The sequence below is a fragment of the Flavobacterium soyangense genome, from assembly GCF_015277675.1.
In the GTDB taxonomy this organism is placed as follows: domain Bacteria; phylum Bacteroidota; class Bacteroidia; order Flavobacteriales; family Flavobacteriaceae; genus Flavobacterium; species Flavobacterium soyangense.
The window spans coordinates 57,672-115,342 of the sequence record NZ_JADHEC010000002.1; the positions used below are offsets into that span (position 1 = coordinate 57,672).

Here is a 57,671-nt window from a genome sequence, read left to right on the forward strand (position 1 = left end):
CAGTTGGAGGTCTTGTTACTTGGGGCATTCCTTGTTTTGATGTTCTTTGTTTTGGAGCTGCTTGGTCTGGATTTACAGGCTGAGGAACTGTTTGTTGAGGAACTACTGCCTGTTGAACAGAAACAGGAGTAACTTTTGGCGATGCCAAATATTCTGCTAGATTTTTCTTGATTTGAACTACTTTATAGTTTTCATCTGAAATTACAATCGCCGGTTCCGTAATTTTATATTTTTTATCGTCTTTCATTATTGAGGCAATATTTTTCGCATACGCTTCTGATGTTATGCCCTGAACTGTTATGAAATTCTCTTTTTCGGTATAAATATCATATGTATAGGATAGCTTATTGATGTTTTCGCCTGCTATGAATTTCTTGATGTTTTCTTCTAATGCTTTTGTGCTTTTATCTTCAAGTTTACCAACATTATAAAGTATTTTCCAATTTTTAGTATCCCTTGTTGTGAAATTCAGTTTCTCCAATAACGGAATTTGGGTAGTCAAAATATCCTGAGCGTTCTTGCCTTCTTCACTATTTGGATAATTATCAGCAACAAATTGCATTGCTTTTTTATAGGCTTCTAATCCTTGGAGTTTCCCAATGGTATTTGCCTTAAGCAATTCAAATTTTGGCACAATCTCATCTCCAAAAAATTGAATAATTAATCCGTCTATTTTTTCTAAAACAAAGACAAATTGCTCTTCCTGATATAATTTATACCATTTATTATATTCATTTTCAGATGTTTCTGTTTCAGATATTGAATTAGAATTTGTATTGTTAATGATTTGTGCATAGCGAGAATCCGGATATTGGCTGGAAATTCGGTTTTTCATCTCTTCTGCCTTTGCACTATTTGTAATTTGATAAATTTTATACAAATTATACATCGTCGGAAGTACTAATTTTTCTTCTGGATTATGCTGTAACAATAGGTCAAGCTTGTTGCTCGCCAATTGATATTCCTTGAATTTTTCTTTGTAAATAACTCCAAGTTGATAATACGCAAAGTTTCTTTCTTTAGCAATACTGTCTATTTCTGCTTGTGTTTTTGGAAGCTGGTCTAAATAAAAAGCGGTAGTGTATTGAGGTGTTTCTGCTTCGGCGGCTTTCCCTTCCGAAGTTGGGCTTTTTGCATCTGTCACGTCTTCTTCAACAGCGTTTGTTGTATTGGAAGGCAATCTCCAATTGCCACTTAATGCTCTGTTTCCCCATCTTTTTTGGAATTCTACTTTTCCAAAAGCTACTGTTGATGGATTGTAAAAATAAAAAGTGTTAGCTGTATTATTCGCTGAAGTATTTGTAATTGAAGGTGGCGCAAGTCCTGGTTTTTTTATTGATTTCCCTGCTTGCTGAACTCCAGTTGCAGGATCATCAGCAGTGGTTAAACTGTTTCTTTGAATGTTTTCAAGTTTGGCTTTCTGTTTTTCTTCCAAGATTTTTTTGTTCTCATCTGACTTTTTTAATTTGCCGATGTAATCTTCAAAGTATAAATTCCTGTCTTTATCTGACATAGCAACTACATTTAATATGCTATCATTCCTTTTGGCAACAGATTCATATTCAATTACTTCATCTAAATCTTTTCTTACTTTTTTAATATGAATGTATTCTCTGGTTTTAACATCCATTTTAACTAAAGTGCTGTCATAATATTTAGCAGCTATTGAATATTCCGTATTTTTAAAATGCATATTCCCCAAATCCCTATAATTTGAAGCCACTAAATAGGCGTCTTTAGAATTTGTTTTAAGAGAAGCATTGTAAAATTTTTTGGCTAATTTCTGATTGTTTTGTTTATCATAAAAAACACCCATTTCATAATAGATAATATCTAAAAATGGTCGGTTTTCTCTGTCTGCAACCAGTCTGTTATAGGTTTTTACAAAGGCGTTTGCATCTCCGTTTTCAAAATCAAATAATTGGGCTTTCTTAGCATACGCTTGAATAATATATTCTCTTTCCGCTTTTCTATTCATATTTATTACGGATTGATAGCTAATAATAGCGCTGTCTCTTTTGCTTAATTCTTGATATAGTTGTCCAAGGATAAAGTGATATCTTGCTTTTTCGTAGTTTACTTTGGTGAAATTTACAGCGATTTTTAATTTGGCAATAGCGCTGTCTTTTTCTTCAACATTTAAAAATGTTTCGGCTAAAAGTGCGTTGGCGTCAGCAATATTCTGTTTTTTAAGCTTTTTTTCATCCAGAAGTTTGGATATGTTTTTTATGACCTGTATGTCATTTCCTAAACGCATATTGGCTTTTTCTCTCCAAATTTTAGCCTGATATATATTGCTGCTGTTGGTATATTTGTATAAAATATAATTGAAAGCGTCTAATGCAGGAATAAATCGTTGGTCATAATAACGGGCTTTGCCAAGGAGTAAATACGCCTCGTCAATTTGATAATTTTTTTCTTGACCTCCAATATTCATGGAGTGTTTTTGAATTGCTTTGGTGGCTTTAGCTTCGGCTAGTTCAAAATTGGCGTTTTTCGATTTTCCATCGGGAGTATTGTCTTCTTTAATTTGCATTCTTTCGACAGGCAATCGTTTCCAAAAATTGTCTTTACCTTCTGCTTTTATACCTTCAATTCCTTTGTTTAAGCCTATTTGACCGTTATATAAAATATTGTCTCTTGTGCTTAAAGCATGAGAATTTCTGGCCAAAAATGTGTCTTTCTTGGTAGAACAAGCTACTAAGATAATTAAAAATGCTATAGAGAAGGTGTGTTTAAGTGTCTTGGTTTTCAATGGGAAACAGTTTATCATTTAACTTTTAAAAGAGCATTTTAGTATAATGACTGGTAAAAATACGTTTCTTTTTGAAATATCGAAATTTAAACGGCAAAAAACGTTTCAAGCTCTTGCAATGTTTCTGGAGATTTTTGAATGTCTTTTACAATTTCGCCTCTATTTAGCACAACAATTCTATCGCAAACCTCAACTGTATGCTGCAAATCGTGGCTTGAAACCAAAACAGTAACGTTTGGGTTTTCGGCAAGTTCTTTGATTATTTTTTTTAATCTGCTAACGGTTGTTGGATCCAAATTTGCAAACGGTTCGTCGAGAATTACCACTTCCGGATTGCCAATGAGTGTGGCAATTATTCCCACTTTTTTTTGGTTTCCTTTGGATAAATCCCGCAAATATTTTTTGTTTTTCAGGATTTCACCATTAAAAAACTCATCGTGTTTGACTAATAAAGCATCCACATCGGCTTTGTTTTGATTGCGCAAATCTCCAATGAAATAAAAATATTCTTCAGGTGTCAAATAGCCAATCAGGAAGCTTTCATCCAAAAAAGAAGACGTAAATGGTTTCCAATTTTCGCTAACATTTACCAGAACATCGTTGTTAATTATATTTCCTGTCGAAGGTTGGATTAAATCCAAAAGCAAACTAAAAAAAGTAGTTTTTCCGGCGCCGTTGTTGCCTACAAGACCAAAACTTTGTCCTCTTGGAATTTCTAAAGCATTTATTTTTAATACAGCAGTTCCGTTATATGATTTTGAAAGATTTTGTACTTGTATCATTTTGGTTTACGAATTACGATTTTTGTTTGTAAGCATTAATAGTTTTATATTTTTCGGTTCTGTAGATTTTTTCAATTAATGAGAAAACTTTATCTCTTAAACTAAAACCCAAAACTCCTGCAATGGCAACAAATACAAGTCCTAAATTAGGATTCATTAATGAAGATCCTGCCCAATAAAGTAATAATGGCAAGACTAATTTTGGTAAAGAAAGTAACATTGTGTTTGTATTAAATGCTTTTTTGTCGCCAAAAGCACCTTTGCTCATTGCCAAATCGATTGGGGTTTTAGTGTAAGCGCCACCAAGCAAAACCAAGTGCGAATTGACGCCAATATTATAAATCGCTCCAACGACAATCGTCAGGTAAACCTGCCAACCATAAAATAAATAAAAGGAAGCCAAAATGGTCGAAATAAATGTCGCAATCACTACAAGCCACCATTTTGAACTCAAATAGCCTTTATAGGAAATATTTTGTGTCATCATCAGCGGATAATAAGAACTGTCCCAGCTAGGCACAAATTGTCCAAAAGTGAATAAAAATCCTCCCGAAACAAAAATTCCGGCAAAAATGCGCATCACTTCCGGTTGATGTGAATTTTCTCTGAAAAAGATTAATCCGTAAAATAAAAACAGAAGACTCATTACAACCGTAGTTCTAGAACGTTTGTTTCTTTTGATGAGTTTAATGTCGTTCTTTAAAAAAGTTCCCAAAGTTCCAAATTGGTTCAGCCAAGTCAGATTCTCGGTTTTGGCAATCTCGTGTTTGCTTGATAATCCTGCATCGAGATATAAATTGTTTTTGAGATAAACATAAGTGTAATAATATAATCCCATCAAAGCCAAAACCGGAAATAAAAACATCCATTTTGTATTGAATAATCCATCGAAAAACACGGAAGTATAAGTAGTAATATCAAAATAGTGATAGTATTGAAAACCTCCCAACACTAAAACAATTGCTGTAAAAACAGCAAATACATTGTCTTTGTTTGTCAAAATAATATTCAGAAAATTATTGCTGTAAACCAATGCAAACATCGCCAAATGCCAAAGAATCAAGCTCACAACATCATAACCTTCAATCAGCAAAACAATAGTAAAAGGCAGAAAGAAAAAAACGTGTAGAAAATTAAAAAAGGACAAAAGTGTTTTTCCAATGGAGAAGTTAACAATTGTTGGTCTTTTGAATGGCAAAGCTAATAACGGCCGAATATTCATTACCGGGATTTTTTGCAATAATAATCGAATGCCCAGATCTATTAAAAAATAATAAATCAAGAATTTATTTACCTCGTGCAATGGATCAAGATTCATTTTTTTCAATCCATAAAAAGCCCCAATTCCAACCATTAGCAAAATAAAAGCATACAAAATGGCTATAAAACCCAAAAGGATTTTCAAAGCCAAATTAGTTCCGAACGAAGCCGATCGTATAAAAGCTTTCCATTCGAGATACAGGAATTTTTGAATCATAATTTTGACTTTTATTTTTTATTTGTTGATAAAAGTAGGGAAATGTTACAAAAAACTAAACTTCTAAACCCATAAACTTCTTTACTTTTTTTGGGTTTGCTATCTTTGTAAAAAATTAATCGTATGCCATCATTCAAAAAACTTGTCATAAAAGAAATAAAGCGCGAAACGGCGGCAGCAGTTTCCATACTTTTTAATGTTCCCGAGGAATTAAAACCAAATTATACTTTTATTGCCGGACAATATGTCAATTTGAGATTAACGCTGGACGGACAAGAAATTCGTCGTGCTTATTCTATTTGTTCTTCTCCTGAAAGTGGAGAATTGAGAATTGCGGTGAAAGCAGTGAAAAACGGTGCATTTTCACAATTTGCCAATACAAAATTAAAAGTAGGTGATCTTATCGAAGTAGGAAAACCAGAAGGAAAATTTACCTTCGAACCACACACAGACAAACAAAAAAACTATGCTGCATTTGTGGCAGGAAGCGGAATTACACCCGTAATTTCTATTCTGAAATCGGCTTTGAAGGGCGAACCACAAAGTTCGTTTGTATTGGTTTACGGAAATAAATCTCACGAGGAAACCATCTTTCATCAGGAATTACACGATTTGCAATCTAAATATACAGGTCGATTATTTGTTCATTATGTTTTCAGTCAGGCGAAAGCCGAAGGGGAACTTTTTGGCAGAATCGATAAATCTGTGGTGAATTTTGTGTTGAATAATAAACACAAGGAAATAGAATTTGACAAGTTCTATCTGTGTGGTCCGGAAGAAATGATCAATACAGTTTCGGCGGTTTTGGCAGCGCATAATATTTCGGAAAAGAATATCAAGTTCGAATTATTCTCAACATCAATTACCGAAGATAAAATTGCAAAATCTCTCGAAGGACACACAAAGATCACCATTCTTGTTGATGATGATGAAACAACTTTCGAAATGTCACAAAAACAAACTATCCTAGAGGCCGCTTTAAAACAAGGCGTTGACGCTCCCTACTCTTGCCAAGGCGGAATTTGCAGCAGTTGTCTCGCTCGTATTACCTCCGGAACTGCCGTGATGAAGAAAAACTCCATTCTAACCGATAGCGAAATCGCCGAAGGTTTGGTTTTAACATGCCAAGCGCATCCTACTTCTGCAGAAATTTTTGTGAATTATGACGATGTTTAAAAAATCTAAATGATGAATTATCACTTTAGACAAGCTGAATTTTCTGATGCCTCTCGAATATGGATCATTTTGCAAAAAGCCATACTACGAAGAAAAGAAGACGGTAGCAATCAATGGCAAGACGGGTATCCAAATTCAGAAGTGGTTCTAAAAGACATTGAAAAAGGAGAAGCATATGTTTTGGTTGAAGGTAAAACTATCATCGGTTATTGTGCAATATTAGTCAATGACGAGCCTGAATATGAAAAAATTGAAGGAAATTGGTTAACGAATGATGATTTTGTTGTCTTTCATCGAGTAGCTATTTCAGAAAAATATTTGGGAAAAGGTTTAGCTAAAATAATGATTGAATATATAGAAGATTTTGCTCTTAAAAACAACATATTCAGTGTAAAAGCAGACACAAATTATGACAATATTGCGATGTTGAAAATTTTTGAAAAATCAGGTTATTCACTTTGTGGTGAAGTATATTTCAGAGGAAGCCCAAGAAAAGCATACGAGAAAGTGCTCACTAAAGCATTGTAAATAGAATAAAAAGACTGTTCAATGAACAGTCTTTTTTTATCATAAAGAAATAGTTTATGACATAAACAAGGCGTTCTTGTGAAAGTTGTATAAAGCCAAATCATAAGGAACCAGTTTAGGTGCTACTTTTTCTGAAGAGGCATCAAACATAATATTGTTGTGTTTTCTGAACAAGTAAATTTCTTTTAAACAATTAGACAAACTCTGATGAATTGATGTCGTAAAAGTTGGCAATTGCTTGTCGCCTACTAATAAATCCACTTCGTAATTAGAACTGCTTTTTGATAAGTTGTTTCCGTTGATTCTAATTGTGAATGTTGTCGGAATTCCGTTTTGTTTACCCTGATATTGTACTACCATATTATTTAGTGTTAAAAAGTGATTGAAATAAGTTTATTGTCTCAACTTTTTTATTCGTTGAAATCTGTGCTAAAATTAAAAAAAAATGGAACCTGAACTAATAACAGCCCTAAAATTATTCCATTTTAACCAAAATTAATAAATCAGGTTCAAACGCAATTTGAATTTGTAAAATTTTCATAAATTTTTTGAGAGACAAAGTCAAGCGTTTAGCTAATTTCGAATTAGATTTCTTTGCTCATTCGTTCCAGCGACATTTTATAGATTAGTGCAAAAGTACCGTCTTTCATAAATTCGTTAAGTTCTGGCTTAAATTCATCAGCCATTTCAGTTATCGCAATCATCTTTTGGTTGTTTTCCTGATCTTCGGGGTCGGTTTTTTGGACTCTAATTACTTCTATGAATTTATCCATCCATTTTTCGTGGAGCATAATAAATTCTTTTTGTTCAGGGGTTAACTTTTTGATTTCCGTTTGATCAAAGTGGCCACCAAAACTTGTCTGGCTGATTAATGTTGTGCCTGCTGTCAAGCCGAGGAATTTAAAAAAATTTCTTCTGGAGGATTTTAAATCTAACATAGGTCTGGTATTTATTAAAGTATGCCAAATATAAAGATGTATGATTTATATGAAAAATTACATCTTGATAAAAATAAATGAGGTTGAAAGCATCCGTTTTCTTGAAACGAATCTAAATTGTAGCATTGATTTTATCAATTACACTTTCAACTGAAATCGTTCGCATTGCACTTTCATAACCTGCCACTTTTTTATTTCCGTACACCGAAGTGGGTAGTTTTGGAAACAAATTTCGATTAGCCATCAAGGCGTTTTCAAAAGGCTGATTAAACGGCAAAAATCCAGTAAACGGATGTGTTGCGCCCCAAAGTGTAATTACTTTTACACCAAGCATTGCCGCCAAATGCCCATTCGCACTATCCATTGAAAGCATCACATCGAGATTGCTGATGAGTTGCAATTCCTGCTGTAGATTTATTTTTCCAGCAACAACAACTACATTTTCTCTGCCTTTTGAAAGCGAATCCAGGATTTCGATTTCCTTTTTTCCTCCGCCAAAAAGTAAGATTTTATAGTTCTTGTTCTCCGCTAATTTATCGATTACTTCCTGCATTAAATCTAGGGGATATACTTTGGAATCGTATTGTGCAAAAGGTGCAATTCCCATTAGTTTCTGACAGTCTTTTCCACTTAAACGGACAATTTCTGTCTCTAATTTTTGTTTTGGCGGAAATATTGGATTTGATAAATCTACCGTAAAACCAAGTTCTTCAAACACTTTTGTGTGTCTTTCGAACATTGTAGGCAATGGCTTGAAAATTTTGTTTTCAGAACGAGTTAAGGCTGCTTTTTCAGCTCTAGCTTTATCAACAAAAGCGGTTTTTTTCCCACTCAAGGCAAAAAGTGTCCTGACCACTTTAGAACGCAAAACGTTATGCAAATCAGCAAAAGCATCAATGTTTAATGCTACTAAATCCTGAAACAATCGCAACAAACCAATAAATCCTTTGTGGCGTTGTTTTTCGTCAAAAGCAAAGAAAGAAACATTGGGAATCGTATCGAATAGTGGTTTAAAAAAAGGTCGGGAAATTACGGTGATTTTTATATCCTGGTTTTGGGAGATAAATGCCCTTAAAACAGGAACCGTCATAGCGACATCTCCCATTGCGGAAAGTCTCATGACGGCTATATGTTTAATTTTTTTTGACAATTGAATCTTGTCGGAAATTATTTTTGGTTTTGATACAAAACCGGATTCAAATCATCGTCATTGTACATTTTCATTTGTTTGTACACTTTCATAAATTTATCCCCGTTCTCGATGTCTTTTAATAAATCGTCAATTGCTGTTGATAAATCGGATCTTTGTTCTAACAACACATTTAATTTTTCCTGACATTTATCTCTGTGATCTTGTGAGGCTCCGGCACGATTAGCTTCTTCGTTCATATGATAAATTTTTAAAGCTAAAATAGACAATCTGTCAAATGCCCAAGCCGGACTTTCGGAGTTTATTTTAGCGTTTTCTTTTACAGTAACATGAGCATTTTTTTGAAGAAAATAACCATCAATGTATTCTACCATATCAGTACGTTCCTGATTTGAAGCATCAATTCTTCTTTTTAATGTTAAGGCTGCAACCGGGTCAATATTGGGATCCCGAATAATATCTTCAAAATGCCATTGTACGGTGTCAATCCAGTTTTTTAGATATAATAAATGTTCGAATTTTTCCTTTGGAAAAGGATTATTAATAGGTTGATCTACATTATCAAATTGATGATAATCGCGAATACTTTGTTCGAAAACGGAATAAGCTAATTTTGAAAACATATCTTTCATATTTTATAATTACAAAGATACTTTTTATACTTTTATAGTCCATTAAAAACTTAAGAAGTTTAATACCAAAACTTAAAACAATGCAAACACATTATTTATCAGAAGACAACAGTATTCTTAATCATTTTCTTGGCCAAATCAGAAACGTGAATGTGCAGCACGACAGTATGCGTTTTCGAAGAAATATTGAACGCATTGGCGAAGTGATGGCTTATGAATTAAGCAAAGATCTACACTATAAAAATGTGGAGATTCAAACGCCTCTTGGCATCAAAAAAACCACTGAAATAGCTGATCAATTGGTTCTGTGTTCCATTCTTCGCGCAGGTTTGCCGCTTCATTTAGGGTTCTTGAATTATTTTGACAGTGCCGAAAATGGTTTCGTTTCTGCCTACAGGCATCATCCTTATCATGATGATTATTTTGATATTTTAGTCGAATATCAAGCTGTTCCAAATATTGAAAACAAGACCTTACTTTTGATTGATCCAATGCTGGCTACAGGACAATCGATAGTTGCGGTTTTTAATAAATTAATGGAAAAAGGGATTCCGAAAGAAATTCACATTGCCGTAATCATTGCTGCTCCTGAAGGAATTGCGTATCTTGAAAAACATTTGCCGGATTCCTGTCATCTTTGGGTTGCGACTTTGGACGAAAAACTAAACGAAAAGAAATATATCGTTCCTGGACTTGGCGATGCCGGTGATTTGGCTTATGGAAATAAATTATAATTGCGAGAAAAATACAAATAAACTGCAAATAATAAGTACGGCTAAAACCATTTCCTGCTTCAATTGAAGTTGTTTCACTTCGATGTGACTAGTTGCCATCATTGCCAAAGGAGCAATTGTAAAAACTAATAAATCATTGCTTTTGCTAGAAGAAACTGCAAAAATCAGAATTCCAATAAAAAAAGAGCCAATGATTTTTTTATAAGAAGCGTTCAATACTAATGGTCTGTTGGGTAATGATATAAACATAGAAATTACAAAAAACAAAGCAATAGTCAAATAGATTGAAAAGGCTGCATTTTGATAATTATTGGTAAAATAATCCATTTTAAAATCAGTAACTGCATTTGCATTGATGTATCCCAAAACATCTTTTTGGAAAATAACCGAAAAAAGCATGAAAATAATTCCTACAGCAAAAAATGCTATAAAAGGCAAAACCCAGTTTCTATAATCTCTTGAAACGTGAAAAATTATGGAGATAAAAACCAATACAATATAAAGAATACTCCAAAAATGAAATAAGGCTGCCACAAAAATCCATAAAGAGGCATCAAATATTTTTTCTTTAGACGCTTTTAAGGATTGCAACGAAATTAATCTGCGAAGAGCTAATAAGACAAAGAAATTTGATAAAATTAAATTGATGTTGTTTAATAGCGAAGGGGAAAAAAGCAGCAATAAAAAATAGAAAAAAATCGTGTAGCTGCTGTCTTTACTCAAACCGTTTTTCTTGGCAATAAAATTTGTGATAAAAACAGAACCCAGCAAAACAATAAATAACATTGCTTTTTTTAAAATGGAAAAAGCAGATTTTGTCCAAGTTAAATCTTGAAACTGGTAGATTAAAAAGAAAACCAGCATTAAAATTACAACCAAAATTAAATTTAATGGTGTAGATTTTTTAAAAACACTTGTTATCATAAGGATATTTTATACTTTTGTGACTGTAAATATAATACTTGTACAAAGATGAAACGAGCCATATAAAGTTTTTTCATTAAAAATAGATACAATTGCGATTTACATCGAATACAATTAACAAATAAAATTAATGAGATGAAAGCATTTTTTGAAGGAATTCAATGGTTATTTGAAAATATTTTTTTCACGTTACACAATTTTCTTAGAGCCCTTGAGCTTAAAAGTTGGTTTGCTGCCAATACCATAAACTGGATATTTATGATTATCTGTGCTAGTGCAATGGTCTATTGGGTCAAACAATTGAAATTACACCAAGATAGTGGTCAAGAAAATCAAGATACAACGGCTCATTCTTTCTTAAAGTAAGTCGAAGCCAATATCTTTTCTAAAATACATCTTATCAAAATTTAGCTTGTCTATGTTTTGGTAAGATTTTTTTATGGCCTCTTGAAAATCATTTCCATAAGATGTTACTGCCAAAACCCGTCCTCCATTAGTAACCACATTCCCGTTTTCTAATTTTGTTCCTGCGTGAAAAACAATCGAATCTTCGATGGTTGATAATCCTGAAATTACTTTTCCTTTCTCGAAATCTTCAGGATAACCGCCAGAGACAAGCATAATTGTGGTGGCACTTCTCTCGTCAATTTCAAGTGCGAATTCGTCTAGTTTTTCATTGGCTACAGCCAAAAACAATTCCACTAAATCCGACTTCATTCTAGGAACAACCACTTCGGTTTCAGGATCGCCCATTCTCACGTTGTATTCGATAACAATTGGCTCATTATTTACATTAATCAAACCAATAAAAACAAATCCTTTATATTCGATTCCGTCTTTCTGGAAACCTTCAATCGTGGGTTTTACGATACGTGTTTCGATTTTTTCCATCAAAACGGCATCGACATACGGAACTGGAGAAACTGCCCCCATTCCTCCTGTATTCAAACCGGTGTCTCCTTCGCCAATGCGTTTGTAATCTTTAGCTGTTGGCAAAATTTTATAGCTTTTCCCATCCGTCAAAACAAAGCAACTCAATTCAATTCCGTCCAAAAATTCTTCGATTACCACTTTTGAACTTGCTGCACCAAATTTTTGGTTGACCAACATATTTCTTAATTCTTCTTTGGCTTCGGCCAAATCGTGAATGATCAAAACGCCTTTTCCTGCTGCCAATCCATCTGCTTTCAAAACATAAGGCGGTTGCAAAGTTTCCAAGAAATCACATCCTTTTTCCACTGTTTCTGCGGTAAAACTGTCATAAGCTGCAGTTGGGATGTTGTGTTTTATCAAAAATTCTTTGGCAAATTCTTTACTTCCTTCTAAAGTTGCGCCTAACTTTGATGGTCCAATAACCGGAATATCTTTTAAATCACTGTCGCTTTTGAAAAAATCAAAAATCCCTTTTACCAATGGATCTTCCGGGCCAACAACCACCATTTCTACTTTTTCCTGAATCACGAAAGTTTTTATGGAATCAAAATCTGTTGGACTCATATCCACATTATTGGCTATCGAAGCGGTTCCGGCATTTCCCGGAGCTACAAAAAGTTTGTCGCAAAGCGGACTTTGAATCATTTTCCAAGCAAAAGCGTGCTCTCTTCCTCCTGAACCTAAAAGTAAAATTGTCATCGTGTAGTTGTTATGTTTGGCAAAAATAATTGCTTTTAGACTTAAAAAATAATTAATTTTCAAAAAGTTGTAGGTTATTAGGTCATTAGTTCTTCGTAAATATTATTTTTGGTAAAATATATTGGCCAAATGTTTTCATTTTTCGATTTATCGCTCCAATTAAATGGTTTTCCAATACAGGAAGCTAAAGCCGATATGAGAAAAATTGTTGCGCTTCCTCAAGAAGAATTTGAAGTTTTCCTTGAAAACAAAAAGCTTGAAATTGTTGATTATCATTTGAAAAATAATTCTTCCTATCAAAAATTTGTTGGCAAAAGCAGTTTTCAAAATTGGAACGAATTGCCCATAATGACTAAGAAAGACTTTCAAGAGCCTTTAATAGACAGACTTTCAAAAGGATATTCTCCAAAAACCGTTTATGTTAACAAAACTTCAGGCTCGAGTGGTGACCCGTTTATTTTTGCCAAAGACAAATATTGTCATGCGCTAACTTGGGCTTCTAATATATATCGTTTTGGTTGGTTTGGAATTGATTTTAATTCATCATTTCAAGCTCGATTTTATGGAATTCCGTTGGATTTTATCGGCAACAAAAAAGAACGTTTCAAGGATTTTTTGAGCAACCGCTTTCGGTTTTCGATTTTCGATTTATCGGATACTGTTTTAGAAGGTTTTTTAAACGAATTCAAGACTCGAAAGTTTGATTATATCAATGGCTATACAAGTTCAATCGTTTTGTTTGCCAAATTTCTACAGCAGAGAAGTATTATTTTAAAGGATATTTGTCCGACTTTGAAAGTTTGTGTTGTGACTTCTGAAATGCTTTTTGTAGAAGACAAAATATTGTTGGAAAAACAATTTGGATTCCCTGTTGTCAATGAATACGGAGCTTCGGAATTGGATTTGATTGCCTTTCAAAATCCTGAAGGAGAATGGCAAGTCAATTCCGAAACGCTTTTTGTAGAAATTTTGGACGAGGATAACAATGTTTTGCCTTACGGAAAAGAAGGTCGCATCGTGGTTACTTCATTATATAACAAAGCGCATCCGTTTATTCGATACGACATTGGCGACATTGGGATTTTGGATGAAAAAAGCACATCTAAAAAACCTGTCCTTCAACAATTAATGGGTCGGACTAATGATATTGCCATTTTACCAAGCGGAAAAAAATCACCCGGATTGACTTTTTATTACGTGACCAAAAGCATCATCGAAGACGATGGCAATGTAAAAGAATTTATCGTCAAACAAACTAAAATCGATACTTTTGACATTGAATATGTAAGCAAAACAGAATTAAATTTGGAACAAATCCGCAAAATTGAAGCCGCGATTGCCTTATATTTAGAAAAAGGATTGTTTTTTACATTCATCAGAAAAGAAAAACTGGAACGAAGCAAAAGCGGCAAATTGAAACAGTTTGTTTCGTTAATCAAAGAAATAGCCTAATGAAAATAACCATAGTCGCAGGCGCTAGACCTAATTTTATAAAAATCGCACCCATCATCAAAGCGATTGAAAAAAAGCAAAACGAAGGAGCGAATGTTTTCTATCGTTTGGTGCATACGGGTCAGCATTATGACAAAAACCTCAGCGATACTTTTTTCGACGAATTGAATATTCCGAAACCCGACAGCAATCTGGAGGTAAAAAGTGGTTCACAAGCGGAGCAAACAGGAGCGATTATGGTAGCTTTTGAAAAAGAATTGTTGCAAAATCCTTGTGATTTGGTTTTGGTGGTTGGCGATGTCAATTCGACTATGGCTTGTGCGATTGTAGCTAAAAAACAAAACATAAAAGTCGCTCACGTGGAAGCTGGAATTCGGTCTGGTGATATGACAATGCCCGAAGAAATCAATAGAATCGTAACCGACAGCATTACCGATTATTTCTTTACCACCTCAACTTCTGCTTCTGAAAACTTGATAAAATACGGTGTTGATGAAACCAATATTCATTTTGTTGGCAACGTGATGATTGATACTTTATATCAAAATTTAGGCAGAATTTTTGAACCTCTTTTTTGGAATGAATTTCAATTGGAAACAGGGAATTATATCGTTTTAACATTACATCGCCCGTCAAACGTGGATGAAGAACAATCCTTAATTCAGTTACTCCAAGGTATTGATAAAATGGCTGATGGCAAAAAAGTGATTTTCCCCATTCATCCAAGGACAAAAGCAATTTTAGGTGAAACGAATTTAGAACTGAAAAATATCCATTTTGTGGAACCGCAAGGCTATTTGAATTTTATGTACCTCATCAAAAACAGTTTTGCCGTTATTACGGATTCCGGTGGAATTTCGGAGGAAACAACAGTTCTTGGAATACCTTGTTTCACAATGCGAAACAACACCGAAAGACCGGAAACGCAAAGCATTGGAACCAATAAATTAGTGGGAATTTCGATAGGGAATTTAGTAAAATTATTTAGGGAATTTCTTCAAAAAGGAAAGAAAAAATCTGGAATTCCTGAACTTTGGGACGGAAAAGCCTCGGAACGAATTATTGATATTCTGCTTCAAAAATAATGGAAGAAATCCTCATCATATCGAATTATTATCCGCCGGAAAAGGGCGCTGCTGCCAATAGAATTGAACAATTGGCCTTGAAATTACATCAAAACAAGTACAAAGTTTCCGTGCTTTGTCCGCTAGGGAATTACCCAAAAGGAGAATTGTTTCCAGAATACAAAGGCAAGTTTTCAGTAAAGGAAAACCTTCAGGATATAACCGTAAAACGGCTTTGGATTTATCCGAGTGTCAGTAAAAACATTATTAAAAGAACCCTTTCGGTTTTGTCATTTTCTACCGGGTTGTTTTTTTATTTATTGACCAAAAAAACACCCAATAAAGTCGTGGTTCAATCACCTCCGCTGTTATTGTCGTTTGTTTCGGTTTTTGTGCTTTCGATAAAGCGAAAAAAAATAATCTTAAATGTTTCTGATTTGTGGCCATTGGCCGCTATTGAATTAAAAGCACTAAAAAAAGATAGTTTTTCGCATCATATTTCTCTGTTTTTTGAACGATTTATCTATTCAAAAGCAACACTGATTTTTGGCCAATCTAACGAAATCATTACACACATTCATTCTATTTTTCCAAAAAAAGAATGCCATTTATATCGCAATTTTCCCAATCATAAAGCTACGGAAATGGGTTTAGTAAACAGAGTAAACGAACCCATAAAAATATTTTACGCAGGATTGTTAGGTATTGCTCAAGGTGTTTTTGAATTGTGTCAGCAAATTGAATTACAAGATGTAAACATTGAATTACATGTTTTTGGCGACGGTGCAGAGAAATCGCAAATCGAAGACTTAATTAAGCAAAATCCTGAAAAAAAAATATTTTTCCACGGAATGTTAGAGCGAAACTCATTGCACGAAAAACTGCAATCTTTCGACATTGCACTTGTGCCATTAAAAACGAGGATTTATGGCTCAGTCCCTTCAAAAATATTTGAATATGGTGCACTAGGGTTCCCTATTCTATATTTTGGTGGTGGTGAAGGCGAAGCCATAGTAAACGAAAATAATTTGGGTTGGGTTGCTAATGTTGAGGATTTCGAGAGTTTGAATGTTACACTAAAAGAAATTTCAAAAGAAGGTAAAGACAAAATTCAAACAATGAAGAAACAGGTTTTTGTTTATGCTGATAATAATTTTAATCTTGATTTTCAAATAAAAGAATTAATTGAAAAAGGTGTTTTTTAATATGCTTTATCGTCTCCTCTTAAAGTATTAAAAATGGTGTTGAAGATAATTTTAACATCTAATAAAATAGACCAATTTTCCATATAGAAAATATCATATTTTACTCTATTAATGATGTCTTCGTCTGATTCTACTTCGCCACGGAAACCTTTTGTTTGAGCAAGACCAGTGATTCCGGGTTTCACAAAGTGGCGCACCATAAATTTATCTACTTTTAAAGCATATAAGTTGGCAACGCTTACCATATGGGGTCTTGGACCAACAACTGACATTTCACCCATTAAAACATTGAAAAATTGTGGTAGTTCGTCGATACTGGTTTTCCGAATAAATTTACCTACTCTGGTTATCCGAACATCATTTTTTGAGGCTAAATCTAAATCTGCCTTGTCGTTAACCTCCATCGATCTGAATTTATAACAATTGAATTCTTTATAATTTAGTCCGTTCCTTTTTTGAACAAAAAATAAAGGTCCTTTTGACTCCCATTTTATTATTATGGCTAAAATTGGCGTAAGCCAAGACAATAATCCCACTATTATTAATGTTGAAAAAAGAAGGTCAAAAACACGTTTAATAATTTTGTTTAGTGTTTCATCCTGCAAAATATTTCTTAAAGAAATAATCGGTATATAGTCATAATATTCAAACTTAACGCTTCTTGAAAGAATTTGCTTTTCGTTAGGAATGAATTTTAATGTTTTCAAATTATTGTCTGCAAAATAGATGATATCACTTATTTGGCTATCGGATAAATCACTCATCGAGCAATATATTTCATCCGTTTTACTTTCTAAAGCAAAGGAAAGACATTCATCAATCCTTCGCTTTTTATGATCTTCCAGATTAAATACTTTTATTAATTTATATCCGTAATCTGGATTTTCAGTAAAAAATGTTTTTAATGGATTTATATTTTTATTGTTTCCCAATAAAACTACAGTTCTAGAATTCCCTCCAAATAAAACTCTGAATTTTCTCAGAAAATAATAAATTGAAAGCTTGATTAATAAAATTAATACTATTGATAAAACAACGAATAAAACAACTCTTTTTTGATTCGCGGTTTCTGAATAAAAATACTCCAAGACAAGGCAAAATATGGCAAATAAAATTCCTTGTTTTAAGGTGCAATTTAAGATTTTAATTACCTTAGTGTATCGGTATACTTCATAAAAACCAAGGTTTGCAGCTATAATAAACCACGTAAAACTTATAAAAACAGCATAATAAATTTCATTTGCATGAAATGGCATGATATAAAGAGCCAATACATTGATGATTAGCAAATCTATCAAGTAGGAGAAAGGGCGTATATACCCTGAATATCTTCCTGTTTTTGTCTTCATTAATTCATATACTTGGAAAAATCTTTGTGCTCTTCTTTTAAAAGCTCCTCGGTTGACAATGATTTGAAATAGTCGTAAGTTATTTTCATGCCTTCTTCTCTTGAAACTTTGGCATTCCAACCCAGTAATTCTTTAGCTTTTGTGATGTCCGGTTGACGCTGCAAAGGATCATTTATTGGAAGCGGATAATACACTACTTTTTGAGTCGTTCCGGTCAACTTTATGATTTCATCAGCAAAATCCTTGATGGTAATTTCGTCAGGATTTCCAATGTTTACCGGATAAACATAATCTGAATGCAGCAATCTAAAAATGCCTTCCACTTGATCGTCCACATAACAAAAGGAACGCGTTTGCATTCCGTCTCCAAAAATTGTCAAGTCTTCGCCACGAAGCGCTTGGCCAATAAATGCCGGAATAACCCTTCCGTCATTGAGTCTCATTCTGGGTCCATAAGTATTAAAAATTCTTACAATTCTTGTTTCTACACCGTGAAAAGTGTGGTAGGCCATCGTGATAGATTCCTGAAAACGCTTGGCCTCATCATAAACTCCTCTTGGTCCAATGGTGTTTACGTTGCCATAATATTCTTCCGTTTGAGGATGAACCAATGGGTCTCCATACACTTCAGATGTTGATGCAATTAGAATTCTGGCTTTTTTCACTCTTGCCAATCCCAAGAGATTATGAGTTCCCAAAGAACCTACTTTTAAGGTTTGAATTGGGATTTTTAAATAATCAATTGGACTTGCCGGCGATGCAAAATGAAGTATGTAATCCAGTTTTCCTGGAACGTGGACAAATTTGGTAATATCGTGATGATAAAATTCGAAGTTTTCCAGTTTGAATAAATGCTCTATGTTTTTTAAATCCCCTGTAATGAGATTATCCATTCCTATAACAAAATACCCCTCTTTTATGAAACGGTCACAAAGATGTGATCCTAAAAATCCTGCTGCTCCGGTAATTAATATTCTTTTCATCTTTTATTGGCTATTGAAAACCCTTTATTTCACATTAAAAATTTGCTCCAAAATCTTGATTGTAATCAAATAAGTAGGTTTTACTCCCGTTGTTCCCAAACCTCCAGAAGCAAGTGTGCTACCTGTTTCCAAAGGATTATCCGATGCATAATAAGCATATCGAACTTTCACGTTTTGCGGAATACTTTTTCTGATTTTTGAGGCTGATTGAATGGCTTTTTGATAATAAGAACCTTCCATTTCTAACCCGATTACTCCCCAAGTTGATTCGTGAAAGAACTTCAACAAATCTTTGTTTTGCAAAGAGGTGCCAAGAACAGTAACCATTGGTCCTTCAAAAACTGCAATACCATCACCTTCAAACATATCGGCCGTCAATTCATTTTGGAAAAAATAATTGTCAGCAGTTCCTTCATTTATGTGAGCCGCCGGAATCATAATATCCCCTTTTTCACCTTCAAGAATACCTGCTTTTCCCATTATGGAAACAGATTCAACATTTAATAAAGTATTGTCTTTTTTATATGGTTTCAATAATTCGTCAATGGTTTCATATGCTTGTTCGCCAAAAGCATAATCCATTACAATTATTACGGGTTTTTTATCTCCTGTTTTTGCTTTTGGAAACGATGATTTTGCCCAATCAATTTTAGCTGTGTCAAAGATTTGCACATCAATATTGGTTCCTGAATTATCCGGAATCGAAATCATTCCCTGCAATTTTGCAAATTCTTCCACTTGATTCCTAACCTCATTCGCTCCAGATTTACTCAATTCTTCATAAATAAAGAAATCAGATTTGTCCTTAAATTTAGTTTTTAAAACTGTGGTTGCAAAAATGGAATTCATCACACTATGCATATTGGCACTGATAACATGAATTGGTCGGTCTAAAAGTTTATTCTTTTTTAAGACTTCTTTGATGTTCGTTGCCCAAATTTCTCCGTGAATATGATGTCCTAATCGTTCTCTTAAAATTGGACTAAAAGTTATGGTTCTTTTGTTGTCATCAATAACTTCTTCGATAGCTAATTTTCCAAGCCAATAAATAACGTGTAAAAAACGATCTGGCGAAACATCTGAACCAAAAGCATCATAAATGTCCAATACTTCAATAAATGTTCTTCCAAGAATATTTGCGGCGTGTGAAACCGCTTTCTCTTTCTCTATTTGATTAAGCTTTTTCTTCTGAGAAACTGCCAATTCCAGTTTTTGCCAATCTCGAGAGACTTCTCCTGCATCGTCCAATAAAACTCTGTTTCTTATCTTGTGAGATTCAATGAAAATGAAGGTCAAATGCGTCAAAATATCGTAAATATCCGAACGTCCCCGGGTAATTTCAACATTCATTTGTTCTTCGTCAATTCGATAACAATTTCGTCGTCTTTTTGGGGGAACAATTGCCCGAAAATGTGATTTTGAATAGCCTTCGTCCGAAGTTAAATTAATAAATCGACATTCCTCAATTCCTATTGGAAGCCTTTCAATAACATATAAAAGACCACTTAATTCTACTTTTTCTTCTGCAATATTTCCGTAAATTTCAGGACGTAATGTTAATAATGCTTCTCGCAAAGTATCACCTGAAACGCCCATAGGTTTATAAAAACCACGGTTAAACAAATGGCGCATCGTTATGTACATTTTTTCAATTGCCGCCGAAGATTCTTGTGCTCTGGATCTGGATATATTTTTTATTTCTTTCATCTGTAGAAAATATTTGTTTTTTTAAGGAAGATGGAATCACCTACTTTTATTAGTGTTTACGAAATCCATTTGAAATGGCGATTTCATTAATTTTTATTTTGTAACCTCCAAATGTATGGTTTTTATTTCTTTCGAAAAATTATTTTAATTTTGGTTGATAGGTACAGCTTTTCATTTTTAAAAGAATGATGTTTTTTTTATATTGGTTTCTTTTTAAGTAAATCCACTATTTTCCTATCATTGCTTAGCCTGGGAATTTTATTTTGTCCGCCCAGTTTTCCAATGGATTTCATATAATCCTGAAAACCGTTTTTAGCCACTTTTGTTACAACTACTTTGCGCAAAACATTACCCACAATTAAATCATCGTAGTAAATATTTTGTTTGCGCATTGCATTGTCTAATGCTTCTGCAAAAGTTTCCAGATTTTCAGGTTCGTTTTCAAATTCAATAAACCATTCGTGATATGGCAAACCTTCTTTTGGTGTAATTTGTGGCGCAACTGTAAACTCGTTGATGCTAATGGTTGTTCCAATGATTGCTTCCTGCAACGCACTTTCGACCTCTTTTCCAATGACGTGTTCGCCAAAAGCCGAAATATAATGTTTGATTCTGCCCGAAACAATAACGCGATACGGTTTCAAACTCGTAAACTGAACGGTATCGCCAATGTTGTAGCCCCAAAGTCCGGCATTAGTCGAAATTATTAACACATAATTCACGCCCAATTCTACTTTGCCAATGGTGTGCCTTTTTGGGTTTTCGATGTCAAATTCGTCGGTTTTGATGAATTCATAAAAAATTCCGGAGTTCAACAAAAGCAACATTCCTTTTTCCTTTTGGGAATCTTGGTAGGCAAAAAATCCTTCCGAAGCCGGAAATAATTCAATGCTGTCTACTTTTCGTTCAATCAAATTTTCGAATTTGGCTCTATATGGCTCATAGTTTACGCCACCATAAATGAACAAATTGAAGTTTTTGAAAATTTCGCCCACAGGCTTTGCGCCTTTTTGTTGCAATTTTTCAAAATACATTTGCACCCAAGACGGAATCCCTGAAATCACCGTCATATTTTGGTTAAATGTCTCTTCGACAATGGCGTTTACTTTGGTTTCCCAATCATCAATACAATTTGTTTCCCAAGAAGGCAGTCGGTTTTTTTGTAAATATTTTGGAACAAAATGTGCCACGATTCCGGACAATCTTCCTAGTTTTATGCCGTTTTTTTCTTCCAATATTGGACTTCCTTGAAGGAAAATCATTTTTCCATTAACAAAATCAGCTTTACCGGTTTCGTGAATATAATGCAGAATTGCGTTTCGTGCCGCTTCAATGTGAAAAGGCATTGATTCCTTGGTAAGCGGAATGTATTTTGCTCCAGAAGTCGTTCCCGAAGTTTTGGCAAAATAGAGCGGTTTTCCTTTCCAAAGTATATTCTCCTCGCCTTTTACTACTTTATCGACATACGTTTTCAAACCTTCGTAATCGCGAACTGGAACATATTTTGAAAAATCTTCGAAAGTTTTTATTTGGTCAAAATGATGGTCTATACCAAACTGGGTGTTTTTCGCTTGGCGGATTAAATCCTCGAAAACTTTACGTTGAGTTTCTATTGGATTTGTTGCCCAGAGTTGGGTTTTCCGATAGATTTTTTTGGCAAAAAGTTTAGCAAAAAAAGGTTTTAAAGACATTTATTTTTGGGTGTTTTTCTTCGCTTTAGGAAGGTTGTTTTTTTCCTCTTTGGCCACTTGATTTCTTAATTCCAATTCTTCTTTTGAAGCTGAAATATTCACCTGAGATGGAGCTGAATCACTTGAAGCAAGTATGGAATCTTTATTAAATTTTGCATATTCTAATTCGCCCGTCAATACTTTTTGGATTGATTTAATATAAGCTTCATTTCGCTGCAAAGCCAAGGTCAAGGAATCTGATTTTAAAGCTAGTTCGGTGGCATCTCTCTTGAGTTTTGAAGAAGAATATCCAGGAATAAACTCTCTTAAAGGCGTGAAAGCAATGATATAAGTAGTGAAGGAAATTAGTAAAATAGCACCAATAGTAACCGATATAAAAACATTCATCAGATTTAATTTGAAGGAAAAAAGTTCTTCAAATGTTTCCTCGTTCAAAATAACCAATCGGTTTTTTGTAAATAATTTATTGCGAAGTTTTCTTCTTTTAAGTCTATTTTCAGACATATTTTGCTTTTATGTTACAAATATAATAATTAATGTCTTGAAATCAATCGCCTATTTCCTTTATGAAATTTAAAAAATTGAATTGTTTTAGCAATTTTTAACGCTCATAAAACTAAATAATAACTGTAAAATGATTTCAGATAAAGTAATTCTATATATCTTTGTCGCTAGATTTATTACAAATTTGCCACGGCAATAAATTATTTAATTATGGGAAGATTAGGTATCACGGAAATCCTTGTTATATTGGCGGTTGTTTTATTACTTTTTGGAGGTAAAAAAATTCCGGAATTAATGAAAGGTTTAGGTAGCGGAATCAAAGAATTCAAAAACGCAGCTAAAGACGATCAACCAGCGGATAAAAAAGAGACAAAAGAAGAAACTAAAGAATAAATTTCTTTAAATTTCAGCGGTAAAAAATTCCAAACCTCAAGCGATATTCTTTTTGGGTTTGGAATTTTGGTTTATACCACCATCGTCAACTGGATTCTCTTTCTGTCCTCATCAACTTCCGTGACTTTTACCTGAACGTGTTGGTGTAATTTTACCACTTCATTTACGTCAGAAACAAAGCCTGCTTTAAGTTGCGAAATGTGAACCAAGCCACTTTCTTTCAAACCAATATCGACAAAACAACCAAAATTAGTAATGTTATTGACTATTCCAGATAAAATCATTCCGGTTCGAAGGTCTTTTATCGTTTTTACATTCGGGTCAAATTCGAAAACTTTAGCCGATTTTCTTGGGTCTAATCCTGGTTTTTCGAGTTCTTTGATGATGTCTTTTAACGTTAATAAACCTATTTCTGATGTGATATAATTCTCTGGTTTTATTAAAGACGTTTTTTCTTTATTGGCAATCAAATCGTTTACCGAAATTTTCAAATCTTTGGCCATTTTTTCGACAATTCCATACGCTTCGGGATGAACGGCAGAATTATCCAATGGGTTTTTGGCATTCGAAATTCGGATAAAAGCAGCTCCTTGCTGATAGGCTTTTTCGCCTAAACGAGGTACCTTTTTTAACTGCTTTCTATCTTCGAAAGGTCCGTTTTCGGAGCGATATTGCACAATATTTTCGGCCAACTTTTCTCCTATTCCACTCACATAACTCAACAAATGTTTACTCGCCGTGTTGATGTTGATTCCAACTGAATTCACGCAACGAATTACGGTATTATCCAATTCCTCTTTCAGTTTGGTTTGGTCTACATCGTGTTGATATTGTCCTACACCAATGGCTTTCGGGTCAATTTTAACCAATTCGGCCAAAGGATCTGACAATCGTCTTCCTATGGAAACCGAACCACGAACCGTCACGTCATAATTCGGGAATTCCTCTCTCGCAATTTTCGAAGCGGAATACACTGATGCTCCTGCTTCGGAAACGATGAAAACCTGAACCGGTTTATCGAAAGCGATTTTCTTGATAAAGAATTCCGTTTCCCGTGAAGCGGTTCCATTTCCGATGGAAATCGCATCAATTTGATACGCATTGACCATCGAACGAATTTTTTTCATCGCCATTGCGGTTTCGTTCTGTGGCGCATGCGGATAAATGTTTTCGTTGTACAACAAATCTCCTTTTTCGTCCAGACAAACCACTTTGCAGCCGGAACGAAATCCTGGATCAATCGCCAAAATCCGTTTTTCTCCCAAAGGCGGAGCGAGCAATAATTGGCCTAAATTATTGGCAAAAACTTGAATCGAATTGGCATCAGCCTTAACCTTGGCTTCTTGTAAAGCTTCGTTTGAAATCGCTGGATTCAGCAATCTTTTATAACTGTCCTCGATGGCCAATTGTATATGCGGCGTGCTTGGATTTTGACCTTTTAAAACCAATTCGTCAATAATATCATAAGCTTCGTCAATATCAACTTCTACTTTGAACTTGATAAAGCCTTCATTTTCGGCACGGAGCATCGCCAATAATCGGTGTGAGGGCACTTTTGTTAAAGACTCTGACCAATCGAAATATTGGTTGAATTTTTGGGCGTCTTGATCGTCTTTTTTGGTTTTTACCACCTTGGTCGTAATGATTGCTTTCCGTTGAAAAAGTCTTCGCAACTGCTTTCGAACATAAATATTTTCGTTAATCCATTCAGCGATAATGTCGCGTGCGCCTTGCAAAGCGGCATCTTCATTAATCACATTTTCATTCAAATATTTCGTGGCAATAAAATCGACATCGTCGTTTTTTTGCGCCATTATGATTTTAGCCAAGGGTTCCAATCCGTTTTCACGAGCGACATCAGCTTTAGTTTTTTTCTTCTTTTTGAACGGCAAATAGAAATCTTCCAATTCCTGCAAATCGAAGCTTTGCTGAATTTTTTTATCTAATTCGGGTGTTAATGCGTTTTGCTCTTCAATCGATTTTAAAATAGCTTCTTTTCGCTTTACGATGACTTCGTAATCCTTTTGGAGTTTGGCGATTTGCTCGATTTGAACTTCATCTAAATTACCGGTTTTATCCTTTCGATAACGAGAAATAAACGGAATCGTGCAATCTTCTTGTAATAATTGAACTGTGTTTTGAATGTTTATGGATTCCGTGTTAACGGATTTTGAGATGAATTGTATGTTGGTCATTATTTAATTTTGACGTTAATCCTGAACGATGAAATCCTTTGAGGCTTCTTCTTTATTAAATTCGGGTTGAATGTTGATGTGATTGATTTGGAATTTATCTAATAAAACGTGTTCCATTTGATGAACTATTTCATTAAATTCAGACATCTTTATGTCTTCCAGACAATCTAAATGTGCTTCGAGATGCAATTCATCATCATTGAGATTCCAAACGTGAATATGGTGTAATTTATGGACACCGGAGATTTTATGAACTTCGCTAATAATATCATTTATATCAATGTGAACAGGCGTAAAAAGCATCAGCATTTGGGTGGATTTTTTTAGTAAATCAAATCCAACAATTATCAAATAAAGCGCTATTAACATCGTCAATACGCTATCAACCCAATACCATTGAAAATATTTCATCAACAATCCGCCAACTAAAACTGCTACTGAAGCCAACATATCAGTAAATAAATGCAAATAAGCCGATTTCATATTCAGGTTTTTATCCGCGTCATTTTTCAACATTATTACGGACAAACCATTGACAACAATTCCTAAAATTGAAAGCCAAATTACTAATCCAGAAGCAATTTTGTGCGGATTAAAAAACCGTTCCGTTGCTCCATAAATTAAAAACAAAGCTACAATAATCAAAGTCATAGCATTAACAAAAGCAGCAATAAGTTCGGCTCTTTTGTATCCAAAAGTTTGATTTACAGAGGATTTTTTCTTAGATACTTTATTTGCTGCATAGCTAAAAACTAAAGAAAGAACATCGGAAAAATTATGCAAAGCATCAGACATCAATGCTAAACTTCCCGAAAGAATTCCGCCAATAACTTGCGCCACCGTGATTACAAGATTTAAAACAATCGAAAATAAAAGGTTTTTACCTTGTACTTGGTGATGATGGTGGTGATCGTGCGACATTTGTAGTTATTTAATGTCGTTGATAATCGAAATGATTTGGAGTTTTAGTTTCGGTAAATGATTTTGGTAGGTTTCCCAAACCGCATCATGATCCACTTTAAAATATTCGTGAATTAAAAAATTTCGCATTCCTTTGGCTTGAACCCAAGGAACATCTGGATATTTTTTCTTCAATTCTTCTTCGACATTAGCTATTGCTTCGCCAATTATTTCGATATTTCTAAATATAGCATCTTGTTTTATCCAATCTTCTAAATAACCTCCATAAGACAAATCTTTGGTAATTATTTCTATCTTTTCTATGCAATCTATCACATGTTGCAAGCGAAAAATATTTTTATCCTTAACCATAAATAATTTTTAAATCATTTAAAATACTTTCTTTCAATAATGGGTGAATTGAATTTTGAGAAACTAAATCTATCTTTTTATGCAATTTTTTTTGCAATTCGTCTTGAATATCAACAAGCCCAAAAAGAGAAATTGGAGAATTAAAATTATACAAAATATCAATATCGCTCGTTGCGGTTTCTTCATTTCGAGCCACAGATCCAAATAAACCAATACGCTTTGGATTGTAAGGTTTAAAGGTGTCAATAATAATATTTATTTCTTTCTGTGTTAGCATTTTACAAAGTTACACTATATATTAACAACTAATTTTATCCACCCTTGTCTGGTGTCTTCCTCCTTCGAATTCGGTATTCAAAAACGCATCCACCATTTCTACAGCTTGCTGTATTGAAGTGTAACGCGCCGGAATACTTATAATATTAGCATTGTTGTGTTGACGCGTCAAGATGGCGATTTCTTTCATCCAACAAAGACCTGCGCGGACTTTTGGATGTTTATTAACTGTCATTGCTATTCCGTTTCCAGAACCGCAAATCACGATTCCAAAATCTGCTTTTCCTTCAGAAACATCATTGGCAACAGGATGACCAAAATCCGGATAATCTACAGAAGCATCTGTGTCAGTTCCGTAATTAGTTACTTCGTGTCCTTTTGATTCTAAATATTGAACAATCGCTTTTTTATAATCTGGCCCTGCGTGATCGTTTCCAATGGAGATTTTCATAAAATTTTTATTAGTTGTGTTGCGCAAATTTAGGGAAACAATTACTTATTTTTAAAATTATCCTATTAAATATATAACTATCGTAATATTAGTATTCTATATTTTATATAAAACAATATTCATAAAAATTATAGTGAAAAAATGTTTCTAATGTAATTTAATTGTTAAATTATAGTAATGTTAATAGTGTTTTATAAATCCTTGATAATCAGTTAACCTTAAATTAACATAGAATGTTTATAACTTTAGATAGAAAATTAGAACTATTTATTGTTTGTGTCAAATAAAAACGTAATCCAAAACCGGAATGAGATAACCAAAATTAGTTTAGTGAATTTTTAGAAAAGTTATTGATATAAAAAACACTTTTGTTAACAAAAAACCAATAGTAACTTATTTACAAATTGTTTTGTTTTTGATTTGTTAACAGTTGTTAATTATTTTTTTAAATCACTTTAAAATAAATGATTTAGTTTACTATAACTATGTTAATAAGTCGTTATAAAAACATTTAACCATAAAATATTTTTTTTTGCATTAAAGTTATTGTAACTGTTAACACACTATAATAACCATTAAAAAATAAATTAAATTTTCTTTTTCTATTTGTTATTTTTAATAGATGTTGACAACTTTAGAAATTCAAACAATATTTAGATTTGTATTTAATTCGTCTAATATATTTTGAACCTTTTCGAAATCATTATGATGAATTTTGAGTTTTATTCCACCCAGCGCATTCGAATAAAATGGAGCAATCGAAGACATTGTTTCATTTTCGAAATAATATTGAATTTCTTCTTGATCCAGTCTATGTTTTAAAACTACAATTTCGTGCGTGTAATTAAATATTGCTATGGTTTTAAACTCTTCCATTTTTAATTTTTTATAAAGGTACGAAAGTTATTATTTCTTTAAAAACTACATTAGGAATACTGAACACTGAATACTATTTCGTAATTTTAGACTTTTAAGAAAAGATTTATGGGTAAAAAAATGAGAAAACCAGAAAATAAAGAGAAAGACTTCTCTAATAAAATTATAAAAATATTAGCTCAAAATGCCAATAAAGCATTTAATTATAAGCAAATAGCTGCTATTTTAGAAAAAGATGATACCAAAAGTAGGAATGAAATTATAAGAGATTTAAAAATCCTAGCTGCGCAAAAAAAAGTAGTTGAAACAGAACCTAGTAAATATCTTGTTAAAGCAATAAGTCAGGATTATTACGAAGGAACTATCGATATGACAGGTAGAAAAACAGCTTATTTTGTTTGTTCGGAATTAGAAGAGGATGTTTTTATTCCAACAAATAATTTAAACAGAGCTTTAGATAAAGACACAGTAAAAGTGTATGTTTATAATCGTAGAAAAGGGAGAAGACCTGAAGGCGAAGTTATTGAAGTTGTAGAAAGAGCAAAAACTGATTTCGTAGGCGTAATTGATATTCAGAAGAATTTTGCTTTTGTTTCAACTGCAAATCCAAAAATGTATACTGATATTTTTATTCCAAAAGATAAATTAGGTGAAGCAGAACAAGGCGACGTAGTTTTAGTTCATATTGAAGATTGGCCAAAAAAAGCCGATAGTCCTTTTGGAGCTGTAATTAAAGTTCTTGGGAAACCTGGAGAACACGATACCGAAATTCACGCAATTTTAGCTGAATATGGTTTACCTGCAGAATTTCCGGTAGAAGTGGAGGTTTATGCACAGAAAATTGATACCACTATACACGAAACTGAAATTGCAAATCGTCGGGATATGCGTGATACGTTGACTTTCACAATTGATCCAAAAGATGCAAAAGATTTTGATGATGCTTTATCTTTTAAAAAATTAGAAAACGGAAATTATGAAATTGGTATTCACATTGCCGATGTTTCTTATTATTTACAAGAAGGAACAATTCTGGATGATGAAGCGTATCAACGCGCCACGTCTGTATATTTAGTGGATAGAGTTGTGCCAATGTTACCAGAAGTTTTATCAAATTTTGCTTGTTCGTTAAGACCAAGAGAAGAAAAATATACCTTTTCTGCCATATTCGAAATCACCGAAAAATCTCAGGTTGTCAACCAATGGTTTGGTAGAACCGTGATTTTTTCTGACCAACGATTTTCGTATGAAGAAACCCAACATATTATAGAAACAAAAGGAGATATCATTCCAGAAGAAATTTCTATTACCGGTAAATCCTATCAAGTTCCTTCAGCAATTGTAAATGCGACCTTAAAACTAGATAAATTAGCTAAGATTTTCCGAAGAGACCGAATGAATAATGGCGCTATTTCTTTTGATAAAGTCGAAGTAAAATTTAATTTGGATAATGAAGGAGAACCTGAAGGTGTTTATTTTAAAATATCAAAAGATGCCAATCATTTGATTGAAGAATTTATGCTTTTGGCCAATAAAAAAGTGGCGGAATACATTGGAAAACAAAAGAAAACCTTTATTTATCGTATTCACGACGAACCTAATGAAGATAAATTAATTGCAATGCAAACCGTAATTGCAAAATTTGGTTATAAAATAGATTTCAGAAATAAAGGTGATATTTCAAAATCCTTGAATAATTTATTAAGCGATGTTGTTGGAAAAAAAGAGCAAAATTTAATTGATACTCTGGCGATTAGAACAATGAGCAAAGCCAAATATTCTACCGACAATATTGGACATTATGGATTAGCTTTTGATTATTACAGTCATTTTACCTCGCCAATTCGTCGTTATCCTGATGTAATGGTGCATCGATTGTTGCAACATTATCTTGATGGAGGAAAATCTGTTGATGAAGAAAAATATGAAGCAAAATGTTTACATTCTTCTACAATGGAAGGTTTAGCAACTAATGCCGAACGTGATTCCATCAAATATATGCAGGTGAAATATATGCAGAATCACAACGATCAGGAATTTTTAGGCGTAATTTCTGGAGTCACTGAATGGGGAATTTTCGTTGAAATTATCGAAAATAAATGTGAAGGAATGGTTAGAATCCGAGAAATAAAAGACGATTATTACACTTTCGATGAAAAACAATATGCCTTGGTTGGTGCTACTACAAAAGCTTTGTTGCAATTAGGTGACGAAATTTACGTTAAAGTAAAAAATGCCGATTTAGTTAAAAAACAATTGGACTTTAATTTTATAAGAAGAAACGAATAAAAACAAAAAATGAAAAAATTACTAGTTATTACTTTCGTGTTATTAACACAAATCACATTTGCTCAAGTAACAAGAGATCTTGGAGATTTCAACTCAGTTAAAGTATTTGACAAACTCAACGTTAAACTAATTCAATCAACTGAAAACAAAATAATTATCGCCGGAAAAAGAGAAAATGAAGTTATAGTATTGAATAAGAACGGCGAATTAAAGTTAAGGATGCCTTTCCCAAAATTATTGTCTGGGGATGATATTACTATTGAGTTGTATTTCAAAAAAATAGAAGAAATTGAAGCCAATGAAGGAACGTATGTTTCAGGTGATAAAACATTCGAACAAACCTCAATTGATTTAGATGCTAGAGAAGGAGCAGAAATAAATTTAGATGTAGATGTAGAAAAAGTTAATGTTAGAGCGGTAACAGGGGGTGTAATAGAACTTTCAGGTAATGCAACCAATCAAGACGCTATTATTGCCACGGGTGGAATTTATAATGGAAAGGATTTGCAAACATCACAAACATCGATATCCGTATCGGCCGGGGGTCAAGCCGAAGTTTACGCCACTTTATTGGTAGATGCAAAAGTAAAAGCTGGAGGCTCTATAGATATTTATGGAAAACCAAAACAAATCAATCAGAAAACAATTTTAGGGGGAACAATTAGGGAAAAATAATAATTTTTTGATTGTATTTCTATTTTTTAATAAACTTTATTTTTAATGTTAAACGATATTTTATCAGGTATTCCTTGGGGAATATTTTTAAGTTTTATGATTGGCCCTGTTTTTTTTATATTATTGGAAACCAGTATTATAAAAGGATTTAGAGCCGCTTTAGTTTTTGATTTAGGAGTGGTTTTAGGTGATATTGTATTCATTACAGTAGCTTATATTGGAAGTTATAGATTAATAACAAGCATTAAAGATAACTCCGCACTTTTTATGTTTGGAGGAATATTGATGCTGGCTTATGGTGTTATTTCGTATATCAGTTTACACAAAGAAAAAAAGGTTGACACCCATAAAATTGATAACGAAATTATCAGAAAAGATTATTTTGGCTTATTCATAAAAGGCTTTTTTTTAAACATTATTAACATTGGAGTTTTGGGATTTTGGTTGGCCATTATTATTTCAGTTGGACCAAAATTTGAAATGAAAACCTCCAGAATGCTTACTTTCTTCGCCTCCGTAATTTTATCTTATGTATTTGTTGATTGTATTAAAATACTATTAGCCAAGCAGTTAAAAAACAAAATGACTCCAAAAAACATTCTTAAAATCAAAAAAGGAATCAGTATTGTTTTAATGGTTTTTGGAGTGGCTTTAATTGTTCAGGGTTGGTTTCCAAAAGAAAAAGAAAAGTTGAAAGATGTTTTGGAAAGGATTGATAAATAAGTGTTATAAACTTGTAAATTTTTATGAATAAGTAGTAATTATTTGGTAAATCAAATTCAAATGACAAACAGCAATTTTCAGAAACATCCATCAAAAGCTTTAATTAATCTTTACGATGTAAGAAATTTTCAAGGCGCAAATCCAATTGATGCAAAAGTTTTGTTTATAGGTAAAGATCCGAATTGGGCAATAAATATTGAGGAATTATCAATATTCGACCTCGTTAAAGAATACCTAACCGACGGAGTTGGATTTTGGAAAAAATATAATATTCATCATCCTTTTTTACATCCAAAATACGACGGTGAAGGAAAAAAATATCACACGGCGATATCAAAACTAAATCTTGAAAGTAATTTAGCTGACAAAATATCTTTTTTAGAAATCATAGGATTTCCAACAACTGGAATGTCTTCTCTGAACAACAAACGATTTAATGAATATCTTCTGTCTCAAGAAAATAGAAAACATCTCATAGAATTGGATAAATTATTGAATCATCCTGAAAAGTTAGTTTTTTTGTTTTGGGGAATTTTAAATTACCTGAAATATTTAAACAAAAAGACTGGATTGTTTGAAAAATTTTCCAATATTAATAAGCAATCTATGAATAAGACAGATTTAAATAAATGTGGAAATATTTATTTTCATAAACATTTTTCAATGGGAATAAGTCACGAAACATTGCGGAAAATATCTATCGAGATAAGTATTGAACTAAATTAAAACTTCCACTAATCAAAACTTACTTTTTTTTAAAAATGACACAAAAAAAGAGACACATTTCTGTATCTGTTCTTGAGGCATCGTCCAGATTCGAACTATAACTTTACCTAATTTTTCCTAAAAATTAAACATAAAAAAACCTCCAAATTACTTTGAAGGTTTTAGAGGCATCGTCTGGATTCGAACTATAACTTTACTTAATTTTTCCTAAAAATTAAACATAAAAAAACCTCCAAATTGCTTTGAAGGTTTTAGAGGCATCGTCCGGATTCGAACTATAACTTTACCTAATTTTTCCTAAAAATTAAACATAAAAAAACCTCCAAATTGCTTTGAAGGTTTTAGAGGTATCGTCCGGATTCGAACTATAACTTTACCTAATTTTTCCTAAAAATTAAACATAAAAAAACCTCCAAATTACTTTGAAGGTTTTAGAGGCATCGTCCGGATTCGAACTATAACTTTACTTAATTTTTCCTAAAAATTATACACAAAAAAACCCTCAAGTTTCCTTGAAGGTTTTAGAGGCATCGTCCGGATTCGAACCGGAGTAGGAGCTTTTGCAGAGCCCAGCCTAGCCGCTCGGCCACGACGCCAATTATTTATTGGTGTGCAAATATAAGTAAAAGTTTAAAAGTTTAAAGTTTAAAGTTTAAAAATTTTTGTTTATTGATTTCTGCTATCTGCAACCTTAAATCTGCAACCTTAAATCTTAATTCCTATATTCTTCCATTTCTATTGTAACGGCTTCAACATCACCACCAATAGGAGGATTCAGTTTAGAAACCGCCAATGTAATTCTTGAAATTGCCGGTACTTCCTTAAAAATTCTTTTGATAATGCGGTGTGCAACGTGTTCCAACAAATGTGCTCGAATCTCCATTTCTTCCACCACAATTTGGTTTAAAAGCACATAATCAACCGTATCTTTCAAATCATCTGAAAGAGCTGATTTGCGCAAATCGGTTTTCACTTCCAAGTCAACCGAATAATCAGAGCCTATTTTTCCTTCTTCGATTAAACAACCGTGATAAGAGTAGGTTCGAATATTTTTTAGTTTTATAATTCCCATTTTTATAATTTTAATCTTGTGGTATTTGGATCTTGATGATTAGAAGTTACAGCTTGAATAGAAACAATTTTTTCTAATTCATCTACTGTAAAATGAATGGTATAAGGGAATTTCTTTTATGTTAAAATACGAACAATATTGTACTTTTCCTCAAAAAAAGGAATGTTTCTTAATGTTTTACTATAATTTTTAAATTCTAAATAAAAGACTTTTCCTAGTCCTTTACTTTTAGAGTCATAATATTCGGCTGCTTCATTAACTTCAAGTTTAGCTCTTGAAAGTACTTTAATTTTGAAATTATTTACTGCCATTTTTTATCCATCTCTTTTTCAAAGTCTTCCCAATCAATATAATCCTCAGGTTTAGCATTTTTCATACGTTCTAAAACCATTTCTTGTTGCCATAGCGGAACTTCATTCGATACGTTCTCATCAATAGAAACGTCAGGAATATGTTTGAAAAAACTAATAAAAGTTTCGTAAAAACTGTCTGGAATTGTAACGGTTAATTGTCTCATAACGTTTAATATTTATACAAAAATACTAATAAATTTAATTCAAAGTCTATTATCCTAAAGTCTATTATCTATCATCTAAATTTTTATCTTTGCCATTCAAAATAAAAATTATGTCAACCGAAGAGAAATCACTTCATTTTATAGAACAAATCATAGAAGACAGCTTAGCAAGTGGTTTTCCCCAAGAGAATTTACGTTTTCGTTTTCCGCCAGAACCTAATGGTTATTTACATATTGGTCACGCCAAATCGATTTGCCTGAATTTTGGTTTGGGTTTAAAGTACAATGCGCCAGTAAATTTGCGTTTTGACGATACAAATCCTGCCAAAGAAGAGCAAGAATATGTAGATGCTATAAAACACGATTTGCATTGGTTGGGTTTCGAATGGGCCGAAGAGCGTTTTGCTTCTGATTATTTTCAACAACTTTACGATTGGGCAGTTCTAATGATTCAGAACGGAAAAGCCTATGTTGACAGTCAATCTTCGTCAGCTATGGCTGATCAAAAAGGAACTCCAACACAACCAGGAATTGATGGACCGTACAGAAATCGTTCTGTTGAAGAGAATTTGACTTTGTTCCAAGGAATGAAAAACGGTGATTTTCCTGAAGGAAGCCACGTTTTGCGTGCCAAAATTGATATGGCATCCACCAATATGTTGATGCGCGATCCGTTGATGTATAGAGTTTTGCACCGTCATCATCACAGAACAGGAGATGATTGGAAAATCTATCCAATGTATGATTTCGCTCACGGCGAAAGCGATTATATCGAACAAATTTCGCATTCTATTTGCACCTTGGAATTTGTGATGCACAGGGAATTATACAATTGGTTTTTAGACCAGATTTATGATAACAAGAAAGTAAGACCGAATCAGTACGAATTCGCGCGTTTGAACTTGAATTACACCGTAATGAGCAAGCGAAAACTGTTGCAATTGGTTCAGGAAAATATAGTTAATGGTTGGGATGATCCAAGAATGCCAACAATTTCTGGCTTACGACGAAGAGGTTATACAGCGAATTCCATTCGGAAATTTTGTGACATCATTGGCGTTGCAAAAAGAGAAAACGTGATTGATGTTTCACTTTTGGAATTTTGTTTACGTGAAGATTTGAATAAGACTGCGCCAAGAGTTATGGCTGTTTTAGACCCCATAAAAGTAATCATTACCAATTATCCTGAAGGAAAAGAAGAATCTTTGGATGCTGAAAATAATCAAGAAGATGAAAAAGCTGGTTTCAGAAAAGTGCCTTTTTCCAAAGAATTATACATCGAAAGAGAAGATTTTTTAGAAGAAGCACCAGCCAAATTTTTCCGTTTGTCCATTGGTAGAGAAGTACGATTGAAAAACGCTTATATCATCAAAGGCGAAAGCGTTGTAAAAGATTCAGAAGGAAATATAACCGAAATTCACGTTACTTATTACGAGGATTCTCGAAGCGGAAGCGGGAGCGAAGCGAGTCAAAAAAAAGTGGCCGGAACCCTGCATTGGGTTTCCATCAAACACGCTATTGAAGCTGAAGTTCGTTTGTATGACCGACTTTTTATAGATGAATCACCGGATAGCCACAAAGAGAAAAACTTCCTCGATTTTATGAATCCAAATTCTTTACAAATTGTAAAAGGATTTGTGGAACCAAGTCTTTCGGATGTAAAATCAGATGAAAAATTCCAGTTTCAACGTTTGGGTTATTTCAATGTTGACAAGAATTCAACGGCTTCTAAATTAGTTTTCAATAAAACTGTTGGACTAAAAGATGCTTGGGAAGAAAAAGGAAAAAAAGAGGAAAATTTATTGATGAACACCCAAAAAGAAATCAATAAATATGTCAAAGAAAAAGATGAAAATGCAGCAGAAAACCTTCTGAAACCTATTATTGACAACATAAAAAGCATTGATAATTACAGTTTGATTACCCAGACCATTATCAAAAACATTAAAAACGACAACAATTCGTTATTGTTCTCGAATTTAATTTTGAATTATTCGGATAAAGTTTTGGCAAAAGACATCGAACAAGAACCTTTAGCAAAATTATATTCGATGTCGTTAAAAAGTCAATTAGCGTCAGTTCGTTTTTTTGCCATTCAAAATCTGGAAAAAGATTTAGATAATTTGAATGAGTTCAAAGAGCAACTTTCCGATTTGAAAGCCAATGAAAAAAACAAAAAAGTTTTGGAATTACTAAACGAATTATAAGTATAGTTTTTGACAATAAAAATCGCATTAACAATGCGATTTTTTAATTATTGGAAACTTCTATATATTTCCTGTTTATTATAGAATTTTCCAATCAAAATCGGCTTTCATAAATGCTTTTTAACGGGTCTTTTCCTGTTGGCCAACTTGTACCATATTTGTTGTATATTTATTAAAACAGTGCGGTTTATTTAACGTTTTCTAATGATTTAATAATACTTTAACGGCTTATTAACATTGAGATGTTAACAAAGTTTGTAACTTTAGGATATTATTAATTTTAATTCTAAAAACGATGTCAAACAACACAGGAAATTCAGTATTGGCACTTTTGATAGGTGCAGCGATTGGTGCAGGAGTTGGAGTTTTATTTGCTCCGGACAAAGGTTCAAGAACCAGGGAAAAAATTAAAGATGGTTATGATGATGCTAAAAAAAATTTAAAAGATAAATTTGAAGATGCATCAGAAAAATTGAGAAGTAGATTTTCGGGAGCAAAATATGACTTGGATGAAACCTATGAAGAATTAGTTTCTAATATGAGTCATAAAACTGAAGATGTAATTTCTTTTTTGGAAACAAAATTGGCTGACCTGAAAGAACAAAACGCCAAACTTCAAAAAAAACAGATGGCTAATCAACAAAAAGAAACCGTTTAAATGAAACATTTATGGCTTTCGAAGAACTAAAAGAACACACCGAGGACATTCAGAAACAAGCAAAGGAATATATCGAAAACAGTGTGGCATATTATAAGCTATGGGGTTTCAAAGTAGCGATGAAGTCGACCACGATGATATTGAAATTTTTATTAATTGCACTATCACTATCAATGGTTTTATTGTTTTGTTCTATCGCAGGTGCTTTTGCAATTGGGGAAGCCTTAAATAGTAATGCATTGGGGTTTCTAATCGTTGGCGGAATTTATTTAGTTATTACAGGACTTTTATTTTTAGTTAAGGATAAAGTTGTTGAAGGGCCAATTTTGGAGAAATTTTCAGAAATCTTTTTTAACGACTAAATTATGGAACCAAAAAAATATTCTTCCTACGCAGAAATAGAATTAGAACTGGAAATTCTTAGACTTGAAAAAGAATTGAACCTTCAAAAAATAGTTTTAGATTATGAAAAAACAAAAGAAAGTCTTTTGCCCAAAAACATAATAAAAGGAATTTTTGGGGATTACAAAACGATTTTATCCGACTATTCCGGAATGATTCTAAATATAGCCATCCCACTGATTATTAATTGGTTTACAAAGAAAAAAAGAGGCGATTAAGCCTCTTTTTTATTGCAATTATCTGAAATTTTATATCTCCGTTTCCGGCAATTTTGGTGCTTGAGGCGCCTGATGTCCAGAAGAATGTTCATCGGTTTTTGGTTTCAGCTTCTTGTTATTTTTCTTCATTAATTCCCCCATTTGGTTCGAAGCTGTAAATGAAGCCACCATATTGTTAAGCATATCGCTTCCTGCTTGTGGCGAATTAGGCAATAAAATTAAATTTGAATTTGCGTCAGCGCCAATGGCTTGCAAAGTGTCATAATGTTGTGTCACCACAATCAATGCCGATGCTTCTTGTGAATTGATTCCAACACGGTTTAAAACCTCCACACTTTCTACTAATCCACGAGCAATTTCACGTCTTTGGTCGGCGATTCCCTGTCCTTGTAAACGCTTGCTTTCCGCTTCAGCTTTGGCTTTGGCAACGATTCTAATTCTGGTGCTTTCACCTTCAAATTCAGCTGCTGTTTTTTCTCTGTCGGCAGCATTGATGCGGTTCATGGCATTTTTTACTTGGATATCCGGATCAATATCGGTTACCAATGTATTGATGATATCATAACCATAAGTGGTCATCGCTTCGTTCAATTCACGTTTTACGGCAATCGCAATATCATCTTTTCTTTCGAAAACATCATCTAATTTTAATTTTGGAACTTCGGCACGAACGACGTCAAAAACGTAAGCTGTGATTTGGTCGTGCGGATATTCGAGTTTGTAAAAAGCATCGTAAACTTTGTCCTGAATCACTTTAAACTGCACCGAAACTTTCATTTTCACAAACACGTTGTCTTTTGTTTTGGTTTCGATAATAACATCTAATTGTTGAATTTTTAGATTGACGCGGCCTGCAATTCTGTCAATTAAGGGAATTTTAAGTTGCAAACCAGAATTTCTGACACTCAGGAATTTTCCAAAACGTTCAATAACAACTGATGATTGCTGTTTGACGGTAAAGAAGGAAGAAAGAAAAATAAATAGTCCAAATACAAGTAGGATAATTAATGAAATGTCCATAGGTAGTTTAATTTAATTAAAAATTTAACTGTTAAATTACAAAAATACTTTAGGTTTGCTGTTGTTTAATTTCAATTTTATGAAAAGATTATATTTTGCTTCTGTTTTTACATTAATTTCAATGACTGCTTTTGCCCAATATGACTATAGAGATTCAAATAGAATAGGAATATTTTTTGGTATTAACCAATTTACTTTGAACACCAATGATTTTGAGACAAAACCAGGTAGCGGCTGGAACGCCGGTTTGTCAATGCGAGGAAATTACTATGACGATTGGGATATGGTTTATGCAATGCAGTTTAGTGAAAACAATTTTTCAGTTACCACAAACAGTGGTTTTATATCTGAAGACACAAATTATAAATTATCTTCTGCCCAAATATCTTTAATGTTGAGCTATAAAATTATTGAAAACCATTTAAGCTTTGAGTTTGGACCCTTAGTTCAGGTCAATGGAAAATTAAATGTAGAAAAGGGGAAGGAAAACAATATTATTACAGGAACTACTTTATTAGCCAAAGACATTGTGGATATATCTCAATTTAATTTTTATCCTGTCATAGGAATTACCGCTGGAGTTCGACACGTTCGTTTGAATATTTCGTATCAATATGGCATAAACAATATGCTGGGAAATTTAAACAACAAGAATTTAGGGTATAGTTTTAAAGGAAATCCCGGAATATTGAACGGAAACCTGATAATTTATTTATAAAACTAAAAAAGCTCCCAGTCTTCAAAAGGCTGGGAGCTTTAAAAACAAAAAACTGTTTTATAAAGAAGTTATTGCTTTTTCAATCCTCTTAATTGTTTCTTCTTTTCCAATGAGTTCCACGATGTCAAATAAATGTGGCCCTTTCAGAGCGCCAACCAAACTCAATCGAAACGGCTGCATTACTTTTCCCATTCCAATTTCGTTTTTTGTCATCCAATCTTTCACGATGGTTTCAATATTCGCAGCAGTAAAGTCAGTAATTTCTCCAAGAACTGAAATCAATTCCTGCATCAAAGTTGGCGTTTCTTCTTTCCAATTTTTTCTTGCTTTCTCGTCGTAAGATATCGGGGTCACAAAAAAGAAGTCGCTCAAATCCCAAAATTCTGAAACGAAATCAGCTCGTTCTTTTATTAGTGAAACTATTTTTGTCAATACATTTTCAGAAACGGTAATGCCCTTTTCAGCTACAATAGGAGCGAAGCTTTTGGCTAAATCTGCATCATCCTTTTTCATTAAATATTGATGATTGAACCATTTGTTTTTTTCTGGGTCAAATTTGGCTCCCGCTTTATGAACTCTACTTAAATCGAAAGCTTGTTCTAATTCTTCCAAAGAAAACATTTCTTTTTCGGTTCCGTCATTCCAACCCAATAAGGCTAAGAAGTTAACCACGGCTTCCGGGAAAAATCCTTTTTCTCTGTAACCTGATGATGTTTCTCCTGAAATTGGATCCTTCCAATTTAATGGAAATACAGGAAATCCTAATTTATCTCCGTCTCGTTTTGATAATTTTCCATTTCCAACAGGTTTCATAATCAAAGGTAAATGCGCAAATTCCGGCGCTTCCCATCCAAAGGCTCGGTATAACATTACGTGTAATGGCATCGAAGGCAACCATTCTTCGCCACGAATCACGTGTGAAGTTTCCATTAAATGATCATCTACAATATTAGCCAAATGATAGGTAGGCATTCCGTCACTTTTAAACAAAACTTTGTCGTCAAGAAGATTGGTTTCAAATTTCACTTCGCCTCGAATAATGTCTTGCAAATGCAAAGTTTCATCAACCGGTGTTTTAAAACGTATGACAAAATCTTCTCCGGCAGCTATTCTTTTAGACGTTTCTGCTGCCGAAATCACCAAAGAAGTGTCTAATTTTTCTCTATTGTGCCAGTTATAAATAAAAGTTTTGCCTTGTTCTTCGTGTTGTTTTCTTTGTAAATCCAATGCTTCGGCTGTATCAAAAGCATAATATGCATTTCCGGAATTGATTAATTCATCGGCATATTGTTTGTATAAATGCTTTCTTTCGGATTGTTTGTAAGGGCCAAATTTTTCGTTTTTCCCGATAGTTTCATCAGGCGCAATTCCCAACCATTCAAGGGCTTCCATAATATATTCTTCTGCACCTGGAACAAAACGATTTTGATCCGTGTCTTCAATTCTAAGAAAGAAAACACCATTGTTTTTTTTGGCAAACAAATAATTGAATAAGGCAGTACGAACACCGCCAATATGTAAAGGTCCAGTTGGACTTGGTGCAAAACGCACCCGAACTTGCTTTGACATTTTTGTAATTTTTTTTGCAAAGATACAATTTCAATCAGTCAAATTAGAAACTTGAAATCGAGAATAATTTCTGTTTTTTCTTCTGCTAATTCGATTAATATTTTTTTAACATTGACAGAATTTAAAAATGGTTACTTTTATCGGTTATATAAAAGATTTTAAAAATTGGAACCGTCAAATATTATTTATCAAAAGCTGGAACTTTTCATCAGGAAGTTTTACACTAATGAACTGATTCGAGGAATTATTTTCTTCATCAGTTTGGGATTGTTGTATTTCTTGTTTACGCTTTTCGTGGAATATTTTCTTTGGCTCAAGCCAATGGGAAGAACATTATTGTTTTGGACTTTTATAGGTGTTGAAATTTTCCTTTTTTTGCGTTTTTTTTTGTTTCCAATATTTAAATTGTTCAAACTCCAAAAGGGAATTGATTACAAAGAAGCATCTGCGATTATCGGAAATCATTTTACAGAAGTAAACGACAAACTGACGAATTTCCTTCAATTGTCAAATGACAAAAATAAATCGGAATTGTTATTGGCTTCGATAGAACAAAAAGCAAATTCATTGCAGCCAATTCCTTTTGGAAACGCCATAAACTTTAATATCAATAAGAAGTATTTACCATTGGCGATAATTCCAATTTTGTTTTTTGCTTTCTTTTATGTTTCCGGAAACAGTAAAATACTTTCTCAAAGTTTGAATAGGGTGGTGCATTTTCAAGACCAGTTTTTTCCTCCTGCACCATTTCAATTTATTGTATTAAACAACAATTTACAAACCGAACAAAATAAAGATTTTATCATTAGAGTTAAAACCGAAGGGAAAATAGTTCCTGAAAATGTGATGATTTTCATTGGTAACGAAAGTTACTTCATGGAAACAAATAAAGAGGGTGAATTTCAATATAAAATTGAAAAACCAACATCGAACATTTCGTTTCACGTGGAAGCTAATGCTGTTTCTTCTTCAAATTATGAATTGAATGTAATTACCGTTCCATCAATTGCAAATTTTGAAATGCAGTTGAATTTTCCGTCTTATTTGAATAAAAAGCCTGAAATTATAAATGGAAATGGGAATGCTATTATTCCGGAAGGAACTCGTGTTACTTGGAAAATCAAAACTTTGGCAACGCAAAATGTGGTTTGGAAAGATTTGACTTTTAATTTTCCTTTTTCCAAGTCCGAAAATGATTTTACTTTATCGAAATTACTTTTTCAAAATATAGAATACCAAATTCTTACATCGAATGCTAAAGTAAAGAATTATGAAAAATTAGATTATCAGATTTCTGTAATCAAAGATCAATTTCCAACAATCAAAGTAAACTACGCTCCTGATAGTCTTAAAATGGACAAAAACTATGTTTTAGGACAAATAACGGATGATTATGGATTGTCTAAACTTCAGGTGGTATATTATCCTAAAAACAAACCAGAATCGGTTAAGCGGGGGACGATTGTTGTAAAGGCTAGTCTTTATGACCAGTTTGTTTTTGTTTTTCCAAGTTCACTTCCAGTCGAGCAAGGTGTTTCTTATGAATATTATTTTGAAGTTTTCGACAATGATGCTATTCATAATTTTAAAAGTACCAAGTCTTCTGTTTTTTCGAATCGTATCGCAACTGATGATGAAATAAAAAATCAAGATTTGCAACAGCAAAACGACAACATTAATAGTTTAGAAAAATCTTTAAAAAATCAAGACAAGCAAATTTCAGAGATGGATAAATTGCAAAAGTCAGGAAAGGAAAAAGAAACTCTTGAATTTAAATACCAACAAAAAATAAATGATTTCATTAAACGTCAAAATCAGCAAGATAAAATGATGAAAGATTTTGCAGGGAAAATGAAAGATAATCTTGACAAAACTAAAACAGATAAAAATGATGATTTCAAACAGGAACTGCAAAAACGATTAGATAATATCGATAAAGATTTAGAGAAAAATAAAAAATTATTAGACGAACTTAAGGAACTGAATGATAAAATCCAGAAAGAAGACTTGATGGAAAAAATGGATAAGTTTAAACAAAATGCAAAAAACCAAACTAAGAGTTTGGAACAATTAGTTGAACTTACCAAGAAATATTATGTTCAAAAAAAAGCTGAACAACTAAAAGACAAATTAGATAAACTTTCAGAAAAGCAAGAAGATTTGTCAAATAAAGACAAGGAAAATAACGTCGAGAACCAAGACAAAATCAACAAAGAATTTGACAAAATTCAAGAAGATTTACAAGATTTGAAAAAAGAAAATAAAGAACTTAAGAAGCCTTTGGATATTCCAAGTGACGCAGCAGAGCAAAAAAGGATAGATGAGGATTTGAAAAAAGCTTCGGATGAATTGCAGAAAGATAAAAAAGCATCTGCTAAACCAAAGCAAAAAAGTGCTGCCAAGAAAATGAAACAAATGTCCCAAAAAATGAAACAAAGTATGGAAGGTGGCGAAATGGAGCAACTTGAAGAAGACATTGCTATGTTGCGTCAAATTCTGGATAACTTATTGGCTTTTTCGTTTTCTCAAGAAGATTTAATGGATAAATTTAAAAGTTCAAAAATTGGTTCCCCGGCATTTAATAAAAATCTTAAAATTCAGCAAGATTTAAAATTACAATTCAAACACATTGATGACAGCTTATTTGCATTGTCCTTACGCAATCCTAAAATTGGAGAAAATATCACCAAAGAAATTGGAAATGCTCAATATAATTTGGATAAATCATTAGAGACTTTGGCAGATGCCCAGATTCCAAAAGGAGTTTCCCACCAGCAATATACCGTTTCTTCTGCAAATAAATTGGCAGACTTTTTATCTGATCTTTTGAATAATATGCAAATGTCGATGTCAGGAGAAGGTCAAGGAAAACCAAAACCCGGTCAAGGTGAGGGAATGCAATTGTCAGATATTATAAAAAAACAAGAAGGTCTTGCTGATAAGATGAAAGACGGAATGAAAAAAGGTCAAAAGCCAGGTCATGGAAAAGAAGGAGATAAAGGGAAAGAAGGTAAGAAACTTGATTCCAATGGAGAAAACGGTGAAGATGGAGAAGGAGATGCTCAGGCCATAATGGAAATTTATAAAGAGCAAAAACAACTGCGAGAAGGTTTGCAAAATGAATTGAATAAGCAAGGAATTGGCGGGAGTGGTCAGATTGCTTCAGAACAAATGAAGGAGATTGAAAAGCAATTGTTGAACAAAGGTTTTAAGAATGAAACCTTGCAAAGAATCTTGAATGTGAAACAAGAATTGTTAAAACTAAACACTGCAATTCAACAACAAGGACAAGAAAATAAGCGCCAATCGGAGACTAATATAAAAGAGTTTACAAGCCAATCTAAACCGTTGCCGCCTGCATTATTGGATTATTTAAACAGTATAGAAATATTAAATAGACAATCCTTACCTTTGCGCTCGAATTTTAATCAAAAAGTTCAAGAATATTTTAATAAAAAATGATCAACTTTAATTACGAAACCGAATTTCTCCTAGATAATGAAGAAGCAATTGCTAATTGGATTTCTAGTGTAATCACGTCAGAAAGCAAGAAAGAGGGAGAGATAAATTACATCTTTTGCGATGACGATTATTTGCATAATATAAACGTTGAGCATTTAGGTCACGATACTTTAACTGACATTATCAGTTTTGATTATTGTATTGGAAACGAAATTCACGGTGATGTTTTTGTTTCTGTCGAAAGAGTGAAAGACAACGCTCTTGATTTTAATGTCTCATTTGACAATGAATTGAAACGCGTTCTTGTTCATGGTATTTTACATTATTGTGGGTACACGGACAAAGCCGAAAAGGACAAGGTTTTAATGAGAAATAAAGAGGATGAAAAATTAGCTATGTTTCACGTGGAACAATAGCAAATATTTTTTATTAATAATAATTGTTTCACGTGGAACAAAAACACTAAATTTTGATTCAGCAAAACAATCCTGAATCATAAATTCCAAATCTCAAATAAAATGTTTCAAGAAGAATATGATGTAATTGTAGTTGGTGCCGGACACGCTGGTTGCGAGGCTGCTGCTGCTGCTGCCAATTTAGGTTCGACAACCTTGTTGGTTACAATGAGTTTGCAAAACATTGCTCAAATGTCTTGCAACCCTGCAATGGGAGGAATTGCAAAGGGACAAATCGTTCGTGAGATTGATGCGCTTGGCGGTTATTCAGGTATTGTTTCAGATAAAACTGCTATTCAATTCAAGATGTTGAACAAATCAAAAGGTCCTGCAATGTGGTCGCCAAGGGTTCAAAGTGATCGAATGCGTTTTTCCGAAGAATGGAGATTGATGCTCGAAGGAACACCAAATCTTGATTTTTACCAAGAAATGGTCAAAGGTTTAATCATTGAAAACGGCAAAATAAAAGGAATCAAAACAGCGCTTGGAGTCGAAATTAAATCTAAATCGGTGGTGTTGACCAATGGAACTTTTCTGAATGGTTTGATTCATATTGGTGAAAAACAATTTGGCGGTGGAAGAGCAGGGGAGAGTGCAGCTTACGGAATTACCGAAGATTTAGTTAATGCAGGATTTCAAGCCGGAAGAATGAAGACGGGAACACCACCTAGAGTTGATGGCCGTTCTTTGGATTTTTCTAAAATGAATGAGGAAAAGGGAGATGCGAAGCCAGATAAATTTTCGTATTCTGATCAAACCTCACCTTTGATTCATCAAAGATCGTGTCATATGACATATACTTCGCTTGAAGTTCATAATATTTTAAGAGAAGGTTTTGATCGTTCGCCAATGTTTAATGGCAGAATCCAATCTCTTGGTCCAAGATATTGTCCATCTATTGAAGATAAAATTAATCGTTTTGCCGATAAAGATAGACATCAATTATTTGTAGAACCTGAGGGTTGGAATACTTGTGAGGTTTATGTAAACGGTTTTTCCACTTCACTTCCTGAAGACATTCAGTTTAAAGCTTTGCGTTCTGTAGTTGGATTTGAAAAGGTGAAGTTTTTCCGTCCAGGATACGCAATTGAGTACGATTATTTTCCACCAACACAATTAAAACACACCTTGGAAACTAAGTTAATTGAAGGATTGTATTTTGCAGGACAAATAAATGGAACTACAGGATATGAAGAAGCTGCTTCTCAAGGATTAATGGCTGGAATTAATGCCGCATTAAAAGTTCAGGAAAAAGCACCACTTATCCTAAAAAGAGACGAAGCTTATATTGGTGTTTTAATCGATGATTTAATTACCAAAGGAACCGAAGAGCCTTACAGAATGTTTACCTCTCGTGCTGAGTTTAGAACTTTATTGCGTCAGGATAATGCCGATTTTAGATTGACGCCAATGTCTTATGAAATAGGATTGGCTTCTGAAAAGCGTTTGCGTCGAATGGAACACAAATTGAATGAATCTGAAAAAATGGTGGCCTTTTTCAAAGAAACCAGTGTTACTATGGCCGAAGCCAATCCGATTTTGGAATCAAAGGATACCGCTTTAATTTCGCAAGGCGATAAAATGTTTAAAGTATTCTCTCGTCCGCAAATCGATTTGGAAGATATAATTAAGTTCGAAAAGGTTGCGACTTATGTAGTGGAAAATAATCTAGATCAGGAAATCTTGGAACAAGCCGAAATTCAAGTAAAATATTCGGGTTATATAGAAAAGGAACGCAACAACGCCAATAAATTGACTCGTTTAGAAGATGTTAAAATCCCTGAAAATTTTGATTACAATAAAATAAAATCAATGTCTATTGAAGCGAAACAAAAATTGAGCAAGATTCGTCCTGTCACCATTTCACAAGCTTCAAGAATCAGCGGTGTTTCACCAAGCGATGTTTCCGTATTGTTGATTTATATGGGAAGATAAAATTTATGATTGCAGATTTATGATTAACGATTTTTTTATTTAAATCTTCAATCAAGAATCATTTATCGGCAATGTTAAATTATTTTGTTCCACGTGAAACTACTTTGTGAAGACCTAGTATTATTGAGAATTTTAAAAAAGAATATTATAAATAAATGGATATTTCAAACAAAAAACATTTTCTTACTGTAAAAGATTATTCGGTTTCAAAAGAAACTTTCGATTTATATCACGACGAAACTTTGGATATGCTAATTACGTATCCACAACCTAGTTTAGAAAATTTGGGTAAATATTACGAAAGTGAAGATTATATTTCCCATACGGACAACAAACGCTCTTTGTTTGAAAAATTATATCATTTTATAAAAAGTATTGCTTTAAAAAACAAACTCAATTTAATAAACTCGCTTCAACCCAATAAAGGAAAGATTCTTGATATTGGAGCTGGAACCGGAGAATTTTTGTCGGTTGCAAAAAATGACGGTTGGCAAATAATAGGAGTAGAACCTAGCGCCAGAGCAAAATCTATTGCGATGAATAAAGGGATCTCTTTTGTAGAACAAACTAGCGAACTAAAAAATAATTCTTTTGACATAATTTCGATGTGGCACGTTCTAGAACACGTTCCAGATTTAGATAAACAAATTAAAGAATTGAAACGATTGTTAAAACCAACTGGAACTTTAATTATTGCGGTTCCAAATTTTAAATCTTTTGACGCAAAACATTATGGAAAATTTTGGGCGGCATACGATGTGCCGATTCACTTTTGGCATTTTTCGAAAACGGCCATAAAATTGCTTTTCGAAAAAGAAGAAATGAAATTGGAAAAAGTGCTCCCAATGAAATTTGATCCTTTTTATGTGAGTTTGCTTTCAGAAAAATACAAATCCGGTAAAATGAATTTTATCAAAGCTTTTTTCATTGGATTACAATCCAATTGGAAGGCAAAAGAGAATTTTGAATATTCTTCACACATTTACATCATAAAAAATAACTAAATTTGATTTTAAGCCCATTTAAACGCCTTTTTTACCATTAATCAACACTCGTATCGAAAGTTTAGACAAAATTCTTTATTCAAAGCCTAATGAGTCCGATTTTGATAATCATAATTTATAAAACAATTAATTCTGATAACAAATACTTATATCATAAATATTACTGCATTTTTCCAACTTTATGACAATGCTATTTATTTTTTTATATTTTTGTTATCAATTCTTAAAAATTAGAAAAAAAACCAAAATGAAATCAAAAATTCACGAATACCCAAAAACAAATATGAAAATGATGAGTAAAAAAATAGTAGTTATTATTGCAATTGCAATTTCAATTGTTTCTTGTAACAAACCAGCAGCAGAAGTTAAGGAAGTTAAAACGGCTTATGTAGACACCTCGGTTTTGATGAAAGAATATACAGCAACAAAAGATCTTGATGCTAAATACAAAGCCAAAGGCGAAGAAAAAGGAAGACAGCTTCAAGCTGAAATTGAAAAATTCAAACTAGAAGCCTCAAACTTTCAAGCACAAGCACAAGCAAATGGACAAGCTTGGGCACAACAAAAAGGTGCTGAATTGCAAAGAAGAGAGCAACAATTAGGTCAAGCACAACAAGCACTTGCTCAACAATTACAACAAGAGGGCGGTGTAGAAATGGATAGTTTAGTGGCTGATGTAAAAAAAATTATTAAAGCTTATGGCAAAGAAAAAGGGTTTGCCTATATTTATGGAACAGGCGACTCTAATGCCAGTATTTTATATGCTGAAGATAAATATGATATTACGAAAGAAATCATCAAATTGTTGAACGATAAGTACAAAACTCCTGCTGCAAAAGAAGAAGTAAAAAAGTAATTTTGCAAAATCTGTATATCAAATGTCACGCAATTGCGTGACATTTTTTGTTATATTAACATTAAAACAATATTTTAGCTTTTAATTTATACCCCAAATGCAAACCATTTCCGAAGCCGCCGTTTACACCTTACGATTTATCAATCAAACCCATCGCTCTATTTTCCTTACTGGAAAAGCAGGAACTGGAAAAACGACCCTTTTGCGTGAAATTATTCAAACCACGCACAAAAATACGGTTGTAGTTGCTCCAACAGGAATTGCCGCTTTAAATGCCGGCGGAGTTACCATTCACTCAATGTTTCAGTTGCCTTTTGGGGGATTTATTCCCGATAATTCATCGCCTCAGTTTTCGGAAAATACAAAGTTTGAAACTAAAGCTACTTTGCGCAGACATTTTAAAATGAGCGGTTTAAAAAAATCGGTTATTCGAAATATGGAATTGCTGATTATTGACGAAGTGAGTATGCTTCGCGCTGATTTATTGGATGCAATGGATTTTATGATGCAAACCGTCCGAAAAAAAAGCAGTCCTTTTGGTGGAGTTCAAGTTTTATACATAGGAGATTTATTGCAGTTACCACCTGTAATTCGAGATGAAGAATGGCGCACTTTGAAAACGTATTATAAAGGGAAATTCTTTTTTCATTCGCACGTTATTCAGCAAAACCCGCCATTATATATCGAATTGTCCAAAATTTTTCGTCAAACGGATGATGTTTTTATTTCGATTTTGAACAATCTCAGAAACAACCAAATTTCTTCGGAAGATATTCAAAATTTGAATCAATACGTAAATCCAAATTTCGATTTGAAAGCCAATAAAGGCTACATCACTTTGACAACGCATAATGCCAAAGCCGATGCAATGAATGCGCAAGCCTTGCAAGATTTGGAAGGAAAGTTGGTTGTTTACAAACCATCAATTGTGGGCGATTTTCCAGAAAAAATTTTTCCTGTTGACGAAGAATTAGAGTTGAAAGTAGGAGCACAGGTAATGTTCGTTAAAAATGATTTGTCCTTTGAAAAAAAATATTTCAACGGCAAAATGGGGATTGTAAAATCACTTTCGAAAGAGGAGATTCTCGTTCATTTTCCCGATGAAAATACCACCATCGAAGTCGAAAGATATGAATGGGAAAATATTCGTTACAAAGTCGATGATTTGACCAAGGAAATTGAGGAAGAAGTGTTAGGAACTTTTGTTCATTATCCTATAAAACTCGCTTGGGCAATCACGGTTCACAAGAGTCAAGGATTGACGTTTGACAAGGCTGCGCTCGATGTTTCGCAAGTTTTTCTTCCCGGACAAGCCTACGTGGCTTTATCGCGTTTGCGCTCATTAAATGGCTTAATTTTGCTTTCTCCGCTTCGGATGAATGGCATTTCGAACGATCAGGACGTGATGGATTATTCATTGAACAAAGCTTCGGAAGAATTATTGAAAAATTCTTTACATTTTGAAACCAAAAATTTCATCCACAACTATTTGATAAACAGTTTCGATTGGGCTGAATTGGCACAAGAATGGCGCAATCACAAGTTCAGTTATTCAGATAATTCCGAGATGTCGACCAAATCGAAACACGCAGTTTGGGCAGCAAATCAATTGGAAGCCATCGACAGGCTTTCGGATCCATCCCAAAAATTTATTCTGCAATTGAATAAAATTTTCAATACTGAAACGGTCGATTTGAATCACGTTTCCGAACGATTCCAAGCGGCTTATAATTATTTTATCAAACCGATGGATGACCTGGTTTTTGAAATTCTTTGGAAAGTGGAAGAAATTAAACGCTTGAAGAAAGCCAAATCTTTTTATGACGAATTAATGGTGTTGGAAGAACTGCAAACCAAGGCTGTTTTGCGATTGATGAAAGCCAAATTATTGATTGAAACCGTAGTGGCAGGAGAAACCATTTCGAAGGAAAAATTAACTTCAGACATAATTAAAAAATACATTAGCCACAAAACCGAAGTCATTCAAAATCAATTCAAGGAACTCAATGTTACCTTAATTGAAGACGAAGCCGATGTGGAACGCTACACCAAAAAGAAAAAAGAAACAAAAGAACCCAAAAAATCTACAGTTCAGGAAACCTATGAATTGTGGCTCGAAAAGAATTCGATTAAAGAAATTGCAGCTATTAGAAAGTTTACCGAAGAAACTATTCTAGGGCATTTAACCAAGTTGATTATTTCCAAAACCATACGCATTAGCGACGTTTTGCCCGAAGATAAAATCCAGGAATTGACCGAGGCTTTTTATGGCTACAAAGAGGAATCTATTTCCCCTTTAAAAGAAAAATATGGAGATAAATTCACTTGGGAAGAGTTAAGAATGTTCAAGGCGAGTTTGAATTAGAAAACAAAAAAAAATCTATTCAATTAGAATAGATTTTTTAAATTTATAGTGATTCAACCAGAATCCAAGCATCTGGATTGTCGGTTTTTCGAATTTCCTGTTTAGCTTTTTCGGCTTCTGGGAAAGTGGCGTAACTTCCGTAAAGAACCGGAAATAATCCATATTTATTCTGTGGAATTCTTCTCGCTTTATATCCTTGTTCAGATAGTTTTTCAAATGCTTTTTGGGCATTTCTTTCGTCTCTAAATGCCCCTGCCATAATGTGGTAGGACATTTTTGATTCTTTTACAGTAAGTGTTACTGCCGGAATAGGGTTTTCGATAAAGAAAGTGGCTTCTTGAATTTTATGTTGAACTTGTTTTTGAACGGATTGTTGCACAATAATTGTTTCATTAGCGATTTGTTGTTGATAAATTGGATAACCAATAGCTCCTGTAATACCCAATCCCAAAACAAAAATAGCGGCATATTTCAAATAAACATTAGCTCTTCTTCTTTCTGGAATTAAAGAAATTATTTCACTTTCCTCGATATTTTCCTCAAGAGCTTCGATTTTTTGTTCGAAAAGTTCTCTTTTTACCATTGGCGAAACGAAAGCACTTAAACCAAAAGAATTAGTCAAATAATTGGTTTGGTCATAAGGCGTAAAAATCAAATTTTTATCGGCGTTAAGCGAAAAATTCCCCACATTTTTGATGGAAAACAATCCGTTTTCTTGAAGCGCTTTTTTCCAATTGAAAACTTGGTATTGAATGGCGCTTATGGCATATTCGTAGGATGTTTTTTCGGTTTGGGCAATATGATTGGCCAATAGTCCATCGTTATTTTTTAGATAAGCATTAAAAGAAATCATTTTCTTTGGAGGAAAAAAAGAATTGGAACTTTCAATTAATTGAGCTGATTGAATTTCGGTCAAAAAAGCTCCGAAACCCGGAACGGTTACACACTGGTAACGGTATAAAAGTTGTGCGATGTATGGTTCGATGTTCATAGACACAAAGTTATACATTGAGAATAGTTATCAAAATTTTATTCACAATTTTTATTAACAATCCGCATAAATTTTTATACATTTCAACCTCAAATAATTAGTATGACAGACCAAGATTTATTTCATTTATTGGCATTGCAACAAGTAGAAGGTGTGGGCGATATTATGGCCAAAAAATTAATAAATCATTGCGGAAGTGCAGAAGCAGTTTTCAAGACAAAAACTTCCCAAATCGCTGCCATTGATGGAATTGGTTCCATTTTAATCCAAAATTTAAAAAGTAAAACCGTTTTCGAAAAAGCCGAACAAGAACTTCAGTTTATAAAATCAAACGAAATCAACATTTCTTATTTCCAGAACGAAAATTACCCCGATCGTTTGAAACATTGCATCGACGGACCAGTTTTGTTGTTTACATCAGGGAATATTGACTTGAAAAACAAAAAAATAATCAGCATTGTAGGAACCCGGCAAATCACGTCTTACGGAATGGAGTTCTGCCGAAAACTGATTGAAGATTTGGCGCCGCTTGATCCTGTAATTGTGAGTGGTTTTGCTTATGGAGTTGATATTTTTGCACACCAATTAGCTATAGAACACGACCTGCAAACTATAGGCGTTGTGGCTCACGGGTTGAACCAAATTTATCCCAAAACCCACAAGAAATACGTTGCCAAAGTGGAACAAAACGGCGGTTTTATGACCGAATTTTGGAGTTCGTCCAATCCTGAAAAAGAGAATTTTGTTCGCAGAAACCGCATTGTGGCAGGAATTTCTGAAGCCACAATTGTCATCGAATCTGCCGATAGAGGCGGTTCATTAATCACTGCAAATATTGCAAATGATTACAACCGCGATGTTTTTGCTGTTCCAGGAAGAATAACGGATAAATACAGTCAAGGTTGCAATAATTTGATTAAAACCCAAAAAGCAAATCTGCTAACAAGTGCTGCGGATTTAATTTATATCTTGAATTGGGACATCGACAGTAAAACTAAACCTATACAAAAGCAATTGTTTGTCACTCTCGAGAATGACGAACAAAAAGTATACGATTACCTTCTAAAAAACGGAAAAGAATTGATGGATATAATTGCCTTGCGATGTGATTTCCCTATTTATAAAATCTCGGGAATGCTCCTGAATATGGAACTCAAAGGAGTAATTCGACCGTTGCCTGGGAAATTGTTTGAGGCGATTTAGAAAAGCAGATTCACAGATTACAAATCATTTTTTATCCGTGAATCTGTGGCTATCTTCGTTTACTCAAACCCCAATTTCGATCTCACTCTTCCTAAAACTCCATTAGCAACAATTCCTGCTTTTTCGGCGCCGGTTTTTAATAAAGAATCCACTTCACTAAGGTTATTCATAAAGTAATTGTATTTCTCTCTTTCGGTTTTGAATCTTTCGACAATCAGTTCAAACAAAGCTTGTTTGGAGTGACCGTAACCGTAATTTCCGCCTAAATAATTGGCTCTCATTGCGGCGATTTGTTCTGATGTTGCCAATAAGGAATAAATAGCAAAAGCATTACAAGTATCCGGATTTTTTGGAGCTTCGAGCGGAGTGCTATCGGTTTCGATGCTCATTACTTGTTTACGCAAGGTTTTATCATCCAAGAAAATATTGATAATATTATTGGCTGATTTACTCATTTTTCCACCATTAGTACCAGGAATTAACATACTGTCTTTTTGGATTATGGCTTCAGGAATTACAAAGGTTTCTCCCATTTGGTGATTGAAACGGGAAGCCACATCGCGTGTAATTTCTACGTGTTGCAACTGGTCTTTTCCAACGGGAACAAACTCCGCATCATACAACAAAATATCAGCAGCCATCAACATTGGATACGAAAATAACCCGGCATTTACATCTTCCAGTCTATCGGCTTTGTCTTTGAAAGAATGTGCCAAAGTCAACCTTTGGAACGGAAAAAAACAACTCAAATACCAAGACAATTCCGCAGTTTGTGGTACATCAGACTGACGATAAAAAACCACTTTATCTACATTCAAACCACAAGCAAGCCAAGCTGCTGCTGTGCTATACGTATTTTCTCTTAATGTTTTTCCGTCTTTTATTTGGGTTATCGAATGCAAATCGGCAATGAAAAGAAAGGATTCATTTGCTGGATTATTTGATAATTCAATTGCGGGAATGATTGCGCCAAGTAAGTTTCCTAAATGTGGTGTTCCTGTACTTTGAACGCCAGTGAGTATTTTTGCCATTATGTTTATTTCTTAACCACAAAGTTCGCAAAGATTTTCGCAAAGATTGCAAAGTTTTAATTTTTCTACCACAAAGGTTGCAAAGTTTTTCGTAAAGTTCTCAAAGATTTAGAGTTTTTTAAAAAAGTTTTCAAATGTTATAAATTATTGACTACTCTTCTAATGCCATTTTTTAGTAGAACTTCGTTAAAGTTTATTAATAGTCCGAGTTTATAGTTTCCAAGTTTTAAATACGTTAGAGTTTGAGCTAAGTGAATTTCGCACAATGACTCTACACTTTTAAGTTCAATTATAAATTTGTTTTCTACCAATAAATCAACTCGATAACCGCAATCTAATTTTACCTCTTCAAAGATTATTGGCAAAACTTTTTCTTTTTCAACAAAAAGTCCAAATTGATTTATTTTATAAAACAAACATTCTTTATACGCATTTTCCAATAAACCTGGGCCAAGACCTCTATGAACTTCAATTGCTAGACCTATAATAATTTTGGAAATTTCATTTTCAGTCATCTTTTCTTTTATACTTTGCGAAAAATTTTGTGCACTTTGCGGTTAGACATATTCAAACTTACACACTTTTACTTACTTTTGACGCTATGAGAGGAATAAAAATTATTTTTTGGGCTGTTTGGCGTGTCTGGTTTTATGTTTTAATGACCATTCCCATTCTTGTGATGTTTCCTTTTCTGGTATTGTCCATTTTGACCGATAGCGGCTATCCTTATTTTTTTAAAATGGCGAGGATTTGGTCGAAAGTCATTCTTTTTGGAATGGGATTTTATTATAAAACCGAAAAAGATCAAGAACTCGAGTCCCATAAAAGTTATATGTTTGTTGCCAATCACACTTCGATGGTCGACATTATGCTGATGCTTGTCTCGGTAAAAAAACCATTTGTTTTTGTGGGAAAAAAAGAGCTGTCAAAAATTCCATTGTTTGGTTTTTTCTATAAACGAACCTGTATTTTAGTCGACAGAACAAATTCCAGAAGCAAACACGGAGTTTTTGAAAGAGCCCAAAAAAGAATCAATCAAGGACTTAGTATTTGTATTTTTCCCGAAGGTGGTGTTCCCAATGATGAATCCATAGTTTTAGACCATTTTAAAGACGGAGCTTTCCGCTTGGCGATTGACTATCAATTACCGATTGTTCCCATTGCTTTTGGAGATAATAAAAAGCGATATTCCTATACCATTTTTAGTGGAAGCCCAGGACTTTTACGCGTAAAAATTCTTCCATTTATTGAAACAAAAGGAAAAACAATGGCTGACAAGAATAGCATTAAAGATCAAGCTTGGAAAGAAATTCACGAACAATTATTAGAGTTTCAGAAGAAAACAATTAAGTAACTTGTCATTTCGACGAAGGATAAATCACATAACCAGAGAAACAATGAGATTGCTTCGTTCCTCGCAATGACAGTAAAAAAAAGAGCCTCACATTGGAGACTCTTTTCTAATTTTAAGCATTATTTTCTTTAATCTTAGCCTTAATTTTGACTTCTAATTCATCGGCTAATTCCGGATTGTCTTTGATTAAAGCTTTCACCGCATCTCGACCTTGTCCTAATTTGGTTTCACCATAACTAAACCAAGAACCCGCTTTTTTGATAATTTCAAATTCAACGGCTAAATCTAAGATTTCTCCTGTTTTTGAAATTCCTTCGCCGTACATAATATCAAATTCGGCAACTTTAAATGGCGGAGCCACTTTGTTTTTCACGACTTTCACTTTGGTTCTGTTTCCAAGTACGTTATCACCATCTTTTATTTGTGTTGAACGACGAATATCCAAACGAACCGAAGCATAAAACTTCAATGCATTTCCACCCGTTGTGGTTTCTGGATTTCCGAACATTACGCCAATTTTCTCTCTCAACTGGTTGATGAAGAAAACCGTACAATTGGTTTTGCTGATCGTTCCGGTCAATTTTCTCAATGCCTGGGACATCAAACGAGCATGAAGACCCATTTTAGAATCACCCATTTCGCCTTCGATTTCACTTTTTGGAGTCAAAGCGGCAACCGAGTCAATCACGACAATATCAATGGCGCCAGAACGAATTAAATTCTCGGCAATTTCTAATGCTTGTTCCCCATTGTCAGGTTGCGATATGATTAAGTTTTCGATGTCAACGCCTAATTTTTCGGCATAATTTCTATCGAAAGCGTGTTCTGCATCTATAAAAGCTGCGATTCCTCCGGCTTTTTGAGCTTCGGCAATAGCGTGCAAAGTCAAGGTTGTTTTTCCTGAAGATTCTGGACCGTATATTTCAATCACTCTTCCTCTTGGATAACCGCCAACTCCCAAGGCTAAATCGATACCCAAAGATCCAGACGAAATAGTTTCTACTTCTTCGACGGCTTTGTCTCCCATTTTCATCACGGTGCCTTTTCCGTAGGTTTTATCCAGTTTGTCAAGGGTTAGTTGTAGTGCTTTTAATTTGGCTTCTTTCTCTGAACTCATCGTGTCTTTTATCTTTTCTTTCATTTATTTTTTGTGTTTCTCTTTTTGTAAAAATACTTCTTTTTTTGGAAGAAGCAAGGGGAGTGTTTTATGGAAATTTGAGGGTGTTTTTTGAATTATAGTTTTATTGATTTGTCGTTTTCATGGTTTAAAAACTTAAACTTTTGCTAGATGAGATTTCAAATAATATCGATTAAATTCAAAAATAAAACCTTGTTAAACTGCTTTTACTGACTTGATTTCTTTTGGTTTTACTTTTGTTAAATTAAATTTGGCTTTACTTTCGTTAAATAACATTAGTTGGTAAATTTGTTCTTTATATTCATCGTGTTTTTCATTCTCTGAATGTATTTGATTTGGGAAAAGAATTGAATAAGCGTCTTCTAAATTTTTTTGCACTAAGTTTTCTGGAATAGATTCACTTATTTTTTCTAATGATTTTAAAAAATATGATTCACTAATTTCACAAGCAGTTAAGCTTAAACCTGCGTTATAGCAAGCAATAGCAATAGTTCCACTTCCTAAATGAGTATCTAATATTTTATCACCTTTTTTAGCATACATTTTTAAAAGCCATTCATAAAGCTCAATTGGTTTTTGAGTTGGATGAATTTTATTCCTGTTTTTTCTAACACTATATCTGAAAATTTTAGATGGTTTATCTAAAGATGACCAAGCCATTTCCGCCATCGAAAAATTATTTAAACTTTCAGGTTGATTTTTGTCCCAAATAATAAAACCTTTATTATACTCACTTCTTAACCAAATTTGACTAAAATAATTTCCACCCCAAATAATTTGATTTTTGGATACTCTAAATAACTCATTAAAATATTCGTCATTAGGTTTTACATCCCACTGACTATATTCTTCCATATTAAATTTATGGTCTCCACCTCTTTTCGTTTTATTCAAAATACCGTAAGGAGGATCAACAATTGCTAATTCAAAATAATTG

The 57,671-nt window shown here is 33.5% G+C and carries 55 protein-coding genes and 1 tRNA gene (2 of these 56 cut by a window edge); 25 read left to right on the forward strand and 31 right to left on the reverse strand.

Annotation, left to right across the window (positions count from 1 at the left end; genetic code table 11):
• The 3 genes from porW to IR213_RS01290 all read right to left on the reverse strand — a co-directional run.
• Nucleotides 1–2,755: the 5' portion of a type IX secretion system periplasmic lipoprotein PorW/SprE gene (gene porW / locus IR213_RS01280; RefSeq protein ID WP_228479056.1), read on the reverse strand. It extends 59 nt beyond the left edge of the window; 2,755 of the gene's 2,814 nt are visible here — the first part of the coding sequence; its start codon is at nt 2,753–2,755; its stop codon lies off the left edge, out of view.
• Between the two features lie 86 nt (nt 2,756–2,841).
• Nucleotides 2,842–3,537 carry an ABC transporter ATP-binding protein gene (locus IR213_RS01285; protein ID WP_194310499.1) on the reverse strand — a complete coding sequence of 232 codons (696 nt, stop codon included), beginning with the start codon at nt 3,535–3,537 and terminating at the stop codon, nt 2,842–2,844.
• A 13-nt stretch (nt 3,538–3,550) separates the two neighbouring features.
• Complete coding sequence (locus IR213_RS01290; protein WP_194310500.1) at nt 3,551–5,014, reverse strand: DUF5687 family protein; 1,464 nt, start codon at nt 5,012–5,014, stop codon at nt 3,551–3,553.
• A gap of 123 nt (nt 5,015–5,137) precedes the next feature.
• Here IR213_RS01290 and IR213_RS01295 point away from each other — a divergent pair, with 123 nt between their 5' ends.
• Together IR213_RS01295 and IR213_RS01300 are read left to right on the forward strand one after the other, a co-directional pair.
• The gene (locus IR213_RS01295; RefSeq protein ID WP_194310501.1) at nt 5,138–6,190 is read left to right on the forward strand and encodes a ferredoxin--NADP reductase; all 1,053 of its coding nucleotides are present in this window, start codon (nt 5,138–5,140) and stop codon (nt 6,188–6,190) included.
• 12 nt (nt 6,191–6,202) lie between these two features.
• Nucleotides 6,203–6,718, forward strand: coding sequence for a GNAT family N-acetyltransferase (locus tag IR213_RS01300; protein WP_194310610.1), 516 nt, complete (start codon nt 6,203–6,205; stop codon nt 6,716–6,718).
• Between the two features lie 54 nt (nt 6,719–6,772).
• Here IR213_RS01300 and IR213_RS01305 read toward each other — a convergent pair whose 3' ends face one another.
• From IR213_RS01305 to IR213_RS01320, 4 genes are all read right to left on the reverse strand, one after another.
• On the reverse strand, nt 6,773–7,078 hold the full coding sequence (locus IR213_RS01305) for a hypothetical protein (protein WP_194310502.1): 306 nt from the start codon (nt 7,076–7,078) through the stop codon (nt 6,773–6,775).
• Between the two features lie 224 nt (nt 7,079–7,302).
• Entirely contained in the window at nt 7,303–7,656 is a 354-nt protein-coding gene (locus IR213_RS01310; protein WP_194310503.1) for a hypothetical protein, read from the reverse strand.
• A gap of 112 nt (nt 7,657–7,768) precedes the next feature.
• Nucleotides 7,769–8,776 carry a glycosyltransferase family 9 protein gene (locus IR213_RS01315; RefSeq protein ID WP_194310504.1) on the reverse strand — a complete coding sequence of 336 codons (1,008 nt, stop codon included), beginning with the start codon at nt 8,774–8,776 and terminating at the stop codon, nt 7,769–7,771.
• 47 nt (nt 8,777–8,823) lie between these two features.
• The gene (locus IR213_RS01320) at nt 8,824–9,429 is read right to left on the reverse strand and encodes a DUF4254 domain-containing protein (RefSeq protein ID WP_194310611.1); all 606 of its coding nucleotides are present in this window, start codon (nt 9,427–9,429) and stop codon (nt 8,824–8,826) included.
• Nucleotides 9,430–9,518: 89 nt separating this feature from the next.
• On the opposite strand from IR213_RS01320, the gene upp reads away from it, so the two are divergent.
• Nucleotides 9,519–10,172, forward strand: a complete 654-nt coding sequence (gene upp, locus IR213_RS01325) for a uracil phosphoribosyltransferase (RefSeq protein WP_194310505.1) — start codon at nt 9,519–9,521, stop codon at nt 10,170–10,172.
• Here upp and IR213_RS01330 read toward each other — a convergent pair.
• Entirely contained in the window at nt 10,167–11,096 is a 930-nt protein-coding gene (locus IR213_RS01330; RefSeq protein WP_194310506.1) for a hypothetical protein, read from the reverse strand. The genes upp and IR213_RS01330 overlap by 6 nt on opposite strands.
• A gap of 135 nt (nt 11,097–11,231) precedes the next feature.
• Here IR213_RS01330 and IR213_RS01335 point away from each other — a divergent pair, with 135 nt between their 5' ends.
• On the forward strand, nt 11,232–11,462 hold the full coding sequence (locus IR213_RS01335) for a DUF6341 family protein (protein ID WP_194310507.1): 231 nt from the start codon (nt 11,232–11,234) through the stop codon (nt 11,460–11,462).
• Here the strand turns inward: IR213_RS01335 and purD are convergent.
• On the reverse strand, nt 11,454–12,728 hold the full coding sequence (gene purD / locus IR213_RS01340) for a phosphoribosylamine--glycine ligase (protein ID WP_194310508.1): 1,275 nt from the start codon (nt 12,726–12,728) through the stop codon (nt 11,454–11,456). The two genes, IR213_RS01335 and purD, sit on opposite strands and share 9 nt — an antisense overlap.
• 129 nt (nt 12,729–12,857) lie before the next feature.
• Here purD and IR213_RS01345 point away from each other — a divergent pair, with 129 nt between their 5' ends.
• The 3 genes from IR213_RS01345 to IR213_RS01355 are packed head-to-tail and all read left to right on the forward strand — an operon-like array spanning nt 12,858 to nt 16,449.
• A complete protein-coding gene (locus tag IR213_RS01345; RefSeq protein ID WP_194310509.1) occupies nt 12,858–14,180 on the forward strand; it encodes a phenylacetate--CoA ligase family protein in 1,323 nt (440 codons plus the stop codon).
• Entirely contained in the window at nt 14,180–15,265 is a 1,086-nt protein-coding gene (gene wecB, locus IR213_RS01350) for a non-hydrolyzing UDP-N-acetylglucosamine 2-epimerase (RefSeq protein WP_194310510.1), read from the forward strand. The genes IR213_RS01345 and wecB overlap by 1 nt, the downstream gene beginning before the upstream one ends.
• The gene (locus IR213_RS01355; protein ID WP_194310511.1) at nt 15,265–16,449 is read left to right on the forward strand and encodes a glycosyltransferase family 4 protein; all 1,185 of its coding nucleotides are present in this window, start codon (nt 15,265–15,267) and stop codon (nt 16,447–16,449) included. Before wecB ends, IR213_RS01355 begins: the two co-directional genes overlap by 1 nt.
• Here IR213_RS01355 and IR213_RS01360 read toward each other — a convergent pair.
• The 5 genes from IR213_RS01360 to IR213_RS01380 form a co-directional block, all read right to left on the reverse strand.
• Nucleotides 16,446–17,798 carry an exopolysaccharide biosynthesis polyprenyl glycosylphosphotransferase gene (locus IR213_RS01360; protein ID WP_194310512.1) on the reverse strand — a complete coding sequence of 451 codons (1,353 nt, stop codon included), beginning with the start codon at nt 17,796–17,798 and terminating at the stop codon, nt 16,446–16,448. The two genes, IR213_RS01355 and IR213_RS01360, sit on opposite strands and share 4 nt — an antisense overlap.
• Complete coding sequence (locus tag IR213_RS01365; RefSeq protein ID WP_194310513.1) at nt 17,798–18,781, reverse strand: UDP-glucuronic acid decarboxylase family protein; 984 nt, start codon at nt 18,779–18,781, stop codon at nt 17,798–17,800. The genes IR213_RS01360 and IR213_RS01365 overlap by 1 nt, the downstream gene beginning before the upstream one ends.
• 24 nt (nt 18,782–18,805) lie before the next feature.
• Nucleotides 18,806–20,488, reverse strand: coding sequence for a DUF6909 family protein (locus IR213_RS01370; RefSeq protein ID WP_194310514.1), 1,683 nt, complete (start codon nt 20,486–20,488; stop codon nt 18,806–18,808).
• 197 nt (nt 20,489–20,685) lie between these two features.
• Nucleotides 20,686–22,179, reverse strand: coding sequence for a GH3 family domain-containing protein (locus IR213_RS01375; protein ID WP_194310515.1), 1,494 nt, complete (start codon nt 22,177–22,179; stop codon nt 20,686–20,688).
• Nucleotides 22,180–22,683 carry a peptidase gene (locus IR213_RS01380; RefSeq protein WP_194310516.1) on the reverse strand — a complete coding sequence of 168 codons (504 nt, stop codon included), beginning with the start codon at nt 22,681–22,683 and terminating at the stop codon, nt 22,180–22,182.
• A 210-nt stretch (nt 22,684–22,893) separates the two neighbouring features.
• On the opposite strand from IR213_RS01380, the gene tatA reads away from it, so the two are divergent.
• The gene (tatA, locus tag IR213_RS01385) at nt 22,894–23,076 is read left to right on the forward strand and encodes a twin-arginine translocase TatA/TatE family subunit (protein WP_194310517.1); all 183 of its coding nucleotides are present in this window, start codon (nt 22,894–22,896) and stop codon (nt 23,074–23,076) included.
• A 71-nt stretch (nt 23,077–23,147) separates the two neighbouring features.
• Here the strand turns inward: tatA and IR213_RS01390 are convergent, their stop codons facing one another.
• From IR213_RS01390 to IR213_RS01415, 6 genes are all read right to left on the reverse strand, one after another.
• A complete protein-coding gene (locus tag IR213_RS01390) occupies nt 23,148–25,271 on the reverse strand; it encodes a Tex family protein (protein ID WP_194310518.1) in 2,124 nt (707 codons plus the stop codon).
• A gap of 15 nt (nt 25,272–25,286) precedes the next feature.
• A complete protein-coding gene (locus IR213_RS01395; protein WP_194310519.1) occupies nt 25,287–26,192 on the reverse strand; it encodes a cation diffusion facilitator family transporter in 906 nt (301 codons plus the stop codon).
• Between the two features lie 6 nt (nt 26,193–26,198).
• Nucleotides 26,199–26,543 carry a HepT-like ribonuclease domain-containing protein gene (locus IR213_RS01400; protein ID WP_194310520.1) on the reverse strand — a complete coding sequence of 115 codons (345 nt, stop codon included), beginning with the start codon at nt 26,541–26,543 and terminating at the stop codon, nt 26,199–26,201.
• Nucleotides 26,536–26,820 carry a nucleotidyltransferase family protein gene (locus IR213_RS01405; protein ID WP_194310521.1) on the reverse strand — a complete coding sequence of 95 codons (285 nt, stop codon included), beginning with the start codon at nt 26,818–26,820 and terminating at the stop codon, nt 26,536–26,538. The genes IR213_RS01400 and IR213_RS01405 overlap by 8 nt, the downstream gene beginning before the upstream one ends.
• 21 nt (nt 26,821–26,841) lie before the next feature.
• Nucleotides 26,842–27,270 carry a ribose 5-phosphate isomerase B gene (gene rpiB, locus IR213_RS01410; protein ID WP_194310522.1) on the reverse strand — a complete coding sequence of 143 codons (429 nt, stop codon included), beginning with the start codon at nt 27,268–27,270 and terminating at the stop codon, nt 26,842–26,844.
• 642 nt (nt 27,271–27,912) lie between these two features.
• Complete coding sequence (locus IR213_RS01415) at nt 27,913–28,146, reverse strand: DUF2007 domain-containing protein (RefSeq protein WP_194310523.1); 234 nt, start codon at nt 28,144–28,146, stop codon at nt 27,913–27,915.
• Between the two features lie 108 nt (nt 28,147–28,254).
• On the opposite strand from IR213_RS01415, the gene rnr reads away from it, so the two are divergent.
• Genes rnr through IR213_RS01435 form a run of 4 tightly spaced genes read left to right on the forward strand, consistent with a single transcriptional unit; the run spans nt 28,255 to nt 32,559 of the window.
• Complete coding sequence (gene rnr / locus IR213_RS01420) at nt 28,255–30,435, forward strand: ribonuclease R (RefSeq protein WP_194310524.1); 2,181 nt, start codon at nt 28,255–28,257, stop codon at nt 30,433–30,435.
• Between the two features lie 9 nt (nt 30,436–30,444).
• Nucleotides 30,445–31,110: a head GIN domain-containing protein gene (locus IR213_RS01425; protein ID WP_194310525.1), complete on the forward strand. Its 666-nt coding sequence runs from the start codon at nt 30,445–30,447 to the stop codon at nt 31,108–31,110.
• Nucleotides 31,111–31,155: 45 nt separating this feature from the next.
• On the forward strand, nt 31,156–31,833 hold the full coding sequence (locus tag IR213_RS01430; RefSeq protein WP_194310526.1) for a LysE family translocator: 678 nt from the start codon (nt 31,156–31,158) through the stop codon (nt 31,831–31,833).
• Between the two features lie 60 nt (nt 31,834–31,893).
• Nucleotides 31,894–32,559, forward strand: coding sequence for a hypothetical protein (locus IR213_RS01435; protein WP_194310527.1), 666 nt, complete (start codon nt 31,894–31,896; stop codon nt 32,557–32,559).
• 525 nt (nt 32,560–33,084) lie between these two features.
• Here the strand turns inward: IR213_RS01435 and IR213_RS01440 are convergent.
• The 4 genes from IR213_RS01440 to IR213_RS01455 all read right to left on the reverse strand — a co-directional run bounded on the left by IR213_RS01440 (nt 33,085) and on the right by IR213_RS01455 (nt 34,148).
• Nucleotides 33,085–33,155 (reverse strand) — tRNA-Cys (locus IR213_RS01440).
• Between the two features lie 116 nt (nt 33,156–33,271).
• The gene (gene folB, locus IR213_RS01445; RefSeq protein WP_194310528.1) at nt 33,272–33,631 is read right to left on the reverse strand and encodes a dihydroneopterin aldolase; all 360 of its coding nucleotides are present in this window, start codon (nt 33,629–33,631) and stop codon (nt 33,272–33,274) included.
• 116 nt (nt 33,632–33,747) lie between these two features.
• The gene (locus IR213_RS01450) at nt 33,748–33,942 is read right to left on the reverse strand and encodes a hypothetical protein (RefSeq protein WP_194310529.1); all 195 of its coding nucleotides are present in this window, start codon (nt 33,940–33,942) and stop codon (nt 33,748–33,750) included.
• Complete coding sequence (locus tag IR213_RS01455; RefSeq protein WP_194310530.1) at nt 33,933–34,148, reverse strand: hypothetical protein; 216 nt, start codon at nt 34,146–34,148, stop codon at nt 33,933–33,935. Before IR213_RS01455 ends, IR213_RS01450 begins: the two co-directional genes overlap by 10 nt.
• A gap of 110 nt (nt 34,149–34,258) precedes the next feature.
• Between IR213_RS01455 and IR213_RS01460 the strand changes: the two genes are divergently transcribed.
• The 4 genes from IR213_RS01460 (at nt 34,259) to IR213_RS01475 (ending at nt 37,633) form a co-directional block, all read left to right on the forward strand.
• Complete coding sequence (locus IR213_RS01460; protein ID WP_194310531.1) at nt 34,259–36,355, forward strand: glutamine--tRNA ligase/YqeY domain fusion protein; 2,097 nt, start codon at nt 34,259–34,261, stop codon at nt 36,353–36,355.
• A 295-nt stretch (nt 36,356–36,650) separates the two neighbouring features.
• Nucleotides 36,651–37,013, forward strand: coding sequence for a YtxH domain-containing protein (locus IR213_RS01465; protein WP_194310532.1), 363 nt, complete (start codon nt 36,651–36,653; stop codon nt 37,011–37,013).
• A gap of 11 nt (nt 37,014–37,024) precedes the next feature.
• Nucleotides 37,025–37,375, forward strand: a complete 351-nt coding sequence (locus IR213_RS01470) for a competence protein (protein WP_194310533.1) — start codon at nt 37,025–37,027, stop codon at nt 37,373–37,375.
• A 3-nt stretch (nt 37,376–37,378) separates the two neighbouring features.
• Nucleotides 37,379–37,633 carry a DUF6327 family protein gene (locus IR213_RS01475; protein ID WP_194310534.1) on the forward strand — a complete coding sequence of 85 codons (255 nt, stop codon included), beginning with the start codon at nt 37,379–37,381 and terminating at the stop codon, nt 37,631–37,633.
• A gap of 30 nt (nt 37,634–37,663) precedes the next feature.
• Here IR213_RS01475 and IR213_RS01480 read toward each other — a convergent pair whose 3' ends face one another.
• Complete coding sequence (locus IR213_RS01480) at nt 37,664–38,653, reverse strand: SPFH domain-containing protein (protein WP_194310535.1); 990 nt, start codon at nt 38,651–38,653, stop codon at nt 37,664–37,666.
• Nucleotides 38,654–38,732: 79 nt separating this feature from the next.
• Here IR213_RS01480 and IR213_RS01485 point away from each other — a divergent pair, with 79 nt between their 5' ends.
• Nucleotides 38,733–39,371 (forward strand): outer membrane beta-barrel protein, encoded by a 639-nt coding sequence (locus IR213_RS01485; protein WP_194310536.1) that lies wholly within the window; start codon nt 38,733–38,735, stop codon nt 39,369–39,371.
• A 57-nt stretch (nt 39,372–39,428) separates the two neighbouring features.
• Here the strand turns inward: IR213_RS01485 and gltX are convergent, their stop codons facing one another.
• On the reverse strand, nt 39,429–40,940 hold the full coding sequence (gltX, locus tag IR213_RS01490) for a glutamate--tRNA ligase (RefSeq protein ID WP_194310537.1): 1,512 nt from the start codon (nt 40,938–40,940) through the stop codon (nt 39,429–39,431).
• Nucleotides 40,941–41,105: 165 nt separating this feature from the next.
• Here gltX and IR213_RS01495 point away from each other — a divergent pair, with 165 nt between their 5' ends.
• The 6 genes from IR213_RS01495 (at nt 41,106) to IR213_RS01520 (ending at nt 51,017) form a co-directional block, all read left to right on the forward strand.
• Nucleotides 41,106–44,402: a DUF4175 family protein gene (locus IR213_RS01495; RefSeq protein WP_194310538.1), complete on the forward strand. Its 3,297-nt coding sequence runs from the start codon at nt 41,106–41,108 to the stop codon at nt 44,400–44,402.
• A complete protein-coding gene (gene ybeY, locus IR213_RS01500) occupies nt 44,399–44,818 on the forward strand; it encodes an rRNA maturation RNase YbeY (protein WP_194310539.1) in 420 nt (139 codons plus the stop codon). Before IR213_RS01495 ends, ybeY begins: the two co-directional genes overlap by 4 nt.
• A gap of 102 nt (nt 44,819–44,920) precedes the next feature.
• Nucleotides 44,921–46,792: a tRNA uridine-5-carboxymethylaminomethyl(34) synthesis enzyme MnmG gene (gene mnmG, locus IR213_RS01505; RefSeq protein WP_194310540.1), complete on the forward strand. Its 1,872-nt coding sequence runs from the start codon at nt 44,921–44,923 to the stop codon at nt 46,790–46,792.
• A gap of 155 nt (nt 46,793–46,947) precedes the next feature.
• Nucleotides 46,948–47,796 carry a class I SAM-dependent methyltransferase gene (locus IR213_RS01510; RefSeq protein ID WP_194310541.1) on the forward strand — a complete coding sequence of 283 codons (849 nt, stop codon included), beginning with the start codon at nt 46,948–46,950 and terminating at the stop codon, nt 47,794–47,796.
• A gap of 247 nt (nt 47,797–48,043) precedes the next feature.
• On the forward strand, nt 48,044–48,652 hold the full coding sequence (locus IR213_RS01515; RefSeq protein WP_228479057.1) for an OmpH family outer membrane protein: 609 nt from the start codon (nt 48,044–48,046) through the stop codon (nt 48,650–48,652).
• A 97-nt stretch (nt 48,653–48,749) separates the two neighbouring features.
• The gene (locus tag IR213_RS01520) at nt 48,750–51,017 is read left to right on the forward strand and encodes a helix-turn-helix domain-containing protein (RefSeq protein WP_194310542.1); all 2,268 of its coding nucleotides are present in this window, start codon (nt 48,750–48,752) and stop codon (nt 51,015–51,017) included.
• Between the two features lie 43 nt (nt 51,018–51,060).
• Here IR213_RS01520 and IR213_RS01525 read toward each other — a convergent pair whose 3' ends face one another.
• Complete coding sequence (locus tag IR213_RS01525; protein ID WP_194310543.1) at nt 51,061–52,008, reverse strand: HU domain-containing protein; 948 nt, start codon at nt 52,006–52,008, stop codon at nt 51,061–51,063.
• A 102-nt stretch (nt 52,009–52,110) separates the two neighbouring features.
• Between IR213_RS01525 and dprA the strand changes: the two genes are divergently transcribed.
• On the forward strand, nt 52,111–53,211 hold the full coding sequence (gene dprA / locus IR213_RS01530) for a DNA-processing protein DprA (RefSeq protein WP_194310544.1): 1,101 nt from the start codon (nt 52,111–52,113) through the stop codon (nt 53,209–53,211).
• Between the two features lie 59 nt (nt 53,212–53,270).
• Here the strand turns inward: dprA and trpS are convergent, their stop codons facing one another.
• Nucleotides 53,271–54,242: a tryptophan--tRNA ligase gene (gene trpS / locus IR213_RS01535; protein ID WP_194310545.1), complete on the reverse strand. Its 972-nt coding sequence runs from the start codon at nt 54,240–54,242 to the stop codon at nt 53,271–53,273.
• 137 nt (nt 54,243–54,379) lie between these two features.
• Nucleotides 54,380–54,757: a GxxExxY protein gene (locus tag IR213_RS01540; RefSeq protein ID WP_194310546.1), complete on the reverse strand. Its 378-nt coding sequence runs from the start codon at nt 54,755–54,757 to the stop codon at nt 54,380–54,382.
• A gap of 86 nt (nt 54,758–54,843) precedes the next feature.
• On the opposite strand from IR213_RS01540, the gene IR213_RS01545 reads away from it, so the two are divergent.
• Complete coding sequence (locus IR213_RS01545) at nt 54,844–55,596, forward strand: lysophospholipid acyltransferase family protein (RefSeq protein WP_194310547.1); 753 nt, start codon at nt 54,844–54,846, stop codon at nt 55,594–55,596.
• 112 nt (nt 55,597–55,708) lie between these two features.
• Here the strand turns inward: IR213_RS01545 and recA are convergent, their stop codons facing one another.
• Nucleotides 55,709–56,713 (reverse strand): recombinase RecA, encoded by a 1,005-nt coding sequence (gene recA, locus IR213_RS01550; protein WP_194310613.1) that lies wholly within the window; start codon nt 56,711–56,713, stop codon nt 55,709–55,711.
• A 216-nt stretch (nt 56,714–56,929) separates the two neighbouring features.
• Nucleotides 56,930–57,671, reverse strand: the 3' portion of a protein-coding gene (locus tag IR213_RS01555) for a DNA methyltransferase (RefSeq protein WP_194310548.1). It continues 53 nt past the right edge of the window; the window shows 742 of its 795 coding nt (coding positions 54–795); the start codon falls outside the window, past its right edge; it ends in the stop codon at nt 56,930–56,932.

Coding starts and splice junctions, on each gene's coding strand:
- trpS (WP_194310545.1), bottom strand. CDS start 54,242: ATGGCAAAAATACTCACTGGCGTTCAAAGTACAGGAACACCACATTTA.
- dprA (WP_194310544.1), top strand. CDS start 52,111: ATGACAGACCAAGATTTATTTCATTTATTGGCATTGCAACAAGTAGAA.
- rnr (WP_194310524.1), top strand. CDS start 28,255: ATGGGTAAAAAAATGAGAAAACCAGAAAATAAAGAGAAAGACTTCTCT.
- IR213_RS01460 (WP_194310531.1), top strand. CDS start 34,259: ATGTCAACCGAAGAGAAATCACTTCATTTTATAGAACAAATCATAGAA.
- IR213_RS01335 (WP_194310507.1), top strand. CDS start 11,232: ATGAAAGCATTTTTTGAAGGAATTCAATGGTTATTTGAAAATATTTTT.
- IR213_RS01415 (WP_194310523.1), bottom strand. CDS start 28,146: ATGGAAGAGTTTAAAACCATAGCAATATTTAATTACACGCACGAAATT.
- IR213_RS01305 (WP_194310502.1), bottom strand. CDS start 7,078: ATGGTAGTACAATATCAGGGTAAACAAAACGGAATTCCGACAACATTC.
- IR213_RS01380 (WP_194310516.1), bottom strand. CDS start 22,683: ATGTCTGAAAATAGACTTAAAAGAAGAAAACTTCGCAATAAATTATTT.
- IR213_RS01400 (WP_194310520.1), bottom strand. CDS start 26,543: ATGGTTAAGGATAAAAATATTTTTCGCTTGCAACATGTGATAGATTGC.
- IR213_RS01370 (WP_194310514.1), bottom strand. CDS start 20,488: ATGAAAGAAATAAAAAATATATCCAGATCCAGAGCACAAGAATCTTCG.
- IR213_RS01475 (WP_194310534.1), top strand. CDS start 37,379: ATGGAACCAAAAAAATATTCTTCCTACGCAGAAATAGAATTAGAACTG.
- IR213_RS01375 (WP_194310515.1), bottom strand. CDS start 22,179: ATGTCTTTAAAACCTTTTTTTGCTAAACTTTTTGCCAAAAAAATCTAT.
- IR213_RS01435 (WP_194310527.1), top strand. CDS start 31,894: ATGACAAACAGCAATTTTCAGAAACATCCATCAAAAGCTTTAATTAAT.
- IR213_RS01345 (WP_194310509.1), top strand. CDS start 12,858: ATGTTTTCATTTTTCGATTTATCGCTCCAATTAAATGGTTTTCCAATA.
- wecB (WP_194310510.1), top strand. CDS start 14,180: ATGAAAATAACCATAGTCGCAGGCGCTAGACCTAATTTTATAAAAATC.
- IR213_RS01315 (WP_194310504.1), bottom strand. CDS start 8,776: ATGAGACTTTCCGCAATGGGAGATGTCGCTATGACGGTTCCTGTTTTA.
- IR213_RS01425 (WP_194310525.1), top strand. CDS start 30,445: ATGAAAAAATTACTAGTTATTACTTTCGTGTTATTAACACAAATCACA.
- IR213_RS01470 (WP_194310533.1), top strand. CDS start 37,025: ATGGCTTTCGAAGAACTAAAAGAACACACCGAGGACATTCAGAAACAA.
- IR213_RS01360 (WP_194310512.1), bottom strand. CDS start 17,798: ATGAAGACAAAAACAGGAAGATATTCAGGGTATATACGCCCTTTCTCC.
- IR213_RS01485 (WP_194310536.1), top strand. CDS start 38,733: ATGAAAAGATTATATTTTGCTTCTGTTTTTACATTAATTTCAATGACT.
- IR213_RS01510 (WP_194310541.1), top strand. CDS start 46,948: ATGGATATTTCAAACAAAAAACATTTTCTTACTGTAAAAGATTATTCG.
- folB (WP_194310528.1), bottom strand. CDS start 33,631: ATGGGAATTATAAAACTAAAAAATATTCGAACCTACTCTTATCACGGT.
- IR213_RS01310 (WP_194310503.1), bottom strand. CDS start 7,656: ATGTTAGATTTAAAATCCTCCAGAAGAAATTTTTTTAAATTCCTCGGC.
- rpiB (WP_194310522.1), bottom strand. CDS start 27,270: ATGAAAATCTCCATTGGAAACGATCACGCAGGGCCAGATTATAAAAAA.
- gltX (WP_194310537.1), bottom strand. CDS start 40,940: ATGTCAAAGCAAGTTCGGGTGCGTTTTGCACCAAGTCCAACTGGACCT.
- IR213_RS01395 (WP_194310519.1), bottom strand. CDS start 26,192: ATGTCGCACGATCACCACCATCATCACCAAGTACAAGGTAAAAACCTT.
- IR213_RS01540 (WP_194310546.1), bottom strand. CDS start 54,757: ATGACTGAAAATGAAATTTCCAAAATTATTATAGGTCTAGCAATTGAA.
- IR213_RS01525 (WP_194310543.1), bottom strand. CDS start 52,008: ATGAACATCGAACCATACATCGCACAACTTTTATACCGTTACCAGTGT.
- IR213_RS01285 (WP_194310499.1), bottom strand. CDS start 3,537: ATGATACAAGTACAAAATCTTTCAAAATCATATAACGGAACTGCTGTA.
- IR213_RS01330 (WP_194310506.1), bottom strand. CDS start 11,096: ATGATAACAAGTGTTTTTAAAAAATCTACACCATTAAATTTAATTTTG.
- IR213_RS01295 (WP_194310501.1), top strand. CDS start 5,138: ATGCCATCATTCAAAAAACTTGTCATAAAAGAAATAAAGCGCGAAACG.
- IR213_RS01320 (WP_194310611.1), bottom strand. CDS start 9,429: ATGTTTTCAAAATTAGCTTATTCCGTTTTCGAACAAAGTATTCGCGAT.
- IR213_RS01520 (WP_194310542.1), top strand. CDS start 48,750: ATGCAAACCATTTCCGAAGCCGCCGTTTACACCTTACGATTTATCAAT.
- upp (WP_194310505.1), top strand. CDS start 9,519: ATGCAAACACATTATTTATCAGAAGACAACAGTATTCTTAATCATTTT.
- IR213_RS01365 (WP_194310513.1), bottom strand. CDS start 18,781: ATGAAAAGAATATTAATTACCGGAGCAGCAGGATTTTTAGGATCACAT.
- mnmG (WP_194310540.1), top strand. CDS start 44,921: ATGTTTCAAGAAGAATATGATGTAATTGTAGTTGGTGCCGGACACGCT.
- recA (WP_194310613.1), bottom strand. CDS start 56,713: ATGAGTTCAGAGAAAGAAGCCAAATTAAAAGCACTACAACTAACCCTT.
- IR213_RS01455 (WP_194310530.1), bottom strand. CDS start 34,148: ATGAGACAATTAACCGTTACAATTCCAGACAGTTTTTACGAAACTTTT.
- ybeY (WP_194310539.1), top strand. CDS start 44,399: ATGATCAACTTTAATTACGAAACCGAATTTCTCCTAGATAATGAAGAA.
- IR213_RS01355 (WP_194310511.1), top strand. CDS start 15,265: ATGGAAGAAATCCTCATCATATCGAATTATTATCCGCCGGAAAAGGGC.
- IR213_RS01290 (WP_194310500.1), bottom strand. CDS start 5,014: ATGATTCAAAAATTCCTGTATCTCGAATGGAAAGCTTTTATACGATCG.
- IR213_RS01450 (WP_194310529.1), bottom strand. CDS start 33,942: ATGGCAGTAAATAATTTCAAAATTAAAGTACTTTCAAGAGCTAAACTT.
- IR213_RS01405 (WP_194310521.1), bottom strand. CDS start 26,820: ATGCTAACACAGAAAGAAATAAATATTATTATTGACACCTTTAAACCT.
- IR213_RS01465 (WP_194310532.1), top strand. CDS start 36,651: ATGTCAAACAACACAGGAAATTCAGTATTGGCACTTTTGATAGGTGCA.
- IR213_RS01480 (WP_194310535.1), bottom strand. CDS start 38,653: ATGGACATTTCATTAATTATCCTACTTGTATTTGGACTATTTATTTTT.
- IR213_RS01515 (WP_228479057.1), top strand. CDS start 48,044: ATGAAATCAAAAATTCACGAATACCCAAAAACAAATATGAAAATGATG.
- tatA (WP_194310517.1), top strand. CDS start 22,894: ATGGGAAGATTAGGTATCACGGAAATCCTTGTTATATTGGCGGTTGTT.
- IR213_RS01390 (WP_194310518.1), bottom strand. CDS start 25,271: ATGACCAACATACAATTCATCTCAAAATCCGTTAACACGGAATCCATA.
- purD (WP_194310508.1), bottom strand. CDS start 12,728: ATGACAATTTTACTTTTAGGTTCAGGAGGAAGAGAGCACGCTTTTGCT.
- IR213_RS01430 (WP_194310526.1), top strand. CDS start 31,156: ATGTTAAACGATATTTTATCAGGTATTCCTTGGGGAATATTTTTAAGT.
- IR213_RS01300 (WP_194310610.1), top strand. CDS start 6,203: ATGAATTATCACTTTAGACAAGCTGAATTTTCTGATGCCTCTCGAATA.
- IR213_RS01545 (WP_194310547.1), top strand. CDS start 54,844: ATGAGAGGAATAAAAATTATTTTTTGGGCTGTTTGGCGTGTCTGGTTT.